Source organism: Mesorhizobium sp. M0306 (assembly GCF_040321655.1).
Taxonomy (GTDB): Bacteria; Pseudomonadota; Alphaproteobacteria; order Rhizobiales; family Rhizobiaceae; genus Mesorhizobium.
This window is the reverse complement of record NZ_JAMYRY010000018.1, coordinates 54,946-109,541: the sequence shown is the minus strand read 5'-3', so window position 1 is coordinate 109,541 and position 54,596 is coordinate 54,946. Positions and strand designations below refer to the sequence as shown.

General features: G+C 63.4%; 59 protein-coding genes and 1 tRNA gene (2 of these 60 only partly in view). 25 read left to right on the top strand and 35 right to left on the bottom strand.

What is annotated here, in order from left to right; genetic code table 11:
- The 5 genes from NKI95_RS22520 to NKI95_RS22500 form a co-directional block, all read right to left on the bottom strand.
- Positions 1-1,238, bottom strand: the 5' portion of a protein-coding gene (locus tag NKI95_RS22520) for an aldo/keto reductase (protein WP_352719418.1). 796 nt of this gene lie to the left of the window's left edge; only the first 1,238 of its 2,034 coding nucleotides appear in the window; the start codon lies at positions 1,236-1,238; its stop codon lies off the left edge, out of view.
- Positions 1,239-1,294: 56 nt separating this feature from the next.
- A complete protein-coding gene (locus NKI95_RS22515) occupies positions 1,295-2,392 on the bottom strand; it encodes an ABC transporter ATP-binding protein (protein ID WP_352719417.1) in 1,098 nt (365 codons plus the stop codon).
- A gap of 8 nt (positions 2,393-2,400) precedes the next feature.
- Positions 2,401-3,267: a carbohydrate ABC transporter permease gene (locus NKI95_RS22510; RefSeq protein ID WP_352719416.1), complete on the bottom strand. Its 867-nt coding sequence runs from the start codon at positions 3,265-3,267 to the stop codon at positions 2,401-2,403.
- A complete protein-coding gene (locus NKI95_RS22505) occupies positions 3,264-4,124 on the bottom strand; it encodes a carbohydrate ABC transporter permease (protein ID WP_254817930.1) in 861 nt (286 codons plus the stop codon). The genes NKI95_RS22510 and NKI95_RS22505 overlap by 4 nt, the downstream gene beginning before the upstream one ends.
- Before the next feature lie 207 nt (positions 4,125-4,331).
- Entirely contained in the window at positions 4,332-5,603 is a 1,272-nt protein-coding gene (locus NKI95_RS22500) for an extracellular solute-binding protein (RefSeq protein WP_023675947.1), read from the bottom strand.
- Between the two features lie 106 nt (positions 5,604-5,709).
- Here NKI95_RS22500 and NKI95_RS22495 point away from each other — a divergent pair, with 106 nt between their 5' ends.
- Complete coding sequence (locus NKI95_RS22495) at positions 5,710-6,582, top strand: helix-turn-helix domain-containing protein (RefSeq protein ID WP_352719415.1); 873 nt, start codon at positions 5,710-5,712, stop codon at positions 6,580-6,582.
- 9 nt (positions 6,583-6,591) lie between these two features.
- Here the strand turns inward: NKI95_RS22495 and NKI95_RS22490 are convergent, their stop codons facing one another.
- The 3 genes from NKI95_RS22490 to NKI95_RS22480 all read right to left on the bottom strand — a co-directional run bounded on the left by NKI95_RS22490 (position 6,592) and on the right by NKI95_RS22480 (position 8,715).
- A complete protein-coding gene (locus tag NKI95_RS22490) occupies positions 6,592-7,830 on the bottom strand; it encodes a M24 family metallopeptidase (RefSeq protein WP_352719414.1) in 1,239 nt (412 codons plus the stop codon).
- Positions 7,831-8,021: 191 nt separating this feature from the next.
- Positions 8,022-8,360 (bottom strand): hypothetical protein, encoded by a 339-nt coding sequence (locus tag NKI95_RS22485; RefSeq protein ID WP_352719413.1) that lies wholly within the window; start codon positions 8,358-8,360, stop codon positions 8,022-8,024.
- 280 nt (positions 8,361-8,640) lie between these two features.
- Positions 8,641-8,715, bottom strand: a tRNA-Gly gene (locus NKI95_RS22480).
- A 232-nt stretch (positions 8,716-8,947) separates the two neighbouring features.
- Here NKI95_RS22480 and NKI95_RS22475 point away from each other — a divergent pair.
- The 4 genes from NKI95_RS22475 (at position 8,948) to NKI95_RS22460 (ending at position 11,680) form a co-directional block, all read left to right on the top strand.
- Positions 8,948-9,445 (top strand): prolyl-tRNA synthetase associated domain-containing protein, encoded by a 498-nt coding sequence (locus NKI95_RS22475; RefSeq protein WP_352719412.1) that lies wholly within the window; start codon positions 8,948-8,950, stop codon positions 9,443-9,445.
- Positions 9,446-9,530: 85 nt separating this feature from the next.
- Positions 9,531-10,523: a thioredoxin gene (trxA, locus tag NKI95_RS22470; RefSeq protein WP_352669081.1), complete on the top strand. Its 993-nt coding sequence runs from the start codon at positions 9,531-9,533 to the stop codon at positions 10,521-10,523.
- Positions 10,524-10,686: 163 nt separating this feature from the next.
- Entirely contained in the window at positions 10,687-11,358 is a 672-nt protein-coding gene (locus tag NKI95_RS22465; protein WP_352719411.1) for an LON peptidase substrate-binding domain-containing protein, read from the top strand.
- Positions 11,359-11,440: 82 nt separating this feature from the next.
- Positions 11,441-11,680 carry a Trm112 family protein gene (locus NKI95_RS22460; protein WP_292665009.1) on the top strand — a complete coding sequence of 80 codons (240 nt, stop codon included), beginning with the start codon at positions 11,441-11,443 and terminating at the stop codon, positions 11,678-11,680.
- Between the two features lie 89 nt (positions 11,681-11,769).
- On the opposite strand, the gene NKI95_RS22455 is transcribed toward NKI95_RS22460, so the two are convergent.
- The 3 genes from NKI95_RS22455 to NKI95_RS22445 are packed head-to-tail and all read right to left on the bottom strand — an operon-like array spanning position 11,770 to position 17,568.
- Positions 11,770-15,078, bottom strand: coding sequence for an error-prone DNA polymerase (locus NKI95_RS22455; RefSeq protein WP_352719410.1), 3,309 nt, complete (start codon positions 15,076-15,078; stop codon positions 11,770-11,772).
- Entirely contained in the window at positions 15,075-16,553 is a 1,479-nt protein-coding gene (locus tag NKI95_RS22450) for a DUF6504 family protein (protein WP_352719409.1), read from the bottom strand. Before NKI95_RS22450 ends, NKI95_RS22455 begins: the two co-directional genes overlap by 4 nt.
- Positions 16,495-17,568 carry an ImuA family protein gene (locus NKI95_RS22445; RefSeq protein ID WP_352719408.1) on the bottom strand — a complete coding sequence of 358 codons (1,074 nt, stop codon included), beginning with the start codon at positions 17,566-17,568 and terminating at the stop codon, positions 16,495-16,497. Before NKI95_RS22445 ends, NKI95_RS22450 begins: the two co-directional genes overlap by 59 nt.
- A 185-nt stretch (positions 17,569-17,753) precedes the next feature.
- Between NKI95_RS22445 and NKI95_RS22440 the strand changes: the two genes are divergently transcribed.
- Complete coding sequence (locus NKI95_RS22440; RefSeq protein ID WP_023680515.1) at positions 17,754-18,176, top strand: metallopeptidase family protein; 423 nt, start codon at positions 17,754-17,756, stop codon at positions 18,174-18,176.
- Positions 18,177-18,459: 283 nt separating this feature from the next.
- Here the strand turns inward: NKI95_RS22440 and NKI95_RS22435 are convergent, their stop codons facing one another.
- The gene (locus NKI95_RS22435; protein ID WP_352719407.1) at positions 18,460-18,666 is read right to left on the bottom strand and encodes a DUF1737 domain-containing protein; all 207 of its coding nucleotides are present in this window, start codon (positions 18,664-18,666) and stop codon (positions 18,460-18,462) included.
- 27 nt (positions 18,667-18,693) lie between these two features.
- Positions 18,694-19,575 (bottom strand): HpcH/HpaI aldolase/citrate lyase family protein, encoded by an 882-nt coding sequence (locus NKI95_RS22430; RefSeq protein WP_352719406.1) that lies wholly within the window; start codon positions 19,573-19,575, stop codon positions 18,694-18,696.
- A 278-nt stretch (positions 19,576-19,853) separates the two neighbouring features.
- On the opposite strand from NKI95_RS22430, the gene NKI95_RS22425 reads away from it, so the two are divergent.
- The 5 genes from NKI95_RS22425 (at position 19,854) to NKI95_RS22405 (ending at position 25,459) form a co-directional block, all read left to right on the top strand.
- Complete coding sequence (locus tag NKI95_RS22425; RefSeq protein WP_352719405.1) at positions 19,854-21,398, top strand: DUF4153 domain-containing protein; 1,545 nt, start codon at positions 19,854-19,856, stop codon at positions 21,396-21,398.
- Between the two features lie 4 nt (positions 21,399-21,402).
- Positions 21,403-22,095 (top strand): response regulator transcription factor, encoded by a 693-nt coding sequence (locus tag NKI95_RS22420; protein ID WP_352719404.1) that lies wholly within the window; start codon positions 21,403-21,405, stop codon positions 22,093-22,095.
- Positions 22,083-23,654 (top strand): ATP-binding protein, encoded by a 1,572-nt coding sequence (locus NKI95_RS22415; protein ID WP_352719403.1) that lies wholly within the window; start codon positions 22,083-22,085, stop codon positions 23,652-23,654. Before NKI95_RS22420 ends, NKI95_RS22415 begins: the two co-directional genes overlap by 13 nt.
- A gap of 29 nt (positions 23,655-23,683) precedes the next feature.
- Positions 23,684-24,850 (top strand): NAD(P)/FAD-dependent oxidoreductase, encoded by a 1,167-nt coding sequence (locus tag NKI95_RS22410; RefSeq protein ID WP_352719402.1) that lies wholly within the window; start codon positions 23,684-23,686, stop codon positions 24,848-24,850.
- 213 nt (positions 24,851-25,063) lie between these two features.
- The gene (locus tag NKI95_RS22405) at positions 25,064-25,459 is read left to right on the top strand and encodes a hypothetical protein (protein WP_352466523.1); all 396 of its coding nucleotides are present in this window, start codon (positions 25,064-25,066) and stop codon (positions 25,457-25,459) included.
- A gap of 106 nt (positions 25,460-25,565) precedes the next feature.
- Here the strand turns inward: NKI95_RS22405 and NKI95_RS22400 are convergent, their stop codons facing one another.
- The gene (locus NKI95_RS22400) at positions 25,566-25,991 is read right to left on the bottom strand and encodes a GNAT family N-acetyltransferase (protein WP_352466522.1); all 426 of its coding nucleotides are present in this window, start codon (positions 25,989-25,991) and stop codon (positions 25,566-25,568) included.
- Between the two features lie 167 nt (positions 25,992-26,158).
- Between NKI95_RS22400 and leuD the strand changes: the two genes are divergently transcribed.
- The 6 genes from leuD (at position 26,159) to NKI95_RS22370 (ending at position 30,371) form a co-directional block, all read left to right on the top strand.
- Positions 26,159-26,764 (top strand): 3-isopropylmalate dehydratase small subunit, encoded by a 606-nt coding sequence (gene leuD, locus NKI95_RS22395; RefSeq protein WP_292663076.1) that lies wholly within the window; start codon positions 26,159-26,161, stop codon positions 26,762-26,764.
- A gap of 55 nt (positions 26,765-26,819) precedes the next feature.
- Entirely contained in the window at positions 26,820-27,731 is a 912-nt protein-coding gene (locus tag NKI95_RS22390; RefSeq protein ID WP_352719401.1) for an Ivy family c-type lysozyme inhibitor, read from the top strand.
- Positions 27,732-27,855: 124 nt separating this feature from the next.
- Complete coding sequence (locus tag NKI95_RS22385; protein ID WP_352719400.1) at positions 27,856-28,239, top strand: RidA family protein; 384 nt, start codon at positions 27,856-27,858, stop codon at positions 28,237-28,239.
- Positions 28,240-28,290: 51 nt separating this feature from the next.
- Positions 28,291-28,641, top strand: coding sequence for a VOC family protein (locus NKI95_RS22380; protein WP_352719430.1), 351 nt, complete (start codon positions 28,291-28,293; stop codon positions 28,639-28,641).
- Between the two features lie 136 nt (positions 28,642-28,777).
- The gene (gene leuB / locus NKI95_RS22375; protein WP_352719399.1) at positions 28,778-29,881 is read left to right on the top strand and encodes a 3-isopropylmalate dehydrogenase; all 1,104 of its coding nucleotides are present in this window, start codon (positions 28,778-28,780) and stop codon (positions 29,879-29,881) included.
- Between the two features lie 4 nt (positions 29,882-29,885).
- Complete coding sequence (locus tag NKI95_RS22370; protein WP_352719398.1) at positions 29,886-30,371, top strand: GNAT family N-acetyltransferase; 486 nt, start codon at positions 29,886-29,888, stop codon at positions 30,369-30,371.
- On the opposite strand, the gene NKI95_RS22365 is transcribed toward NKI95_RS22370, so the two are convergent.
- The 3 genes from NKI95_RS22365 to NKI95_RS22355 form a co-directional block, all read right to left on the bottom strand.
- Positions 30,361-31,023 carry a DUF805 domain-containing protein gene (locus tag NKI95_RS22365; RefSeq protein ID WP_352719397.1) on the bottom strand — a complete coding sequence of 221 codons (663 nt, stop codon included), beginning with the start codon at positions 31,021-31,023 and terminating at the stop codon, positions 30,361-30,363. The two genes, NKI95_RS22370 and NKI95_RS22365, sit on opposite strands and share 11 nt — an antisense overlap.
- A gap of 70 nt (positions 31,024-31,093) precedes the next feature.
- Positions 31,094-31,807 (bottom strand): DUF805 domain-containing protein, encoded by a 714-nt coding sequence (locus tag NKI95_RS22360; protein WP_352719396.1) that lies wholly within the window; start codon positions 31,805-31,807, stop codon positions 31,094-31,096.
- Positions 31,808-31,890: 83 nt separating this feature from the next.
- Positions 31,891-33,723, bottom strand: a complete 1,833-nt coding sequence (locus NKI95_RS22355) for a DEAD/DEAH box helicase (protein WP_352719395.1) — start codon at positions 33,721-33,723, stop codon at positions 31,891-31,893.
- A 201-nt stretch (positions 33,724-33,924) separates the two neighbouring features.
- On the opposite strand from NKI95_RS22355, the gene NKI95_RS22350 reads away from it, so the two are divergent.
- Together NKI95_RS22350 and NKI95_RS22345 are read left to right on the top strand one after the other, a co-directional pair.
- Entirely contained in the window at positions 33,925-34,068 is a 144-nt protein-coding gene (locus NKI95_RS22350) for a hypothetical protein (protein WP_352719394.1), read from the top strand.
- 106 nt (positions 34,069-34,174) lie between these two features.
- Entirely contained in the window at positions 34,175-35,209 is a 1,035-nt protein-coding gene (locus NKI95_RS22345) for an aspartate-semialdehyde dehydrogenase (RefSeq protein ID WP_023680535.1), read from the top strand.
- A gap of 188 nt (positions 35,210-35,397) precedes the next feature.
- Here the strand turns inward: NKI95_RS22345 and NKI95_RS22340 are convergent, their stop codons facing one another.
- Positions 35,398-35,805 carry an ACT domain-containing protein gene (locus NKI95_RS22340; protein WP_352719429.1) on the bottom strand — a complete coding sequence of 136 codons (408 nt, stop codon included), beginning with the start codon at positions 35,803-35,805 and terminating at the stop codon, positions 35,398-35,400.
- A 259-nt stretch (positions 35,806-36,064) separates the two neighbouring features.
- Between NKI95_RS22340 and NKI95_RS22335 the strand changes: the two genes are divergently transcribed.
- Complete coding sequence (locus NKI95_RS22335) at positions 36,065-36,475, top strand: DoxX family protein (protein ID WP_352719393.1); 411 nt, start codon at positions 36,065-36,067, stop codon at positions 36,473-36,475.
- Positions 36,476-36,659: 184 nt separating this feature from the next.
- Positions 36,660-36,923 carry a YMGG-like glycine zipper-containing protein gene (locus NKI95_RS22330; RefSeq protein WP_352466510.1) on the top strand — a complete coding sequence of 88 codons (264 nt, stop codon included), beginning with the start codon at positions 36,660-36,662 and terminating at the stop codon, positions 36,921-36,923.
- Between the two features lie 72 nt (positions 36,924-36,995).
- Here the strand turns inward: NKI95_RS22330 and rpsP are convergent, their stop codons facing one another.
- From rpsP to NKI95_RS22290, 8 genes are all read right to left on the bottom strand, one after another.
- Positions 36,996-37,397 (bottom strand): 30S ribosomal protein S16, encoded by a 402-nt coding sequence (gene rpsP / locus NKI95_RS22325; RefSeq protein ID WP_352719392.1) that lies wholly within the window; start codon positions 37,395-37,397, stop codon positions 36,996-36,998.
- Between the two features lie 50 nt (positions 37,398-37,447).
- On the bottom strand, positions 37,448-37,774 hold the full coding sequence (locus NKI95_RS22320) for a chorismate mutase (RefSeq protein WP_254817890.1): 327 nt from the start codon (positions 37,772-37,774) through the stop codon (positions 37,448-37,450).
- 7 nt (positions 37,775-37,781) lie between these two features.
- On the bottom strand, positions 37,782-39,383 hold the full coding sequence (ffh, locus tag NKI95_RS22315; RefSeq protein ID WP_352719391.1) for a signal recognition particle protein: 1,602 nt from the start codon (positions 39,381-39,383) through the stop codon (positions 37,782-37,784).
- Between the two features lie 410 nt (positions 39,384-39,793).
- Positions 39,794-40,756, bottom strand: coding sequence for a CPBP family intramembrane glutamic endopeptidase (locus NKI95_RS22310; protein ID WP_352719390.1), 963 nt, complete (start codon positions 40,754-40,756; stop codon positions 39,794-39,796).
- Between the two features lie 147 nt (positions 40,757-40,903).
- The gene (locus tag NKI95_RS22305; protein WP_352466507.1) at positions 40,904-41,506 is read right to left on the bottom strand and encodes a DUF1236 domain-containing protein; all 603 of its coding nucleotides are present in this window, start codon (positions 41,504-41,506) and stop codon (positions 40,904-40,906) included.
- Positions 41,507-41,569: 63 nt separating this feature from the next.
- Positions 41,570-42,664, bottom strand: a complete 1,095-nt coding sequence (locus tag NKI95_RS22300) for a zinc-binding metallopeptidase family protein (RefSeq protein ID WP_352719389.1) — start codon at positions 42,662-42,664, stop codon at positions 41,570-41,572.
- Positions 42,665-42,754: 90 nt separating this feature from the next.
- Positions 42,755-43,108, bottom strand: coding sequence for an FAD-dependent oxidoreductase (locus NKI95_RS22295; protein WP_352719388.1), 354 nt, complete (start codon positions 43,106-43,108; stop codon positions 42,755-42,757).
- A complete protein-coding gene (locus NKI95_RS22290) occupies positions 43,108-44,004 on the bottom strand; it encodes a flavin monoamine oxidase family protein (RefSeq protein ID WP_352719387.1) in 897 nt (298 codons plus the stop codon). Before NKI95_RS22290 ends, NKI95_RS22295 begins: the two co-directional genes overlap by 1 nt.
- Positions 44,005-44,189: 185 nt before the next feature.
- On the opposite strand from NKI95_RS22290, the gene NKI95_RS22285 reads away from it, so the two are divergent.
- Complete coding sequence (locus tag NKI95_RS22285) at positions 44,190-44,990, top strand: lytic murein transglycosylase (RefSeq protein WP_352466610.1); 801 nt, start codon at positions 44,190-44,192, stop codon at positions 44,988-44,990.
- Between the two features lie 106 nt (positions 44,991-45,096).
- Here NKI95_RS22285 and NKI95_RS22280 read toward each other — a convergent pair whose 3' ends face one another.
- Positions 45,097-45,639 (bottom strand): hypothetical protein, encoded by a 543-nt coding sequence (locus tag NKI95_RS22280; RefSeq protein WP_352719386.1) that lies wholly within the window; start codon positions 45,637-45,639, stop codon positions 45,097-45,099.
- Between the two features lie 638 nt (positions 45,640-46,277).
- Positions 46,278-47,501 carry an argininosuccinate synthase gene (locus NKI95_RS22275; protein WP_352719385.1) on the bottom strand — a complete coding sequence of 408 codons (1,224 nt, stop codon included), beginning with the start codon at positions 47,499-47,501 and terminating at the stop codon, positions 46,278-46,280.
- A 168-nt stretch (positions 47,502-47,669) separates the two neighbouring features.
- Between NKI95_RS22275 and NKI95_RS22270 the strand changes: the two genes are divergently transcribed.
- Positions 47,670-48,311: a LysE family translocator gene (locus tag NKI95_RS22270; RefSeq protein WP_352479689.1), complete on the top strand. Its 642-nt coding sequence runs from the start codon at positions 47,670-47,672 to the stop codon at positions 48,309-48,311.
- On the opposite strand, the gene NKI95_RS22265 is transcribed toward NKI95_RS22270, so the two are convergent.
- The 3 genes from NKI95_RS22265 to NKI95_RS22255 all read right to left on the bottom strand — a co-directional run bounded on the left by NKI95_RS22265 (position 48,283) and on the right by NKI95_RS22255 (position 50,688).
- On the bottom strand, positions 48,283-48,762 hold the full coding sequence (locus NKI95_RS22265) for a hypothetical protein (protein WP_352719384.1): 480 nt from the start codon (positions 48,760-48,762) through the stop codon (positions 48,283-48,285). The genes NKI95_RS22270 and NKI95_RS22265 overlap by 29 nt on opposite strands.
- Positions 48,759-49,991, bottom strand: a complete 1,233-nt coding sequence (gene rlmN / locus NKI95_RS22260) for a dual-specificity RNA methyltransferase RlmN (RefSeq protein WP_352719383.1) — start codon at positions 49,989-49,991, stop codon at positions 48,759-48,761. Before rlmN ends, NKI95_RS22265 begins: the two co-directional genes overlap by 4 nt.
- Before the next feature lie 190 nt (positions 49,992-50,181).
- A complete protein-coding gene (locus NKI95_RS22255) occupies positions 50,182-50,688 on the bottom strand; it encodes an invasion associated locus B family protein (protein ID WP_352719382.1) in 507 nt (168 codons plus the stop codon).
- 360 nt (positions 50,689-51,048) lie between these two features.
- Here NKI95_RS22255 and NKI95_RS22250 point away from each other — a divergent pair, with 360 nt between their 5' ends.
- On the top strand, positions 51,049-51,657 hold the full coding sequence (locus tag NKI95_RS22250) for a methyltransferase family protein (protein ID WP_352719381.1): 609 nt from the start codon (positions 51,049-51,051) through the stop codon (positions 51,655-51,657).
- A 45-nt stretch (positions 51,658-51,702) separates the two neighbouring features.
- Here the strand turns inward: NKI95_RS22250 and NKI95_RS22245 are convergent, their stop codons facing one another.
- The 4 genes from NKI95_RS22245 to NKI95_RS22230 all read right to left on the bottom strand — a co-directional run bounded on the left by NKI95_RS22245 (position 51,703) and on the right by NKI95_RS22230 (position 53,838).
- A complete protein-coding gene (locus NKI95_RS22245; protein ID WP_352719380.1) occupies positions 51,703-52,065 on the bottom strand; it encodes a YkvA family protein in 363 nt (120 codons plus the stop codon).
- A gap of 92 nt (positions 52,066-52,157) precedes the next feature.
- Positions 52,158-52,454 (bottom strand): 4a-hydroxytetrahydrobiopterin dehydratase, encoded by a 297-nt coding sequence (locus NKI95_RS22240; protein ID WP_292665165.1) that lies wholly within the window; start codon positions 52,452-52,454, stop codon positions 52,158-52,160.
- Positions 52,455-52,460: 6 nt separating this feature from the next.
- Entirely contained in the window at positions 52,461-53,057 is a 597-nt protein-coding gene (gene thpR / locus NKI95_RS22235) for an RNA 2',3'-cyclic phosphodiesterase (protein WP_352719379.1), read from the bottom strand.
- 136 nt (positions 53,058-53,193) lie between these two features.
- On the bottom strand, positions 53,194-53,838 hold the full coding sequence (locus tag NKI95_RS22230; RefSeq protein ID WP_292665168.1) for an arylesterase: 645 nt from the start codon (positions 53,836-53,838) through the stop codon (positions 53,194-53,196).
- Between the two features lie 106 nt (positions 53,839-53,944).
- Here NKI95_RS22230 and NKI95_RS22225 point away from each other — a divergent pair, with 106 nt between their 5' ends.
- Positions 53,945-54,596 carry the 5' portion of an ABC transporter ATP-binding protein gene (locus NKI95_RS22225; protein ID WP_352719378.1) on the top strand. Its footprint extends 59 nt past the window's final position, so only the first 652 of its 711 coding nucleotides appear in the window; the start codon lies at positions 53,945-53,947; its stop codon lies beyond the right edge, outside the window.

The window sequence follows — 54,596 nt, the reverse complement described above, 5'->3', positions numbered from 1 at the left end:
AAGGCGGTGTCGAACAGATTGCCGCCGGCCTCGAAATAGGCGTCGAGCAGGATGGCGCCCGACGAAAAGGTACGGAAATCCTCGAAGCCGAGCGCCAGGCACGAGGCCGGCCGCGGCAGGCCCGGGATGCCGCGCTTGGGGATCGCGGTCCCGCCGGAGCGCAGCTTCCGTCCGGAGATCGTGTTGACACGCTTTGCCGGTTTCTCGATGTCATATTCGAGCCCGATTGCGGCTCGCCATTTATCGAGCACGCGCAGATTGCCGAGACTGTCGGCCCAGCCCATGCCGGGCCAGGCGAACTCCTGCTTCCCGCCGAGAATGGCCTCGCCGGCGGCATCGACCTCGAATGCATAAAGCCAGCCGTCCTCCTTGACCTCGACCACCTCGGTGTCACCCGGACGGATGATGCGGATTTCGCCGGTGCCGCCTTGCTGGCCGCCGGCATACCAAAAATCCGCCACCTCGATGCGGCCTTTGCTGCCGAGAATGCGCAAGACATTGTCCTGAGCGAGCGAGATGCTGCAGGACACTTCCGCGACGATGCCGCCCGGAAAATGCAACAACGCCGACGCCCATTCGTCGACGCCTGATTGGCCGAGATGCGCAGCGCCGACCACTTTGTCCGGCTCGGCGAGGGGCTTTCCCGCCGCGGCGCCGGCAATCAGCCGCGCCATCGAGACGGGATAGCCGCCGACATCGAGAATGCCGCCGCCGGCGAGATCCTTTGCGTAGAGACGGTGCTCCGGCATGAAGCCCGGCATGGCGAAGCCGAAACTGGATTTGATCATCTTGATCTCGCCGATCGCGCCGGCCCTGATCAGCTCGACCAGCTTGGCCGTCTGCGGATGCAGCCGGTACATGAAGGCTTCGCCGAGAAAGGTGCCGGCCTTGCGCGCGGCATGGATCATCGCGTCGGCCTCGAAGGCGGTCAGGCCAAGCGGCTTTTCGCAAAGCACATGCTTTCCGGCCTCGGCCGCCCTGGTCGCCCATTCGGCATGGCTCGGATGCGGCGTCGAAATATAGATCGCATCGACGTCCGGATCGCCAAGCAATGCCTCGTAGCCGTCGAGGATGCGGGCGCCGGGGAAAGCCTCGGTGAGCCCCGCCTTGCCGGGATTACGCGCGCCGATGGCGACCAATGTGCCGGTGCGCGAATGGGCGACGCCGCCGGCAAAGGCCTTGGCGATGTTGCCGGGCCCGAGAATGCCCCAGCGAATTTTTTCTGGTTTGGACGTCATGTCGAATCTCCGTGGGGTGGCCGCGATCAATCGCGATCGGACAAAAGAAAGATGGGTTAGCGAATGCGTGCGCCGGTGGCGTCGAAGAGAAGCGAGCGGTCGGCCCTGATCGACACCACCAGGTCGTCGCCGTTCGCTCGATGCCGCGAGGCCTCGCGCTCGATGATCAGTTCCTCGCGCCCGCGCCCGGTTCCGGAATTGGCGTAGACATAGCTCACCGATCCCAAGTGCTCGGCGACGTCGGCCTTGAGGGTAAGGTCGCAATCGCCCTGGCCAGCGTCGAAGAAATGCTCCGGCCGCACGCCAAGCACGACATCGCCGCCTATCGCAGGCAAGGCATCCGAAAGCGGCTTGCGCAGTCGCGCGCCGCGATGGTTGACCAGTTCGACGATCGCAGCGCCGTTGTCGGTCCCGACCATTTTCGCCACCAGAAAATTCATCTTCGGCGAGCCGACGAAGCCGGCAACGAAACGGTTGGCCGGGTCATCGTAGAGATCGAGCGGCGCGCCGATCTGTTCGATATTGCCGGCGTTGAGCACGACAATCCTGTCGGCCAGCGTCATCGCCTCGGTCTGGTCGTGCGTCACATAGACCATGGTAACGCCAAGCTCCTTATGAAGGCGCGATATCTCGACGCGCATCTGCACCCTGAGCTCGGCATCGAGATTGCTGAGCGGTTCGTCGAACAGGAACACTTGCGGCTCACGCACGATGGCACGGCCGATGGCGACGCGCTGGCGCTGGCCGCCCGACAATTGCCGCGGCCGCCGCTTCATCAGCTCGGCGATGCGCAGGATTTCGGAAGCCCGCTTCACCCGCCGCTCGGTATCTGCCTTGGGGTTGCCGGTCATTCTCAGGCCGAAGCTCAGATTCTGCTCGACCGTCATATGCGGATAGAGCGCGTAGGACTGGAACACCATGGCGATGCCGCGATCGGCCGCCTCGACGTCGTTCACCACCTTGCCGCCAATGGCGATCTCACCGTCGCTGATGTCCTCGAGCCCGGCGATCATCCGGAGCAGCGTGGACTTGCCGCAGCCGGAAGGGCCGACGAAGACGACGAATTCGCCGTCATCGATGTGGATGTTGGCGCCGTGGACGATCTCGAAGACGCCGAAGCGCTTGATAACGTTTTTGAGTGTGACTGCCGCCATGCTGATCCTTACTTGATAGCGCCGGCGGCGATGCCGGCGACGAAATGGCGCTGCAGAAGCACGAACACGACGAGCATTGGCGCCGTCAGCATCACGGCGCCCGCCATGATGCCGCCCCAGGACACCTTGGTGAGACCGATCAGCGTGCCGAGCGCCACCGGCGCGGTCATTGCGCCCGGTTTGGAATTGATCAGCAGCGGCCAGAGATAGTTGTTCCAGGAGGCAAGGAAGAGGATGATGGCGAGCGCCGCCAGCATCGGCCGCGCCAGAGGCAGTGCGACGAACAGGAATATCCGCCATTCCTTGACGCCCTCGACCTTGGCGGCGTCGAACAGCTCGTGCGGCATCATCGAAAAACTCTGCCGCATGAACAGCACGCCCAGCGAGTTGAACAGCGGTGGCACGATCAGCGCTACCCAGGTGTTGGCGAGCTTGAAGTCGCGCGCCACCATGATGAATTGCGGGATCAGCACGACCGCATAGGGCAGCGTGATGGTGCCGAAGATGATGGCGACGACCATGCCCTTGCCGAAGAAGTTGTAACGCGCCAGCGCCCAGCCGGCCATCGAGGTCAGCATCACCGACAGGAAGGTATAGGTCACCGCCACCGAGACGGAGATGCCGATGGCGCTGATGAAATTGGTGCCGCGCTGCAGATTGCCGACATTGTCGAGGAAATTGCCGTGCGGCAAAAGCTCGATGTCGGGGCTGAAGATGCCGTTGTCGGGCATCGTGGAAAACACCACCATCATCCACAGCGGAAACAGCCAGACCAGCGCCAGCGGCGTCAGGAACAGATGCAGTGCGATGCTGCGGCCCAATCTGGCCTGGGAACGGCTGACCCGGGAATGGCCGATTGGGGAGCGCGAGGTCATTTAGGTTCCCTCGTCAGCCATATCTGCACCAGCGAGATGGCGATCGCCAGCCCGGCCATGGTGTAGGCGACGGCCGAAGCGTAGCCGAAATTGAGCGACCGGAAGCCCTGGCGGTAAAGCAGCAGCCCGAGCGTTTCGGTGCCGCCGCCCGGCCCGCCGCGCTCGGTGATCAGGAAGGGCTCGGTGAACAGCTGCATGGTGCCGATGATCGACAGCACGGCGCAGAACACGATGATCGGCTTGAGCAGCGGCAGCGTGATGTAGAAGAACTGTTTGACCTTGCTGACCCGGTCCAGGGTCGCCGCCTCGTAGACATCCTCGGGAATCGACTGCAGGCCGGCGAGCAGGATGATGGCGTTGTAGCCGGCCCAGCGCCACGTCACCGCCATCATGATCACCGCCATCGCCGGGGTGACGTTGGTAAACCAGTCGACACTGGGCAGGCCGATGCTGTTCAGCAATTTGTTGATGATGCCGTAGTCGAGATTGAACATCAGCCGGAAAACCGCCGAATAGGCGACTTCGCCGACCACGACCGGCGCGAAGAAGGCAAAGCGGAACAGGCCACGCGCCTTGAGCAGCGGCGAATTCAAAAGCACCGCCATCACAATCGCCAGCGAAATCATCACCGGCACCTGGATGACAAGGATCAGCAATGTGTTCTTCAAGGCATTGAAGAAGGCGGGATCGCCGATCAGCCGGCCCCAGTTGAAGGTCGGCGCGAACCGCCACGGCACGGTGCGCGTCGCCTGGAACGAGATCAGGAAGGAATCGATGATCGGCCACAGCCAGAAGATCGAAAAGATCAGCAGATAAGGCGCGAGAAAGCGATACGCCGTGGCGTTCTGGTAGCGCATCGTTTTCCTCCTTTCCGCTTTTCAAGCTTGTTGCCTTCTCCCCTTGTGGGAGAAGGTAGGTCGGCGCCTAGCGCCGAGACGGTTGAAGGGTGATGGCCGGAGTGCCGCCGGCGCCAAGCTGGAGCACCCCTCATCCGTCGCCTTCGGCGACACCTTCTCCCACAAGGGGAGAAGGGGAGCCGTGCGCTCGGAGCCGCCTCGTTCAGATCACGACTTGACCGGCAGGCCGGTCGCCGCGGCGATCTGGCTTGCGGCATCGTCGAGCGCTGCCTTGGCGTCGGGATAGCCGCCGGCCAGATATTTGGTCTGCACCGCGCGGATGATTATCTCGGCGTCGCTCTGGAACGGTGTGCCGCGGCTGGGGACGACCTTGGGCAAGGTGCCGAGGATGTCCTTCCACACGGCCTGGCCACCCCAATAGGGCAGGCCTTCGGAGACATAAGGGTCGTTGAGCGCCGAGATCAGCGACGGCACCAGGCCGAAGCCTTTCAGCATGGTGATCTGGCCTTCATTCGTCGCAAGCGTGTATTTCAGATAGGCGTAGGCGGCTTCCTTGTTCTTCGACACCGAGGTGATGGCGAGCGAGGAGCCGCCGAGATTGGCGGCGCGTGGACCGTCGGCGGTCAGGCTCGGCATCAAATAGACGCCCCATTTGCCTGCCCCATCGGGCGATTCGGTGCGCACGGTGCCTTCATACCAGCCGCCATACATCTGCGTGGCGACCTTGCCGGCGGTGTTGTTGGTGATCTTGGTGCTCCAGTCGGCCGAGGAAATGATGCCGGCGTCCTTCATCTCCTTGATCTTGGTCATGGCGTCGACGCATTTGGGCTGGTTGACCGTGATCGATTGACCATCGGCGGAGAAGTAGGCGCAGCCCTGCTCGTTGGAGATCATGCGGAAGAATTCGGAATCGCCGTTGAAATCGGCGTTGGTCATCGTGACGCCGGGATTGGCGGCCTGGATCTTCTTGGCGGCGGCGATGAAATCGTCCCAGGTCTTGATCGAGGACGGATCGACGCCGGCCTTCTCGTAGAAGTCGCGGCGGTAGAACATCGCCACTGGACCGGAATCCCAGGGCATCGCATAGGCCTTGTCGTCAACCTCGAGCTCGGTGCGCTTGAAGTCGGGGAATTTTGCCTGGTCTTCCGCGGTGTAGCCGAGTGTGTGCAGATCGACGAAGCAATCCGGGAACTGGCTCCAGTAGTTTTCCGCCTCCCCGTTCTCGATCGTCACGATGTCCGGCAGACCCTCGCCGCCGGCGGCACAGCCGGCGATCGACTTGTCGTAAGTCGGCTGGTTGCCAAGGTCCTCGACGGTCACCTTGATGTCGGGATACTGCTTGTTGAAGCCCGCTATGGTGGCCTTCAGCGACGAAGCGGCGATATTCCAGCTCCAGATCGTGATTTCACCGGACTGCGCAAAGGCCGGGCTGGAGCCCAAGGCAAGCGCGAGCGCGGCGCAGGTCAATTTTATGCGCATTGAAATCCTCCCATTTCAGTTGCTCTCTGTTTGCGAGCGTGGCTAGACTAGGCCTCGGGAACGCCTTGTCCGCGACAAAGGGAATAAGAAATGAGCGGAAAGTAAGATGCCGGAAAGGCCGTTTTACCAGCCCGGCGCCAGCAGCGTGGAGGGCCTGCCGCTGCTGCTGCAGATGTTCCACACCCAGCCCCTGGTGATGCTCAAGCCACACTGGCACGCCCAGGTTGAGGTGAATTTCATCGTGCGCGGCGCCGTGCATTACCGCATGGACGGACACGGGCTTTCGCTCTCTGCGGGCGACATGTGCCTGTTCTGGGGCGGCCTGCCGCACCAGATGGACGAAGCCTCCGACGATGCCATCTATGCCGGCGCGCATCTGCCGCTGGTGCATTTCTTTCGGCTGCATTTGCCCGTCGATGTCCGCAACAGGCTGATGACGGGCGCGACGCTGGTGACCGACGCCACCGACCGGTCGGACGACCACAATTTCGAGCGCTGGAACCGCTATGCGCGCTCCGGCGACCCGGTCAAGGCCGAGCATGCCGTCAACGAGCTTTTGCTGCGGCTGGAGCGGGTGCGCTTCGAGCCTTACCGGCTGGTTCCCGAAACACCGGCCGAACAGGAGATAGGCAGTCCCTTCGATCAGCAATCGCTGCGCAATGTCGGGCGCATGTGCGACTTCATCGCCGAGAATTTCCTCTACGAGATCGATTGCGTCGACATTGCCGCGGCGGCCGACATCCATCCCAAATACGCCATGAGCATCTTCAAGAAATCGACCGGCATGACGCTCAACGAATATGTGAATCTGCTGCGCCTCAGCTACGCGCAGGCGCTGCTGATGCATCAGGATGCCAATGTGCTGCGCGTCGCCATGGAATCGGGCTTCGGCTCGCTCAGCGCCTTCAACAAGTCGTTCCGCAAGCTTGCCGGCATGTCGCCGTCGGATTTCCGCAGGGGCGTGGCCGGCGCCAGGTGACGGCTGGATTCAGCCGAAAGTAGCCAGGCTTCTCGGCAGGCGGTTCATCGGCAGCGACCCGTTGGCGGTGATCAGGAACTGGTCCTCGAGATTGAAGCTGGCGAGACCGTCGATGTAGAGCGGGATCTCGAATGCCAGCACCATGCCGGCTTCGATCACGACATCGCTGTCGGCCGAAATGAAGGGCCATTGCTCGGAAAATACGGAATGGCCGACGCTGTGGCCGAAATGGCCGCGGCGATAGGAACGCAGGCCCTGGCGCGCCAGGCTTTCGCTGGCGGCGTGATGCACGCCGGCGAGCGGCTTTCCGGGCATAAGCGCGGCAAGCCCGTCGGCGAAGGCGCGTTCGGCTATCGCATGCAATTCGGCCTGTTCGGGCGACGGTGGCCCGAAGGTGAAATTCCGCGACATGTCCGAGGCATAGCCGTTCACGCTGCAGACCATGTCGGCCTTGAGCGGATCACCGGCGGCGGCGACCGCATCGGCGCTTTTGGGGCGAGCGCCCAGCGTGACGTATTCCGCCGTCGAGATTTGCTGCGATGACCCGGCGGCTGCATCGGCGACGCCTTGCCGGTAGAGCGCGATCAGCTCAGACTGACGCATGCCGGTCGTCGCATGCTGCTGCAGCCGCGACAGGCCGGCTTCCGACAGGACGATGCCTTGCTGCAGGAGGTCGATCTCGCTCTGCGATTTGACTGCCCGCAGCCTGTCGAGGATCTGCGAGCCATTGACCAGGGCAGTGCCCGCCAACATCGCCTGCATCGCGGAAAAATCGCTGGCCGGGACAAAATCCAGCTCGATGCCGAGCGTTGCACGCTCCAGCCCGAATTCTGCGAGGATCATTTTCAGCTCGCGGACGGAGCGGGCAAGCTCGAAGGTCGCCGGACGTGAAAAACCGGGCGCGCGGCCAACCAGGCCCGCCTCGATGCGCTGCGCAACGGGCCGGTCGGCCGTCGCCGGCTCAAGCGACGCCGATTCGACCCAGATCGGATGCGTGCGCAGGACGGCATCGGGCGCCGCCGCGCGCAGCTGGGCAGCCTGGAAATCCGCCACCACGACGCCGATCGGCAGGTCGCCGCGCTTGGGAATGACCACGAAGCCGGCGCCGGCGCGCCGGAACAGGCCGGCCGGGCCGATCCAGGCGCCGGTGGCGTACTGGAACGCCTCGGGCTCGCAAAGCACCAGCGCCTCGATGCTGGCGCGCTGCATCAGGTCTGTTGCGCGCTCGCGGTCGACAAAGCCGGTCATGGGTTCCCTCCAGTGCGATCGAATTCGATGCCGACGCGGCGGCATTTGGCCTCAGCGTAGCTTCAGTGCCGCGGTGGAGCAGCTTTTTTCTGGAAGCGCTGTTCACCTTGAGAGTTCGACGCCAGGACGGGAAACGAAAAAGCCGCGGCGAACCGCGGCTTTTCAACGCGACAATTGTCGGCTTCGAAAGCTTATTCGGTTTCGTCGGAAGTGTCGTCGGCAGTGTCTGCCGCGTCTTTCGCGGCCTTCCTATCCAGCGCTGCCTGCAAGGCCAGCGTAGCCCGTGGTGAGGCCGGTGTCGTGGCAACGACCGCCATTGCATGAGCAACTCCGCTCGTCGACTTGTCCTTGGCCGCGGCGGAAGTGGCGGCTCCGTGTCCCTGCGAGCCGGCCCCGGCCGAGTTTCCGCCGTTGCCGTTGCTGCCGCCATTGCCGTTGCCATTGCCATTACCGCCGGGAGCAGCGAGGACCGGAGACGCGACAAGGGTGAGAGTGGCTACAGTCGCGAATAGATAGGTGCGCGTTTTCATAGTTCCTCCTTCGAGTCGCCTCCCGCCAGGATGGGTTCCAGATGAGAAACGTCAGGACTTCCAATGTGAAAGTCCGCTGTTTACCTAGCTTTGTTCAAATACAGCATTCCACAAGACGGACCTTGGTCCGAAATGGACACGCAAAAGTCCTGACTTTTGTCGGCAGCGTACTTTCGGCGCGACCGTAGCATCTGCTGGCCAGTGCGTCGTGTGCAGTCCAAACGCGAAAAAGCCGCGGTGGACCGCGGCTTTTCGATGCTTGATTTCCCTTGAGAGAAATTGGAGCGGGTGAAGCGATTCGAACGCTCGACCCCAACCTTGGCAAGGTTGTGCTCTACCCCTGAGCTACACCCGCTCGCGCGGCTTTTGGGCCGCAAGCCGCGCCTATATGGCTGAAGAGCGCGGCGATTGCAACAGGGAATTCGCAGGCTTTTTGCTTCGCCGGCAATGCGGACGAGCCCTGCCGCGAGACGTCGCAAGGCAATCACCCCCGCCTCGCGCGACGGGCTTGTCTTGGCCGCATCATTGGCCGTAAACGGCGTTAGCCGAACAAGCCGTTGAAAAGCGGGCCATCAGAAGAAAGACCGATGCCGAAGACCGAAGCCGAACTTTTCGCCTTTCTTGCCGGACTCGGGATCGAGGTATCGACCCGGCGCCATCCGCCGCTGTTCACGGTCGCCGATTCGCAGGCGCTGCGCGGCGAGATTGCCGGCGGCCACACCAAGAACCTGTTCCTCAAGGACAAGAAGGACAATTTCTTCCTGGTCAGCGTCGACGAGGAGGCCGTGGTCGATCTCAAGCAGATCCACCATCTGATCGGCGCTGCGGGCCGCGTGTCTTTCGGCCGGCCGGAGATGCTGATGGAGCTTCTCGGCGTCTTCCCGGGCGCGGTCACGGTGTTCGGGCTGATCAACGACACCCAGCGAAGGGTCAAGGTCGTTTTGGACGAGGAGCTGATGAGCCATGCGGTGGTCAATGCCCACCCGCTGACCAACGAAGCGACGACGTCCATCGCTGCGGCGGACCTGGTCAAATTCGTCGAGGCAACCGGACATGATGCTGTTATCTTGAAAGTCTCGGCATGATCGCCACATGGGTGACTGAAACCGGGTTCTAAAGAAGGATGTTGCGCCCGTCCCTTGGCCGGCGGCGCGACCGAAAGGCGACGAGATGAGCGATAGCAACCCCTTTGGCGGCCCATTTGGCAGCAATGGCGGCCAGTATGCCACCACCGTGCAATATGGCGGCACCGATGCCGCGCGTGAGAAGGTCGCGCTTGCCGAAGCGCCGGCCGACGTCATCAAGGACACAACGACCGCTGGATTTGCCGCCGACGTTATCCAGGAATCGCGCCGCCAGCCGGTGTTGGTCGATTTCTGGGCGCCATGGTGCGGCCCCTGCAAGCAATTGACGCCGCTGCTGGAGAAGGCGGTGAAAGCCGCCGGCGGCAAGGTCAAGCTGGTCAAGATGAATATAGACGACCATCCATCGATCGCCGGCCAGCTTGGCATCCAGTCGATACCGGCGGTCATTGCCTTCAAGGACGGCCAGCCGGTCGACGGCTTCATGGGCGCCATTCCCGAGAGCCAGATCACGCAATTCATCCAGAAGGTCGGCGGCAAGAACGGTGGCGCGCCGCAAGTGGCCGAGGCGCTGGCTGCGGCCGCCGAAGCGCGCGACGCCGGGGACGTGCAGACGGCGGCCGACATTTACGATGCCATCCTGGAACAGGCGCCGGAGACGATCGAGGCGATCGCCGGCTTGGGCGATCTGCTGTTCGAGGCCGGCGATGCCGAAGGTGCCGAGGCGGTGCTGGCGCGGGCGCCGGAAGCGAAGAAGGATGCGCCCCAGCTCGCCGCGCTGCGCGCCAAGATGGCGCTCGCCGCGCAAGCCGCGGCACTTGGCAATCCGGCGGAACTGGAACGGCGGCTGGCCGAAAATCCCGGGGATCACCAGGCGCGGTTCGAGCTTGCCATGATCCAGAACGCCAAGGGTGATCGCATGGCGGCGGCCGACAATCTGCTGGCGATCATCAAGGCCGACCGCTCGTGGAACGACGACGGCGCCAGAACCCAGTTGCTGCAGCTCTTCGAGGCATGGGGCATGACCGACGAAGCAACGCTGTCGGCACGGCGCAAATTGTCTTCGCTGCTGTTTTCCTGAGCCGGCGCAGACTGTTTTGTCGCGCGGGCTTGCGGTGGGCGGCGGCTGCGCCAGATTAGGTTTTCGGACGGCGTTCGATTTCAGGTTTCCGGTGTTGCGCCTTGTGCCGGCCGGGAGGAGACGGATTTGGTGCGCTTCCTGACAAAGCGATCGGAGGATTGAGGTGCAGGCGGGAAACGCGCATTACCGGCTCGCTGCGGACTTACCGTCGACCATGCCTATCTTTCCGCTTGAGGGCGCATTGCTGCTGCCGGGAGGCCGCATGCCGCTCAACATCTTCGAGCCGCGCTATCTGCAGATGGTCGACGAGGCGATCGCCGGGCCGCGGCTGATCGGCATGATCCAGCCCAGCCTTGACGGTGCGCTGCGTCCCGACGGCGAGCCGGAGCTCTGCAATGTCGGCTGTGCCGGGCGCATCATTGCGCTGTCCGAGAGCGGCGACGGCCGTTACCTGATTTCGCTGCAGGGCGTGTGCCGGTTCCGCATTGTCCAGGAACTCACGGTCAAGACGCCGTTCCGCCAGTGCCGGTTGGCACCCTTTCTCACCGATCTCGACGACGACCAGGCAGAAGCCGAGATCGATCGGCCGGCGCTGCTCAAAGCGTTTCGCGCCTATCTGCAGGCCAACGATCTGGAGGCCGACTGGGAAAGCGTCAGCCGCGCCGAAAACGCCATGCTGGTCAACGCGCTGTCGATGATGGCGCCCTACGGGCCGGCCGAGAAACAGGCGCTGCTCGAAGCGGCCGATCTAAAGACACGCGCCGAAACGCTGATCGCCATCACCGAAATGGCGCTGGCGCGCGACAATGAGGATTTCGGTTCGAGTTTGCAGTAGGTTGGCCCTCCTTCTCCCCCAGGGGGAGAAGGAAGTCCGCGCTCGAAACCTGAAGCGGTTGCCTTGTGGAAGGATGGATCGAATGGCGGATGGACGTGACGGGAACAGGACTGTCGATCCCAAGCTGCTGGAACTGCTGGCCTGCCCGCTGACCAAGGGGCCGCTTGCCTGGGATCCGGAGCGCGGCGAGCTTATCTCGCGGGTGGCAAAGCTTGCCTATCCGGTGCGGGACGGCATTCCGATCATGCTGCCATCGGAGGCGCGTGTCATCGCCATAGATGATGCCATGCCGCCGCCGCCGCGCCTGGGTGGCTCGGGATAAGGCTGGTCTGTGGCGATCTTTCGCGCCTCCCTCTGTCCCGCCGGCATCAAAGTTCAGCACCGCAGCAGCGCTCTGACGAAGGGTGAGGCCTATTGAAAATTGCGCCCCTTGGGCATGACCTTCTCTGCCTTTCCCAATAGTTCCGTTTGCGCGATGCTGCCCGGCTGAGTCTCGTCTGCACGGCTCGGCAGTCTGTCCGCAGGCCTTGCCTCCTCAAGCAGCACCGACAGCCACGGCGTCAGATCCTCGACCTTCTCGGCGACGATATGGATGACGTCCGATTCCGATTGCAGCTTGCCGGTGACGCGGATGAGACGCGCGCCCATGACGATGGGGCGGAAGCGGTCAAAAGTCCTTTCCCAGAAAATGATGTTGGCGACCGCATTCTCGTCTTCCAGCGTCAGGAAAATCGCCTTGCCATTGCCCGGCCGCTGCCGCACCAGCACGAGGCCGGCGACCGAAACGCGCCGGCCGTCCCGCACCTGGCCGAGCCGCACATTGGGCGTGACGCCGGAACGATCCAGCCTTTCACGCAGGAACGCGACCGGGTGCGCCTTCAGCGACAGGCCGAGCGAGCGGTAGTCGTGGACGACGTGCTCGCCGAGCGGCATTGTCGGGAGCCTGGTTTCGGGCTCGAGATCGCGCAAGCGGATCGCCGGCTGGTCGAACAGCGGCAGCTTTTCGGCGGCACTCTTGCCGTCGAGCGCGCGGACCGCCCATAGAGCGTCGCGGCGGTTCAATCCAAGCGATCGGAAAGCGTCGGCCTGCGCCAGTTTTTCGATCTCGTCGACGTTGAGGCCCGAGCGCAGCCAGACATCGCGCACGGATGCATAGCCGGCGCCGCGCCTCGACACAAACGCCTCCATGCGCTCCTTCGACAGGCCCTTGACCTGGCGAAAGCCAAGCCGGACGGCATGGCTGGTCCGGATGACGCCGCGCATCCGGGCATGGCGATCCAGGATACGATCAGGATCGAAAGGCGATTTCTCCAAGGCGCAATCCCAGCCGGAAAAATTGACGTCGACCTCGCGGATCTCGACGCCATGGTCATGCGCGTCGCGGACAAGCTGGGCCGGCTGGTAAAACCCCATCGGCTGGGAATTCAGGATCGCGGCGCAGAACACGTCGGGATAGAAGGTCTTGAACCAGCAGGAGGCATAGACCAGCAGGGCGAAGGAGGCGGCGTGGCTTTCGGGAAAGCCATACTCGCCAAAACCCTCGATCTGCTTGAAGCAGCGCTCGGCGAAGTCTTTTTCGTAGCCCTTGGCGACCATGCCGTCGACCATTCTCTTGCGGTAATTGCCGATCGTGCCGGTGCGCTTGAATGTCGCCATGGCGCGGCGCAATTCATCGGCCTCGCCCGGCCTGAAGCCGCCGGCGACGATGGCGATCTTCATCGCCTGCTCCTGGAACAGCGGCACGCCCAGCGTCCTGCCGAGTATTTTTTCCAGTTCCGGCTTGGGATATTCGGGTTTTTCCTTGCCTTGCCGGCGGCGCAGATAGGGGTGGACCATGTCGCCCTGGATCGGGCCGGGCCGCACGATCGCCACCTCGATGACGAGGTCGTAAAAGCTTTTTGGCTTGAGCCGCGGCAGCATCGACATCTGCGCGCGGGATTCGATCTGGAAGACGCCGATCGTGTCGGCGCGGCAGATCATGTCGTAGACATGTTTGTCCTCGGCCGGGAGAGTGGCCAACACATAGGGCTGGCCGTAATCATCCCGCGCGCTCGGATAGTGATCCTGGAGCAGGGTGAAGGCGCGCTGCAGGCAGGTCAGCATGCCGAGCGCCAGCACGTCCACTTTAAGGATTTTCACCGCGTCTAGATCATCCTTGTCCCACTCGACCATCTTGCGCTCGTCCATCGCCGTCTTGACGATGGGTACGATCTCGTCGAGCCGGTCCCTTGTGATGACGAAACCGCCGACATGCTGCGACAAATGACGGGGAAAGCCCATGATCTCGTTGGCGCATTCGATCACATGCCTTGTCGATGGATCGGTCTGATCGAGGCCGCCGGCTTTTGTCTCCTTTTCGCCGAGCTCCGAGGTCGACCAGCCCCAGATCGAACTGGACAGCGCGCCCCGGACGTCGTCCGACAGGCCCATCGCCTTGGCCACTTCGCGCATCGCCGAGCGGCCCCGGTAGCTGACGACGGCGGCGGCCAGCGCGGTGCGCTTGGTGCTGTATTTGGAATAGATGTACTGGATGACCTCCTCGCGCTTTTCATGCTCGAAATCGACATCGATGTCGGGCGGCTCGTTTCTTTCCTCGGAAATGAAGCGCTCGAAAAGCGTGTCGATCTTGTCCGGGCCAACTTCGGTGATGCCGATGCAGAAGCAGACGATCGAGTTGGCGGCGGAGCCGCGCCCCTGGCAGAGAATGTTCTGGCTGCGGGCGAATTTGACGATGTCGTAGACGGTCAGGAAATAGCGCGCGTAGTTCAGGCGCTCGATCAGAGCGAGTTCCTCCTCGATGCGCTGCGTCACAAAAGCGGGCACGCCCGAGGGGTAGCGGATGGCGGCTCCCTCCTTGGCCAGCCTTTCCAGCTCGGCCTGCGGCCCGAGGCCCGATTCCGTCGGCTCATCGGGATAGTTGTATTGCAGGTCACTGAGCGAGAAGGTCAGCTCGCCGGCAAAACGCAGCGTTTCCGCCAGCGCTTGCGGGTGCCTGCGGAAAAGCCGTGCCATCTCCAGCGGCAGCTTTAAGTGACGCTCGGCATTGGCCGCCAGTTCCAGCCCCACCTCGGCGACGGGCACATTGAGGCGGATCGCCGTCAGCACGTCCTGCAGCGGGCGCCGTTCCGCCGTATGGTAGAGCACATCGTTGGTCGCCATCAGCGGGATGCCGGCCAGTTCGGCCATCGCCGCCGCCTGCTCGATCCGGAAGCGGTCGTTGCCGCGGTAATCCGGCGAAACAGCCAGCCGCAGCCTTTCGCCGAAGCGATCCCTGAGCCGGCTAAGCAAAGCGAGGCTATCGTTCGCGTCCGCCGACAGATCCGGCAGGATGGCCAGCGACAGGCGATCGCCCCATTCGAGAAGGTCGTTCTGTTTGAGAAGCGTTGCCCCTTTTTCGTTTTCGTCACGCAGATTGGCCTGCGTCAGCATGCGGCAGAGATGACCCCAGCCCTTGCGGTCCCGCGGGTAGGCGAGGATGTCCGGCGTGCCGTCGCAAAACACCAGGCGGCAGCCGGGATGATAGGAAACACCTTCCACTTTGGCCTGCTGCCAGGCGCGCACAACGCCCGCCACCGTGTTGCGGTCGGCGAGCCCGATCGCCGAAAATCCCATGAATTTTGCCGCGACCACCAGCTCCTCCGGTTTCGAGGCGCCGCGCAGGAACGAGAAGTTCGACTGGATGCCGAATTCGGCATAGGGGATGGCCGTCAGCGCATTCATGCGAAGACCCCATGCATGAACCAGCGCGGCGAAGGCTGCGAGGCGCCGTAGAGGCCCTGGCGATAGAGCCAGTAACGGCGGCCATCGGCATCCTCGATGCGGAAATAATCCCGGGTCGGCTCATCTTCTCGTCCCGCCGCCCCTCGCCACCATTCCGGCGCGATGCGCTCCGGCCCTTCGGCGCGCGCGACCCGATAGAGCGCGCGCCGCCAGCGGAAGTTCAAAGGCGGGCCTTCCGGCATTTCGGTGGCCGGCACCTCGATCGGCTCGGGCGAACGGAAAAGCCGGATCGGCCGTTCCGGCTGGAAGACGGTCGTGGGAGCGTCCTTCGCCTTGTCGGGCTGCTTCGGCGGCGAGCTTCTCTGCGGCGCCTCCGTGAAGGGAAGGGTGGCGACGGCGCGCTCCGGCAAATGGCTCTCGACGGCGACCGGCTTCAAGACCGCGCCTTCGCCGAGCCGGGCGCGAATGCGGTCGGCAAAAAGCGCGATATCGGCACCGTCGTCGCTCGTCTCGCCGGCAAGGTCTGCCTGCTGCATGTCGAAGGCGGCGGCGGTCAGCACCGAAAGGCGCACGAGGTCGAAGCCATAGCCGGCGTCGATATCCTGTTCGAGCGCGGCAAGCCTTTCGTGGAACAATTTCTGGATCAGCCGCGGCTCGCGCAGAGGCCGCGAGGTGCCGACGGCGATGCGGCTGACGCCGCCATCGACGCGGAAAAGCAGCAGCGCCAGCCGCCTCGCGCCCTCGCCGCGACGCTCGAGGTCGCTCTTCAAGGTGGTTGCCAGCATGCCTGTCAGCCGCTCGATGTCCTCGGTCAGCATGATCGGCTCGGCAAGGTGACGCTCGACCGAAAGCGGTGCCACCGGCAGGCGCGGCGACACGGCCTCCTCGAGGCGGCCAAGCGCCTGGTCGAGGCGCAAGAGTAGCGATGCGCCGAAGCGGCGGGCCAGCGGCGCGCGCGGTGCCGCCATGACGGCGCCCGCCGTGCGCAGGCCGACGCTTTCGAGGCTGGCGCGGACCTCCGGGCCGATGCGCAGCGCCGCCAACGGCAAGGGCGCGAGAAGCGCTTCCTCCTCACCATCGGGCACGATGCGGTCGCCGGCAAACCGCGCCGCCGCCCAGGCAGCACCAGGCGTGGCGGCAAGCCCGGCGCGGACATCGAAGCCCTGATGGAAAAAACGCGACAGGATATCGTCCAGCATCGAGCGTTCGCCGCCGAAAAGATGGGTGCAGCCGGTGACGTCGAGATAGAGGCCGTCGGTCCCGTCGAGCGCCACCAGCGGGGTATAGCGGTCGCACCAGTCGGCGAGGCCTTCGAGAAGGCGCCGGTCGGCCTCCGGATCGGCCTCCACGATGTCGATCGAGGGATGCATGGCGCGCGCATCGGCTATGCCCATGCCGCGCTTCAGGTTAAGCGCCTCAGCCCGTTCGTCGAGGGCGGCGATGCGCTGGGTGTTCCCTTGGCGATGGCTGATCACCAGCGGCAGGTGATCCGACGGCCGGGAACGCCAGGACCGCCCCAGACGCTGCCGCAGGATCCTCTCGGCGGCGAGATGCGGAAACCACAGGGACAGGATTCTTTGGCCGTTCTGGGGCCCATTCCTGAGACCTTCCTTGCTCGCCCCGTCTTTCTTCGAATATGCGTTCATCGGGGTTCCACTCCAGTGTGAATTTTCCGGGCAAGGCCGTGCGGCTCTTGCCGATGACGACGGTGAAGGCGGGCCGGCCGATCGAGCCGGCGAGCGGCCCGGCAAGCGTCTTACGCGTTGCCGCCGGTGCCGCCGACAGGATGAGGCGGACGGGCGCTGCCGTCGGCTCGGGCTCGCCGGCCTGGCGCAGCAGGAACAGCGGCCGGCCCGCACTCTGCGCCCGGGCGTGCAGCCGCCGCGTCGCGGTGAGGTCAAGCCGCTGCGGGCTGCCGCGGATTTCGAGGATGACAGCGGCCAGCGCCGTCATCCTGGCAGCCTCCTCGGCGACCCACAGCGCATCGAGCAGCCTTGGCGCCTCGGAAAACAGCAATTGCTCCGGCTCGATGCCGAAGAAGGCATGAAGCCCCCTGGCATAGGGAAAGCCGGCCTCGCGGAAAACCTCGGATGTGCCGATCCACAGCACCGGCAGTCGCGGCCCCTGGCTGAGGATCAGGCTGACGAGCGACAAGACAAAACCGGCGACGGCCCCGGCATCGCGGGTCGCGGCGCCATGAAACTCGCTCAGCGCCGCTTTCGGCAGGCCGCCGCTCAGCGCAGCATCGAGGCGCTCGGCGCCGGTGCGCAAAAACGCATCGGGCGGCGCCACGGCAAGACCGCGCCGGACAATCGTCAGATTCCGAGCGGGTGTCGGATGCCGAGAGGGTGTCAGACTCTGACGAGGGACATCCGCGTCAAACGACGAACCGGCCGGCGCCTCCAGGCGCTCGGGCAAGGTCCCTTCGATCTTCGCGATCTGGCGGCGCAGGGCAAAAACAGTCTCCCGCGCCACGGCGCTTGTCGCCATGACGGTCAGCTTCCACTCACAATTGTTCCTGTTATGTTCCCTATAGATTCCAGAGGCCGCCCGAAGAGTCAAGCGGAGTCATGGGGAATTTATTCCTGCCTTGATGGCATGACACGGGGCACTCCAGCCCGACCATTTGCCGAGTCCGGCCCGAAAGCCTATATGCCGGGATCAAAGGACAAAGCATGGCTCGCATCTACCAAACACGCATCTGGCACGACCAGCTTTCGCCAACGATGGAGGAAATCGAGCTCCTGGCGCTGGAGGCCTATGCCCATCTGCCGGAGGACTTTCGCAAGCTGACCGGCGAGATCGTCATCCAGATCGCCGAATTCCCGACCGACGAGATCATGGACGACCTTTCGCTGGAAACGCCCTTCGACCTGCTCGGCCTGTTCGAGGGGCGCGGCATCGCCGAGCGCTGGAATCCGCAGACCGGCGAAGGCCCGAACCGCATCACGCTCTACCGCCGCGCCATCCTCGACTACTGGGCCGAGAACGAGGAAACGCTGGGCGACATCGTCACCCATGTGCTGATCCACGAGATCGGCCACCATTTCGGCCTGTCGGACGACGATATGGAGAAGATCGAAGAGGCAGCGGAGTGAGCGACCCCGCTCCTCGTCATCCTGGGGCGGAGCAAGGAGCGAAGCGACGCGGCGCAGACCCCAGGATCCATGCCGTAATAGTGGTGCAGTGCTCCGGCGGTGCAGAACCGAACGCTCATCCATCCCGTTCTGGGGCTATCCCGATCGGTGGTAGATCACACTAATCCTGATCCGCCGTGCCCTTCGGCAGAGGTAACGGCATGGATCCTAGGGTACTCCGCGACGTCGCTTCGCGACTGCTACGCCCTAGGATGACGAAGGACGAGCGCTTCAGCGAACCTCCCTACCAATCGCTGAGCTTGGTGTCGGGGCCGTATTCCTGGCCCTCGATGTCCTTCACCACGGCCTGGCCGCAGCGCATGGTCTTGGCTTTCTTGTCATAGGCATAGATCGGCGAGCCGAACAGATGCCAGCCCTTGTTGAGCGCCGCCGTCACCTTGTGGCAGAAGCTGGCGTCGTCCGGGCCGGACAAAAAGCGGTAGAGTTTCATTTTCAATCCTGTCGTCAGTTACGATAATCATGCGCGAACAGCGGCGGCCTTCGCCAGCAGTTTTTCGGCCTGCGCCAGATGCAGCCGCTCGACCATCTTGCCGTTCAGCGCAACTACCGCCTTGCCGGAATTTTCGGCGAGCGCGAAGGCTTCCTTGACTGTGCGCGCCTCGGCCAATGCTTCAGGCGTCGGCGCAAAGGCGCGGTTCGCGGCTTCGATCTGCGCCGGATGGATCAGCGACTTGCCGTCAAAACCCATCGCGGCCGCTTCCGTGCACTGGCGCGCAAAGCCGTCCATATCGCGAAAATCATTGAAGACGCCATCGAGCAGGTCGAGGCCGCCGGCACGCGCCGCGAGCACCATTTGCATCAGCCACGGCACAAGATAGCGCCGGTCGGGCGTGGCGAGAATGCCCGTGTCCTTGACCAGGTCGTTCGTTCCGGCAACGAAACAAACCAGTCGAGAGGCCGGGTCGCGGCCGAGCTCGGCGATCGGCCCGATGTTGAGCAGCGCCTTGGGCGTCTCGATCATCGCCCACAGCTTGACTTCGTCGGGGATAAAATTGTCGTCGAGTACGTCGCCGGCCTCGAGAATGTCGCGCGGCGTGTCGACCTTCGGCAGCAGGATGGCGTCGGGCGTGCATCTTGCCGCGGCCAGCAGATCGTCGGCGCCCCATTCGCTCGACAGCGCGTTGATGCGCACGACCATCTCGCAGCGGCGATCGGAACGACCGGCGAAAATCCCCGCCAGCTTTTCGCGCGCGGAAGGCTTGTCGGCCGGGGCGACGGCGTCCTCAAGATCGATGACGACGGCATCGCAGGCCAGCGACGGGATTTTGGCCAGTGCCTTGTCGTTCGAAGCCGGGACGTAAAGCACCGAGCGGCGCGGGCGGGAGGGTTCGGCAGTCATCTCCGATCTATGCCGCCTGCAACCGGCCGAGGCAAGCCGTGCATAAAAACTGCACGCAATTTCGGAAAATCTCCTCGTCTCCGCCCCGCTTGCCACCCGACAGAATGCGACAGGGGCGGCATGCAAGAGCAAACGAACTCCCGTTGGTCCCTGCCGTACCGGCTTCGCCGCGAAAGCTGGTGGCTCGTCGATCCGCCCCAGACTTCGGCAAACCTCCTCCCTTTCGTCCGCAAATCCCTGCCCACCGGCCGCATCAAAGCCGCCGAGAAAGCCCGATCATGACAGTATTCCTCTCGGCGGCGCCGAGCTATTGCAGCCGCTTCGGCGTTGCCGTCCTGCTCGTCGCGTTGGCTGATTTCTTCTTCTATGGCCAACCGGCCGGCATCACACTTTTCCTGTTCGGCGTTGCGATTGCCGCGGCGAGCATGGCTCTCCATCCTCTCGGCATCTTCAACGATGGCAGGTTCTGGTTCAAGCCGGTTGCGCTGATTATGGCGCTGCTGCCGCTTGTGGAAAATGTCAGCGCACTGTCCGTCTCGATCGCGCTGGCGGCGACGGCCATCTTCGCGCTTTCACTGGCCGGACGGTTGCGGTCCGGCCTTGCCCGCATTGCCGGCCAACTTTCGCTGTTCCTGCTAGCAACGCCATTTCGGCTGGTCCTGGATTTCTTCCGCTGCCGCAAGGCGGCGCGGCGGCTTGGCCGGCGGCGCGTGCGCCTTGCGGCGATCGCCGTCTGGGTCATGCCGCTGAGCCTCGGCGCGGTGTTCCTCGCCTTGTTCGGCGCCGCCAATCCGGTCATCGAATATTGGTTCTCGCTGATCGACCTGATGGCACTGCTCGACCTCATCCAGCTGCCACGTCTCGCCTTCTGGCTGTTCGTGCTTGCCGGCGTCTGGGCCCTTCTGCGGCCGCGCCTGCCGCGCTTTCTCCGCCGCCGCAGCGTGTCCCCAGCAAGCGCACCGGCGACGCCGGCCACCAGGACCACCATCGAGGACATCATCTTCGGCAAGGCCGCTATTCTCCGCGCGCTTGTCGTCTTCAACATCCTGTTCGCGGTGCAGAGCGCACTCGACGCCACCTATCTGTGGGGCGGTATCGCGCTTCCCGACGGGCTGACCTATGCCGCCTACGCGCATCGCGGCGCCTATCCGCTGATCGTCACGGCGCTATTGGCGGCCGGCTTCGTGCTGGCGGCGCTGAGGCCGGGAAGTGCGACCTCCGGCGATCCGCTCATCCGCCGGCTGGTTTATGTCTGGGTGGCGCAGAACGTGGTCCTGGTCATCTCGTCGATCCTGCGGCTCGATCTCTATGTCGGCATCTATGCGCTGACCTATTGGCGTGTCGCCGCCTTCGTCTGGATGGGGCTGGTGGCGGCGGGCCTTGTCCTGATCATAGCCCGCATTGCGCGCGAAAAGTCCAACGAATGGCTGCTTTCCGCCAATCTTCTGACGCTATCGGCGACGCTTTATGCCTGCTCGTTCATCAACTTTGCCGCGCTGATCGCCAACTACAATGTCGAGCATTCCCTCGAAATGACCGGCCAAGGCACCCAGCTCGACGTCTGGTACCTGCGCTCGCTCGGGCCCGGCGCCTTGCCGGCGCTCGATCGCTTCGTCCAGCACCAGAGCAGGACGGTTTCCGCGGAGGATGCCTCCACCCGCGAACTCGCCGGCTGGTACGCGCAGGACGAAGCACGCTTCCGCGCCGGCCAGGAAAACTGGCGCGGCTGGAGCTTTCGTGACTGGCGGCTCAACCGCGCCCTCGACAGGCGTGGCCCGTTCGTGGTTCCTCCGATGTCCGAACCCTTCATGCCGGGCCGCTGATTTGATGCCGCACCACATACTGGTCGCCGACGACGATCCGCACATTCGCGAAATCATCTGCTTCGCGCTCGAAAAGGCCGGCATGAAAACGCTGACGGTGCCGAACGGCGCGGCTGCCTTGCAGGCGATCGAACGCCGTGCTCCCGATCTTGTCGTGCTCGACATCGGCATGCCGGAAATGGACGGGCTGGAAGTGTGCCGGCGGCTGCGCCACACATCCGACGTGCCGGTGCTGTTCCTGTCCGCGCGGGATGAAGAGATCGACCGCATCCTCGGGCTGGAAATGGGCGGCGACGATTATGTCACCAAGCCGTTCAGCCCGCGCGAGCTGGTCGCCCGCGTCAACGTCATTCTGCGCCGCGCCCGGCCCACGCCGAAACCAGCCGACGACCGGCAATTCTCGCATGGCAGACTGTTGCTGGTTCCGGCAAGCCATACAGCCAGCTTCGACGGCAAGCCACTGGTTCTGACCTCGATCGAATTCGCGATCCTGCAAGGATTTCTGGCAAGGCCGCCGCATGTGCTTGGCCGCGACATGGTGATGGCCAATGCCTATGCGGCCAACATCCATGTCGCAGACCGCACCGTCGACAGCCATATCCGCAACATCCGCGCCAAACTGGCGGCGGTCGGCTGCCTTGATGCAATCGAGACCGTGCACGGCGTCGGCTTCCGGCTGGGTAAATGCGGCGCGTGACCGCGCAGAAATGGCGGCCACGGCTTGCCACGGTCGTCATTGCCATCCTGATCATGGTGATGGCACTGCCGCTGGCCGGCCTGTTCTTCTTCCGGCTCTACGAGAACCAGCTGATCCGCCAGACCGAGGCCGAGCTGATCGCACAAGGTGCCGCCCTTGCCGCGATCTACGCGCAAGAGGTCCGTGAGGCCGGCCTTGCCCCGGAAAAGCTCGGCACACCCATGCCTCCGCCCGATACCGGCGATCGGGCTTCTCGCTACCTGCCGATCGAACCGCGCCTCGATCTTGCGTCCGACAGGATCCTGCCGACCCGGCCCGCAGCCACCGCGGCCAGCGTCGATCCTGCCTTCGCGGCGATCGGCGCGCGGCTGTCGGGCATACTTGCCGAGACGCAGAAGACCACGCTAGCCGGCTTCCGGCTGCTCGATCCGAGAGGCGTGGTCATCGCCGGGCGTGAGGAAGCCGGCCTGTCGCTCGGCGCTGTCGAAGAAGTTCGCGCAGCACTTGCCGGCCGCTACGCCAGCGCGCTTAGGCTGCGGGTTCCCGACCAGCCGTCGCCGCCGCTCTATTCGGTCAGCCGCGGCACCAAGGTTCGCGTCTTTGTCGCCATGCCGGTTGCGGTCTCCGGCAAGGTCGCCGGCGTGGTCTATCTGTCGCGGACGCCGAACAACATCGTCAAGCATCTTTATGGCGAGCGCGGCAAGGTGGCGCTGGCGGCAATCGCCATGCTCGGCGGCACGCTGCTGATCGGGCTGGTCTTCCTGCGCACCGTCAGCCGGCCGATTTATGCGCTGATGGAACGCACGAAACGCATCGCCGCCGGCGACCGCGCGGCGATCAGGCCGCTCGATCACCACGGCACGCGCGAAATGGCGGCGCTCTCCGCCGCCTTCCTCGACATGGCCGAAAAGCTGCACGCACGCTCCGATGGCATCCAGACCTTTGCCACCCACGTCTCGCACGAGCTCAAATCGCCGCTGACGGCGATCCAGGGGGCCGCCGAACTGCTGCGCGATTCGGGCGGCGCGATGGATGAGGCCGAGCGGCGGCGGTTTTCGGACAATATCGTCACCGATGCCGGCCGGCTCAACCTGCTGGTGCGACGCCTGCTCGACCTGGCGCGCGCCGAAAATCTCGAGCCCAGCGGCGAAAACACGTCGCTTGGTGCGGCACTGGCGCTGCTGCCGGGCGACGACAGGCTGGCGGTACGCCTCGAGGCGGGCGCCGAGATCGGGCTGCGCATATCGGCTGAAAACGCCGCGATCGTGCTGGCCAACCTTATCGACAATTCGGCGCGACACGGCGCGACGCTGGTTTCGGTCACGACAGCAGGCGCGGACGGCAAGGCCACCATTGTGGTGGACGATGACGGCGCCGGCATTTCGCCCAGCAACCGAGGCCGTATCTTCGAGCCATTCTTCACCACGCGCCGCGATTCCGGTGGCACCGGCATGGGCCTGGGCATCGTGCTGGCCCTCCTGAAAGCGCATGATGGCACGATCCGGCTGGTTGACTCGGCGAGCGGCACGCGCTTCGAGATCATCCTGCCGGCGGCGTGACTCGCGGTTCAGATCGGAAGGGCGAAAAGGTGCATTACGACATCGTCATCATCGGCGGAGCCATCGTCGGCTCCTCGGTCGCCTATTATCTACGTGAGGAAGGATTTTCGGGCTCGATCGCGCTTGTCGAGCGCGACCCGCAATTTTCCCATGCGGCGACCACGCTGTCCTGCGCTTCGATCCGCCAGCAGTTCTCGATCCCGGAAAACATCCGGCTGTCGCAGTTCACGCTGAAACTGTTCCGGCGGTTGAAGGACGAGTTTGGCGCGGACGCCGATATCGGCTTTCGCGAAGGCGGCTATCTCATCCTTGCCGGCGAGAACGGGCTGCCGATCCTGCGGGCCAACCACGAGGCGCAGATGGCCGAGGGCGCCGACATCGTGCTCGAGGATGCCGAGGCGCTCGTCTGCCGCTTTCCGTGGCTGTCGGTCGAGGGCATTTCCGCCGGCGCCTATGGCCGCAGCGGCGAAGGCTGGTTCGACGCGCATGCGATGCTGATGCTGTTTCGCAAGGCACTGCGGACGAAGAACATCGACTTCATCACGGCGTCGGTGACGGGTATCGAGCGGCTGGGCGGCCGCGTCACTGGTGTAGTCCTCGACAATGGCGAGCGGCTCGAGGCCGGCACCGTCGTCAACGCCGCCGGGCCGAATGCCGGCAAGGTGGCAGCAATGGTCGGGCTGGCGCTGCCGGTGGAGCCGCGCAAGCGCAATGTCTTCGTCTTCGAGGCGCGCGAAAAATATGACGACATGCCGCTGCTGGTCGACCCGAGCGGCATCTATGTCCGGCCGGAGGGCTCGGTCTACATCACCGGCGGCGCCGAGCCGGAAGAGGGCGAAGGACCAGCCGATCCCGCCGACTTCGACCCCGACTGGCCGCTGTTCGAAGAGGTGATCTGGCCGGTGCTGGCGACCCGCATTCCGGCCTTCGAGGCGATCAAGCCGACGCGCGCCTGGGTCGGCCACTACGACTACAACACGCTCGACCAGAACGCGGTGATCGGCCCGCACCCGGAGGTCGGCAATTTCCTCTTCGCCAACGGTTTTTCCGGTCACGGCCTGCAGCAGGCGCCGGCGGTCGGCAAGGCGCTGGCCGAGTTTCTGGTGCATGGCGGCTATCGCACGGTGGATTGCTCCGCGTTCGGGTACAGCCGGGTCGCCGAAGGGCGGGCGTTTCGGGAATTGAACGTGATTTGAGGGAAGGCCGCGCAGAATAAGCCGCTCTGTCGAGTTCCCGCCCACCCCCCTCTGTCCGGCAGGACAGAGAGGGTGCTGTCCCGCCGACATCAAAAGTCCGCACCGCTAGCGGTCAAAACCTGACGCCTGGTACCCGAAACGGAATACCGCTGCCGGCCCATTTCGGACATCTAGGGCAGATACTTAAAGAGCCATGGAAAGCAGGAATTTGACATGATCTCCACTAGTTGGAAGGCCCTTTCAGTGTTGATGTTCGCAATTGTCCCATTCTCTGGATGCAGCAACGACCCTGAGTCACCGGAGAACAAACGTATATACTCTGTTCTCCAGTATCAGGAGTTTGAATTACGTCAGCAGAATAATCGTGCCAATTATTTTTTTGGCAAGCGAGTAATGGATACTGAAATCAATACTATCGCCTTCCCTCTCGCCGGTGAGGCGAATGGCTATGTAGTGTTTTATGCCACGCCCGAAGAGGGAGGGTTAATTTTGTCGGTTCCGCAGCAATATGACGATATCAGTCTGACGAAGCAGACGCTTGAAGCCATCGTTGATAAAGGCCTCATCTCAAAGCCGCTTGAAATTCACCTTGCGTCACGCGCGCACTGAGCGCTTTGCCAAAAAGCACATGGTAGCGTCCGCTTTCCACTCCGAACGGGCTTACGGCCCCGTTACCAAGCGTCAGATTTCGACCACTAGCTGGCAAGGCAACGCGTCAGCGCTTGCGGCCGAACCAGAACGCGTCGGACACGCGCTCCATGCCGATCCGTTCGTAGAAGCCGACCGCGTCGGGCATGGAGATCAGGCTGATGGCGACGGACGGCCCGAGTTGTCGCCGCGCTTCATCGAGAAGGCCCTTGCCGATGCCGAGCCCTTGCGCCGCTTTGCAAACGGCGAGCTCGGAAACGTAACAGACCCACGAGAAATCGGTGACACCGCGGGCAACGCCGACCAGCGGCTTGCCTTCTGTGTCGAGACGCGCGGTGAGCACCAAATTGGCCGCTGACAACATCGCCTTTAATCGGGTGTCGTCATCGACGGGGCGGTTGGCGCCGAGGCCGGATTCCACCAACACGCGGCGGAACTCGGCGGTGCCGAGGCCCGGTTCGCTGGCGTAGAGGACCTTGGATCGCGTTGTCATGTCGATAAAAGTGCACCATGGGCCGGTGATTTTGAAGCTGTTTTGTACCGATCTTGTGTTTCGATCGACGACGGAAGTCCAAAAACAGCCGCCTTTTATTTGCCCGCGGCTTTGTGTAAACCGGGCGCCAGCAATTCCCCGCAACGAGAAGAAGACGGGCAAGAACCATGGAAAAATTCACCAAGCTCACCGGCGTCGCCGCGCCGATGCCGATCGTCAATGTCGACACCGACATGATCATCCCCAAGGATTATCTCAAGACGATCAAGCGCACCGGGCTCGGCACCGGCTTGTTTGCCGAAATGCGCTACAAGGACGACGGTTCTGAAAATCCGGACTTCGTGCTCAACAAGCCGGCCTACCGCAAGGCGCAGATCCTGGTCGCCGGCGACAATTTCGGCTGCGGCTCGAGCCGGGAACATGCGCCGTGGGCGCTGCTCGATTTCGGCATCCGCTGCGTCATCTCGACCTCGTTCGCCGACATTTTCTACAACAACTGCTTCAAGAACGGCATCCTGCCGATCACCGTCAGCCCGGAAGACCTGGAGAAGCTGATGGACGATGCCTCGCGTGGTTCCAACGCGACGCTGTCGGTCGATCTCGAAGCCAAGGAAATCCGCGGGCCGGACGGCGGCGTGGTCAAGTTCGACCTCGACGAATTCAAGCGCCACTGCCTCTTGAACGGCCTCGACGATATCGGCCTGACCATGGAGAAGGCCGGCGCCATCGCTTCGTTCGAGAAGAAGAACGCCGAGCTGCGGCCCTGGGCATAGGCTCTAAAGCCGCGCCGACGGTCGGCCTCTACGCCAAGTGTCCGGGAGGGATGTGATGACACGCTTGCTTGTTGCCGCTGCCTGCGGACTGCCGCTGATGCTGCTGCCCCCGGCGAGCGTCTATGCCCAGACGCAGACGCCCGCCACGGAAGCGCCAGCGACAGATCAAGGCGCCAGCGACACAGCCGCCGCCGACGATGACAAGCAGGCGCCGATCCCGTTCGAGGGCGGCCAGCTGACCATCACCCAGGAGGAAGAGTACGGGGAACGGGTGCTCGCCTTCGACGGCAAGGAACTGGCGCGCAATTACGACGTCTTCTTCGACAAGATCGTCGAGGTCGGCGGCGTCAAGGTGGCGCTGGTCGATGTCGGCGACGGCGGCAATCAATGCGGCCCGGCCAAGGTGATCGTGTGGAAGCCGGAAGGCGGCGCGATCCAGACGACCACGGTCGAGCAGGACGAATGCGGCGCACCGCCGGCTGCGATCTCCGACAGCGCGATCTATTTCGTGCCCTATCTGCTGCCGGGCGATTCCAAGCCGGCGCTGCAATGGTCGCCGACGGACGGACTGACGACGTCCGGCAATCTGACCTACATGCCGGAGCCGGGCACCGACTGGAAAGACGTCGATCCGTCGAAATACGACAACATCATCGACGCCTTCCACAATGAAGCGGTCTACAAGGAAGCCGAGACGCTGCTCGGCAAGGACATGCCCGACATGGCGACCAGCCTGCTGGTCGGCGGCGGCACCGAGAAAACCGCGTCGGGCGCCTTTTTTGCCAGCGGCTGCGTGCCGCATGATTGCGGCGGCAATGACGGCTTCATGGCGGTCGACCCCGTCGACCACAAGCTCTATTTCGCCCGGCGCGGCGACAAGCCCGAGCCGGACGCGTGGCCGGCGGTGAATAGCTGGCCGGCCGAGATCAAGGAAGCGCTGGACAAGGCGCTGGGGTCGCCGAATTAGAAATCGTTCTGCCGCGATCCTTCCCGCCCCCCTCTGTCCTGCCGGACATCTCCCCCACCCGGGGGGAGATCGGCCGTCACCGCCGCTTTCGCCAGACCGCCTACGCTGCAAAAAAGGAGGACCCATGCGAAAACTGATCTCCACCGGCTCGCCCTTCGAGAAGACCGCCGGCTATTCGCGCGCCGTGGTGCAGGGCGACTGGTGTTTCGTGTCCGGAACGACCGGCTACGATTATGCGACCATGTCGATGCCGGAGACCGTCGAGGCACAAACGCGCAATTGCCTGGCGACGATCACCAAGGCGTTGCGAGATGGCGGCTTCGAAATGGCTGACGTGGTGCAGGCACATCACTATATCACCGATGCGGCTTTCGTGGACGTGGTGTTCCCGATCCTCGGCGAGGCATTTGGCGAGATCAGGCCGGCAGCAACGATGATCGTGTGCCAGCTCAACAAGCCGGAAATGAAGATCGAGATCGAGGTGACGGCGCTGCGGCGCACAGCCTGATGCCTGTCACGGTTGCGACAACGACACGGTTAGAACGAGGATCGGCCCATGGTGAAGGTCAGACGCATCGTTGCAAACATAGACACGCAGGACATCGCGGCGGCAAAACCCTTCTATCAGGATGTGCTCGGTCTCCATCTCAAGATGGATATGGGCTGGATCGCTACCTATGGCTCGCAAGAGACGATGTCCGTGCAGGTCAGTTTCATGGCCGAAGGGGGATCAGGAACGCCGGTGCCTGACCTGTCGATCGAGGTCGACGACGTCGATGCCGCGCTTGAAAGCATGAGGACGGCCGGCTTTGCCATCGAATACGGTCCGGCGGACGAACCCTGGGGCGTGCGGCGCTTCTTCGTACGCGACCCGTTCGGCAGGCTGGTCAATATCCTCTCGCATCTGTAGGCGTTTTGGCTTGAGCATCGGATTCTCCCAAAACCGGTTTCCACTTTTGGGTCCGATGCTCTGAACCGCAGGCTTGCGCGCCGGCCGCTTGGCGTTTAGCAAGGCCGCGGCTCACGACACAATCAGGACGGTTCTCATGGCTTCGAAAAATCTTCTCCTGCTTGCCGGCGACGGCATCGGCCCCGAGGCGATGGCCGAGGTGAAGAAGCTGATCGCCGCCATGAACGACAAGCTCGGCAGCGATTTCGTCACCGATGAGGGCCTTGTCGGCGGTTGCGCTTACGACGCACATGGCGCGGCGATTTCCGATGCCGACATGGCCAAGGCAATGGCGGCGGACGCGGTGCTGTTCGGCGCCGTCGGCGGACCGAAATGGGATGCGGTGCCTTACGAGGTGCGCCCGGAGGCGGGTCTGCTGCGGCTGCGCAAGGACATGGAACTGTTCGCCAATCTTCGACCCGCCATTTGCTATCCGGCGCTGGCGGCGTCCTCCTCGCTCAAGCAGGAGGTGGTCGAGGGGCTCGATATCCTCATCGTGCGCGAGCTCACCGGCGGCGTCTATTTCGGCGAGCCGAAGCAGATCATCGATCTCGGCAACGGCCAGAAGCGCGGCATCGACACCCAAGTCTACGATACGTTCGAGATCGAGCGCATTTCGGGTGTTGCCTTCGAATTGGCACGCACGCGCAAGAACCACGTCACCTCGATGGAAAAGCGCAATGTGATGAAATCAGGCGTGCTGTGGAACGAGGTCGTCACCCAGACGCACAAGGCCAGGTATGCCGACGTCAAGCTCGATCACATGTTGGCCGATGCCGGCGGCATGCAGTTGGTGCGCTGGCCGAAGCAGTTCGACGTCATCGTCACCGACAATCTGTTCGGCGACATGCTGTCCGACATCGCCGCCATGCTGACCGGCTCGATCGGCATGCTGCCGTCGGCCTCGCTCGGCGCGCCGGATGCGAAGACAAAAAAGCGCAAGGCGCTCTACGAGCCGGTGCACGGCTCGGCGCCCGACATCGCCGGCAAGGGCATCGCCAATCCGATCGCCATGATCGCCTCCTTCGCCATGTGCATGCGCTATTCCTTCGGCATGGTTGAACAGGCCGACCGGCTGGAAGGCGCGATCGCCGCCATTCTCGATCAGGGCTTGCGCACCAGGGATATTCATTCACCGGGGATGACCGAGGTCGGCACCGCTGAGATGGGCGACGCGATCATCGCCAAGTTCCTGGGCTGATCCCATGTCGGTCGACGTCCGCTGGGCGACGACCGGGGATGCCGCGGCACTCGCCACCATGCTTTGCGAAATGGCGGTGCATTACCGGCAGCCGCCACTCGACGCCAGCCAGACTTTGTCGGCGGCGCAGAAATGGCTTGGCGACGAAAGCCCGGCCTATCCGCATTTTGCGCTCGCCTTCGTCGATGGCGAAGTTTGCGGGCTGGCCTCGGTTGCGATCGCGCATCCCGGCATCGATCTCGAGCGGCTGCTGTTCCTCAAGGACCTGTTCGTGCGCGATACCGCCCGCGATGGCGGTGTCGGTCGAGCGCTGATGGTATTCCTCGCCGGCCATTGCCTGCGCGAGGGCATCGGCCGCATCGACCTGACCACCGAGGACTGGAACGAGGGTGCGCTGCGCTTCTACGACGGGCTCGGCGCGGAGCGCCACGGCCAGAAAGTCTTCCTCAGGCTTTCGAGCGAGGCGCTGAAGGCGGTCGCTAAGCCGTGACGCCGGCCGGCATCGCGCCCCAGCGATTTTCGCCAAATTGAGACGGAACCAATCCGAGGATGAGAAAGGTCACGCCAGCCGGAGTGAAGCAAAGCAAGGCAAGCCATCCGGTTAGCCCAATGTCGTGCAGACGGCGCACGATAAGCGCGATTAACGGCAGCATCATTGCCAGTACGAAAAACAAAGCAGGAAGGTAGCCGATCGACGTCCTTGGGCCGTCACCGAAACCGCCTATCGCCAGGTTGAGGAGAATGCCGAATCCGGACAGCGCGACGAGCACGACGATCGAGCAGATATAGAACCCCCAGAACTCCTTGCGGCGAGCGCGGCCGGTGAAATTGCGATAGTCGTAGACTAGCGCGCGCCGGAAATAGGCCCATAAGCCCATGGATTGGGCCGGCTGATTTTCGGCGGCACGGCCAGGCCGTTGCGGTTGTGCCGCGCGTGACGGCGAGGTATCGCTCGCTGCTGCCGTTATGGCGACGATATCGTGCGCCGTCCTGTCGTCCGCTCGGAACTCGACAAGCGCGCCCCTAGCAAGCGACACTCCCTGGCTCACATCCTCACGCGCGAAGATATAGCGCTTGCCGTCCGCTCCGTTGATGTAGCCGTAGTCCTGATCCTCGTCGTAGTGAAACACTGCGCCGCGCATTGCCTGCCCCTGGATTGCGTCGCAGCTATGCTATTTAAAGTTGCATACAATTGCAAGATGCGCGTTAAAGTTAAACCCCGACACCCGCCGGCACCGAACCCCATTGGTTTTCGCGCGACTGGGTCGGGATCAGCGCAAAGATCAGGATGATCAGGCCGCCGAAGGTCGGGATCAGGAAAAGCAGGAAGAGCCAGCCGGTCAGGCCGATATCGTGCAGGCGACGCACGTTGAGCCCGAACCACGGCAGGGCTGTCGCCAGCAGGAAGAGGCCGCAGAGGCCGACCGTCACTGCCGGCAATTCACTGTTGTCGAGATTGCCCATGGCGTCGTCGATGAAGACGCCGAGCCCTATGACCACGATCAGCGCAATCGTCCAGAACAAACAATAACCCCAATATTCCTTGCGGCGTGCACGGCCGGCGAAGTTGAAATAATTTTCGGTCAGGCCCAGCAAGAAGTAGCTCCACAGGCCGGTGGATTCGGCGGTATGGTTTTCAGCGGACCGGCCGAAATGTTGCGGCTGACGTACCCCGGGCGCATTTCCGGCCTGAGATGGCGCGGCGGTTGCAGTGGGGGCTTCGGCGGGCGCGCCGGCAGGTTGGGCGCGGATCAAAAAAACATCGCGTGCCCGTCCGCCAGCCGGCTGGAATTCGACGGTCGTGCCTCCGGCAACCGATGCTTCGCGGCGCAAATCTTCGCGCGCCAAAGTGTAGCGGTTGCCGTCGGCTCCGGTGATGAAACCGAAGCCCTCGTCTTCATCATAGTGAAGCACTTCGCCGCGCATGTGCTGCTCCCTTGCCCGCTGCCAGACTGGGCAAAGTTCCGGCAGACCGCAAGGGGCGTGCACGAAATGGAAGGGCCGGCTATTTACCCCGGCCGTTTCTTCGATTTCTTGTGTTTCGCCGGTCCGCCTTCGAACTTCGCCTTGGCCGGCTTGCCGGCCCAGGGCTTTGCCTCGAATGCCGGGCGCTTGTCAGCCGGTGCGCGCTTCTCGAATTTGGGCGCGTTTTGATCGAATGTCCGCTTGCCGCGGTGCGGCTTCTTGTCGGGCCGTGGCTCCTGATAGCCGGCCCGCGACAGATCGGGCGTGCCGTCCAACCGCTTGACCGCGATGTTGCCCTGCAGCTTGCGGTCGGGACCGATCGCCGCCAGAAAACGCTCGGCCCAGTCCGCTGCGATCTGCACGAAGGTTTCTTCCGGCTGCATCTTGATGGCGCCGATCTCGCGCTTGGAGATGCCGCCTGTCCGGCACAGCATCGGTATCAGCCAGCGCGGCTCGGCATTCTGCCGGCGTCCAACCGACAGCGAAAACCAGACGCTGTCGCCGAAATCGTCGCGGCGGCTCGGTGCCTCTTCCCGGCGCGCAAATTTTTCGCCCGACGGCGTGAACGGTGCCACGTCGAGAAGGTCCTCCGGCGCCGAGCGGCTGGAGCGGCACGTCCGTACGAAGGCGGCGGCGACCTGTTCGGGCCCGTGCTGATCGAGAAGCGCCTCGACGAAGCCGCGCTCCTCATCCTTCATAGGCTCGCTGAAGACCGGGTCGGCGAGAATGCGCTCGTCATCGCGCCGTATCACGTCGTCGGCGGAGGGCGGGCTCGCCCAGGTCGCCGCAAGGCCGGCACTTTGCAGCAGCCGCTCGGTGCGCTTGCGGGCATTATTGGGCACGATCAGCGCGCTGACGCCCTTGCGGCCCGCCCGTCCCGTCCGCCCGCTTCGGTGCAGGAGCGTCTCCGGGTTGGTCGGCAGGTCGGCATGGATCACCAACTCGAGATTGGGCAGGTCGATGCCGCGTGCCGCCACGTCGGTGGCGATGCAGACCTTGGCGCGGCCGTCGCGCATCGCCTGCAGCGCGTGGCTGCGCTCGTTCTGGCTAAGCTCGCCGGACAGCGCCACGACGGAAAAGTTGCGGTTGTTGAAGCGCGCCGTCAAATGGTTGACGGCGGCGCGCGTGTTGCAGAACACCAGCGCGTTCTTGGCCTCGTAAAAGCGCAGCACGTTGATGATGGCGTTTTCGCGGTCCGCCTGGGCGACGCTCAGCGCCCGGTATTCGATGTCGAGATGCTGCTTTTCCTCGCCGGAGGCCGAGATGCGCACGGCATCGCGCTGGTAGCCTTTGGCCAGAGTGGCGATAGAGCGTGGCACAGTGGCGGAAAACATCAGCGTGCGGCGCTCGGCAGGGGCAGCATCGAGGATGAATTCCAGATCCTCGCGAAAGCCGAGATCGAGCATCTCATCGGCCTCGTCGAGTACGACTGCCTTGAGCTCAGACATGTCGAGCGAGTTGCGGGTGATGTGGTCGCGCAGGCGGCCGGGCGTGCCGACGACGATATGGGCGCCACGCTCCAGCGCGCGCCGTTCGGTGCGCATGTCCATGCCGCCGACGCAGGACGCTATCGCTGCCCCGGTCAGCTCATAGAGCCATTCCAGCTCGCGCGTCACCTGCAAGGCCAGTTCCCGCGTCGGCGCCACGACCAGCGCCAAAGGTGCCGCGGCATGGGAAAAGCGCTCCGCGCCATCGAGCAGCGTCGGCGCCAAAGCCAGACCGAAGGCGACGGTCTTGCCGGAGCCGGTCTGGGCCGAAACCAGCGCATCGGCCTGGCCAAGCTCGAGAACCGCCTTCTGCACCGGCGTCAGCTCGACATAGCCGCGTTTTTCCAGCGCCTTTGCCAGCGCGGGAACAATAGCTTCGAAATTGGACATCTTGCTCTTTCGAAATTCGGATTCTGAATACCCGGCGACGGGTCAAATGTCGGCAAGCGCCACGGACGGGCGCCACGAGCCAGACGATGCTCGTTCGTACTTGGTGCCGCCGTCATTGTACAGGGCGGGCGGGTCGGCCTGGTTGCGATTGACTCTGGACGCAAACCGCGTAAAAGCCGGCACCGAACGGGATAGTTTTCGATGCGCGGCCTTCTGATGGCGCCCCTTGCATTCGACATCCCCGGCCCCAATGCGAACCATTGGGCCGGACGCTTCGGCGCGTCTTTCCGTTCCAGCAAAATCACGTTCAAAAAAACCGGCAAAACGACCACCAAAACGGTCTGATTCCCTTGGCCTAACCACCCTCTCCCGGGTCCGGCCCGGGGGTTGAAACCCGCATCGGCCGGCGGGTTTTCTCCAGAAACCGAGCGGAGAGGGACAGGAGATTTCGATGAGTTTCAAGGTTGCGATCGTCGGCGCCACGGGCAATGTGGGCCGGGAAATGCTCAACATACTGGAAGAGCGCGGCTTTCCGGTGAGCGAGGTGGTGGCGTTGGCCTCGCGGCGCAGCCAGGGCACGGAAGTGTCGTTCGGTGACCGCACGCTGAAGGTCAGGGCGCTCGACCAATATGATTTTTCCGACACCGACATCTGCATCATGTCGGCCGGCGGCAACGTCTCCAAGGAATGGTCGCCGAAGATCGGCAAGCAGGGCTGCGTCGTCATCGATAATTCGTCGGCCTTCCGTTACGACCAGGACGTGCCGCTGATCGTTCCGGAAGTGAACCCGGATGCGATTTCGCTGTTCACGCGCAAGAACATCATTGCCAACCCGAACTGCTCGACGGCGCAGCTGGTCGTGGCGCTGAAGCCGCTGCATGACGCGGCCACCATCAAGCGCGTCGTCGTCGCCACCTACCAGTCGGTCTCCGGCGCCGGCAAGGAAGGCATGGACGAATTGTTCACGCAGACGCGCGCGGTGTTCGTCGCCGACCAGGTCGACGTCAAGAAGTTCACCAAGCGTATCGCCTTCAACGTCATCCCGCATATCGACGTCTTCCTCGACGACGGCTTCACCAAGGAAGAGTGGAAGATGGTGGCCGAGACCAAGAAAATGCTCGACCCCAAGATCAAGCTGACGGCGACCTGCGTGCGGGTGCCGGTGTTCATCGGTCATTCGGAAGCGGTCAACATCGAGTTCGAAAAGCCGATCACCGCCGATGAGGCGCGTGAGATCCTGCGCGAGGCGCCGGGCTGCCAGGTCATCGATAAGCGCGAGGACGGCGGCTACATCACGCCGCTGGAATCGGCCGGCGAGGACGCCACCTTCATCTCGCGCATCCGCGAGGATTCGACCATCGACAACGGCCTGTCGATGTGGATCGTCTCCGACAATCTGCGCAAGGGCGCGGCACTCAACGCGGTGCAGATCGCGGAGCTGCTGGTCGAGCGCGGGCTGATCCAACCGAAGAAGAAGGCGGCATAACTTTTTCGCTCACGGCCGTATCGCCGCTACGCGGCTGGCCTCCGCAGGGGCGCCGGATAACCGGCGGCCCGCAGTCGCGGGCTCGGCCTTCGGCCGTTAGCTCCCTTCTCCCCGTTCACGGGGAGAAGGTGCCGGCAGGCGGATGAGGGGCAGCACAGGCGTCTCAAATAGGCAGCAAGGCGCCGGCGTCACAGCCGGTTCTCCTCCGCCAGGTCCAATAGCAACTCCAGCGCCTCCTCCGCCCGGTCGGCGGGCACGAACAGGTGATCGTGGTAGAAGGCCGAGACCGGATTGACGCCGATGCCGGCCGCGGCCAGTCGCGCGGTGATGGCGGCGAGGAAGCCGACCGCTTCCAGCGACGAATGGATGTTCAGCGTCAGCATCCGGCAGCGGAACACGGTTTTCAGGCCAGCGGCCTTGGCCTGGTCTTCAAGCACGATCAGCGTCATGCCCTCGCGCTCGCGAAACAGCATCACCGGGTGGACCCTGTCGGGAACAGGCGCATCAGGTGGCAACGTGGTGAAGGCATGAACGCCGGCAAGCAACTCCGGCGTCATTGCCGCCAGCAACTTTTTCAGGTCGGTCTCTCCGGCCATCGGTTGCTTTCGTTGTGCGATCAGGCGGCTGCTGCCGTCGAGCGCTCGGAAGATTCCCTTGCGGATTTCCAATAACGCTCTCCACCTCACCCCACAAGGTGGACTTGGCCAGGCTCGTTGCTGACTGAACTTGCACATCCAAGGTCGCCGTCCCCCGGAGCTGAAAAAGAGCTGGAGGCGTGTCGGATTGCCGTCATGGGCCGCGTCCTTGGTTCGAGCTGGCAGAAGAGCCAGTGCTCGAAACGACCGGAGGAACTCAATGACCATGTCTCAGGCAGCACCTGTCTCACCGCGCGCCCTGTGGGCCGGTCGCGTGCTCAGCGCCGTCATCGTGCTGTTCATGATCTTCGACGGCGTCATCAAGCTACCACCGCTCGAAATCGTCACCCAGACCATGGTGCAGCTCGGCTGGCCGGCCGATGCCAATATCTCGCGCATGCTCGGCATCATTGGATTGGTCTCGACAGCGCTTTATGCGCTGCCGCGCACCTCGGTGCTCGGCGCCATCCTACTCACCGCCTATCTCGGCGGCGCCATCGCCACGCATGTGCGTATCGGCAGCCCTTTGTTCTCGCACATACTGTTCGGCGTCTATCTCGGCGCCATCCTCTGGGGCGGCCTGTATCTGCGCGATCCAAGGCTGCGCGCGTTATTCCCGTTCAGCCAATAGCAGCGGCTTCGAAGCCGTTCGATGGCGGCCACGCCGCCAGAGCGGCCGCGGTCCGCCTTTCTACTCTTTGGATCAAATTGAGCGCCGCCGGGCGGCAGCCGATCTTCTTCTTTGGATCAAATCGCCTGGTTGCGAGTTAGGGGGTGCAGCGGCGAGGACGGCACCCTGTTGGAGAGGAACGACAATGAAAAAGGTGATGATTTTGATGGCCTTGCTGGTGCCGCTCGGCGCCTGCTCCCGTACTGAGCAAGGCGCGGCAGTTGGTGGCCTGGGCGGTGCGGCGGTCGGCGCTGCGGTGGCCGGCAACCCGACCCAGGGCGCGGTGATCGGCGGTGCGGCCGGCGCCTTGGCCGGTGCGCTGATTGGCCGTGCCAGCGAAAGCGGCCAATGCCGCTATCGCGATCGCAACGGTCGTGTCTACGTTGCGAGCTGCCCGGAAGGCTATTGATCGGGCCGCATCATATGGATGCAATAACGAAACGGCGGGCAAGGCCCGCCGTTTCGCGGTTGTGGAGATGATTTATTCGGCGCTGGCGGCTTCCCCCTCGGCCGGCGCGGCTGCAGCGGCGGCAACGGCCGCGGCGGCATCTTCCTGAGCCTTCTTCAGCAAGGCTGCGCGCTCCTGCGCCTTCTTGCCGGGCTCAGCCTTCTTCGGGTTGGAGCGGGCTTCGCGCTTGGCGATGCCGGCTTCATCGAGGAAGCGCAGCACGCGGTCGGTCGGCTGGGCGCCATGCCACAGCCAATGCTTGACGCGCTCGGCGTCGACCTTGACGCGTTCGCCGTCCTTGGGCAGCAGCGGATTCCACGAGCCGAGCGACTCGATGAAACGACCGTCGCGCGGCGAACGCGCGTCGGCGACGACGACATGGTAATAGGGACGCTTCTTCGAGCCCGCACGGGCCAATCGGATTTTCAGTGGCATTTCTTTTCTCCTAAAAGCTCTGATTTGGTTGATCGGTTGGTGGCTGGTCCTCAGCCGGTTTTCGTCACGCCGTTGGATGCGGCGATCTGCTCGTGATGGCGGATCACTTCGCGGACGACGAAGTTCAGGAATTTCTCCGCGAAATCCGGGTCGAGATGGGCGTCCTTGGCCAGTTGGCGAAGACGGGCGATCTGCTCCTGCTCGCGCGCCGGGTCGGCAGGCGGCAGGCCATGTTCCGCCTTCAGCACGCCGACCGCCTTGGTGCAGCGGAAGCGCTCGGCCAGCATGTGGATCAGCGCCGCGTCGATATTGTCGATCGAGGCGCGATAATTGGCCAGCGCCGCACGCGCGTCCGCCATGTCCTTCTCTTCGTTCATGGCGCCCTCACTTCTTCTTGCCGAGGCCAGGCAGCCCGCCACCGCCCGGCAGGCCGGGAAGTTTCATGCCACCGGGCAGCCCAGGCAGGCCACCGCCGGCGGGAAGACCACCGGGCAGGCCCTTCATGCCGCCGAGCCCGGCCGCCTGCGCCTGCTTCTGCAAGGCTTCGAGCTGCCTGGGGTCCATCTTGGAGAGGTCCGGCATGCCGCCGCCCATCATGCCGCCTGCGCCGCCAGGCATCATGCCGCCGAGCCCCATCTTGGAAGCAAGCCCGCCCATCATGCCGCGCATCAGGCCGCCGCCTTTGCCCTTGCCGCCCATCGCCTTCATCATGTCGGCCATGCCGCGATGCATCTTCAACAGTTTGTTGATTTCGGCGGCGTCGGTACCCGAGCCGGCGGCGATGCGCTTCTTGCGCGAGTGCTTCAGAATATCGGGGTTGGCGCGCTCGGCCTTGGTCATCGACGAGATGATGGCGAGCTGGCGGCCGAACATCTTGTCGTCGAGACCGGCGGCGGCCATCTGGTCCTTCATCTTGCCCATACCGGGCATCATGCCCATGATGCCGCCCATGCCGCCCATTTTCGACATTTGCTGAAGCTGGCCGGCGAGGTCGTTCAGGTCGAACTTGCCCGACTGCATCTTCCTGGCCATCGCCGCCGCCTGTTCGGCGTCGATGTTCTCGGCTGCTTTTTCGACGAGGCTGACGATGTCGCCCATGCCGAGAATGCGGTCGGCGATGCGCTTGGGGTGGAATTCCTCCAGCGCGTCCATTTTTTCGCCGGTGCCGATCAGCTTGATCGGCTTGCCGGTGACGGCACGCATCGAGAGCGCCGCACCACCGCGCCCGTCGCCGTCCATGCGGGTCAGCACGAGGCCGGTGATGCCGACGCGCTCGTCGAAGCTTTTTGCCAGATTGACGGCGTCCTGGCCGGTCAGCGAATCGGCGACCAGCAGGATCTCGTGCGGCGACGACATCTTCTTGATGTCGGCCATCTCGACCATCAACGGCTCGTCGATATGGGTGCGGCCGGCAGTGTCGAGGATGACGATGTCATGGCCGCCGAGCTTGGCAGCCTGCACGGCGCGGCGGGCGATATCGACCGGCGTCTGGCCGGCGACGATCGGCAATGTGGCGACCTTGACCTGCTCGCCGAGCTGGCGGAGCTGCTCTTGCGCGGCGGGACGCCGCGTGTCGAGCGAGGCCATCAAGACCTTCTTGTTTTGACGGTCGGTGAGGCGCCTGGCGATCTTGGCCGAGGTCGTCGTTTTGCCGGAACCCTGCAAGCCGACCATCATGATGACGACCGGAGCCGGTGCATTGAGGTCGATGGCGACGCCCTCGGCGCCGAGCATCTCGACCAGCTCGTCATGGACGATCTTGACGACCATCTGGCCGGGCTTGATCGACTTGACCACGGCGGCGCCGACGGCCTTCTCGCGCACCTTGTCGGTGAAGGAACGCACCACTTCCAGCGCCACGTCGGCCTCGAGCAACGCACGGCGAACCTCGCGCAGCGCCGCCGAGACATCAGCCTCCGACAAGGCGCCGCGGCCGGTGAGGCCGTTCAGGATGGAGCCAAGGCGCTCTTGTAGGGACTCAAACATTGGTCAACCCGCCGCGCGACAGCGCCTTGGATTCATTTTGATCCCTGTCGGGCCGATGGCCCTCCACGCCTCTTGTGCGTTCCTGTAGCGATTCAAACATTCTTTTTCCTTTTCCCTGGCACCCGGATGATGCCCGAGAGGTAATGCGTTCGCGCCAACTGTCCAAGCAAAAGCCGGTCCGGGCAAAGCCCAAAGCCAAAAAGCACCCGGGGGCGCACAGCGCTGCCGGGTGTTGGCCTCCGGGATCGATTTACAGCACTTCACCTCAAAGAGGTTTCGGCGTCCCGGTCGGTTTGCTCGGAGGAATACTCGTCGCGGAATTCGCGGCGTGTAGACAGGAAATCACCCGCAGAGTCAAGCTTTGGTCAAGCTTTGCGCCAGATATGCTCAGAACGACCAGGCAAGGCGCATCAGCGCACGCTGCTGGCGCGGGCCATATCCGGCTCGACCTTCAGCGGCGAGCGCGGATGCAAAAGCAGCAAAACGGTCAACAGGCTGCTGACGATGCCGATCGCAGCGATGAGGGCGGCATCTAAAGTCGTCCAACCGGCGGCTTCGAGCGGCTTGGCGTTGAACAGGGCGAAAGAATTATAGCTTTGCTGATGCGAAATCAGCAGGAAGCCGGTCAGATTGTTGCCGAGATGGGCGCCAAAGCCGGCACCGAGATTGCCGGTTGCGTAGACCAGAAGCGTCAGCAACAGCGCAAAGGCGGCGATCGAGGCCAGCACGCAGGCATTAATCGCGGGGCTCGAACCTGGGCTCCAATGTAGCGAGGTGAACAGCAATCCCGGCAGCAGCGCCCAGATGAATGGGTTCTGGAACCGGCTGGCCAGACCCCTGAGCAGATAACCGCGAAACAGCATCTCCTCCGACGAGGTCTGCAGAAAGGTCAGGGCGGCGATCGGGATCAGGAACAAAAGCCACGAGGACAGGCCGATCGCGCCGCGCGCGATGTCGGGCTGCAAACCATAAAGCAGGATCTCGGAAAGCAGCGAGGTGATCAGCACCGCGGCCAACCCTTTCAGGAACCCTGACCATGAAATGCGCCGGCTGACGCCGATCAGGACCGTCAGCTTCTCGCGATGGATCCAGCGCATGGCAGCCCAAAGGCCGAGCCAGATTCCGGCAAATGAAGCCAGCGCCGCGAGGATGCCCGCGGGAGAGGCCATGAAATCCTGCACCACCCCTGGCGGGGCGGTGCCTGACGACGCCTGCCACACGGCAAAGGCATAGGTGCCGCCGAACAGCACGGCGGCAGTGGTTCCGAGCCAGAACAGGACGACGACCACCGTTCCAAGCACAAGGCGCGGCAAGGTGGTCTTGTTGTTGGCGGTGTGCCGGTACTGTTGGAAGGCGGTTGGGTCGATGATCACGCGGGCTCGCTGGCTGGTGCTTCGGCTCGCAAGGTCTAGGACATCGGGCCCGATGTGGAAACCGGTATTGCAGCGGCAATGCCGGCTTGTGGCAATGTCGGGGTGTGAGCGGCCGCCATTACAGGGCGACCGCCCTGTTTTGCGACGTCAGCGCACGACGTACACGATACGCCGGCTGCTCGGATCGACCAGCGCCGGCTGGCCGTTCACATAGACGTAGCGATAATCATAATCGGGTATCTCGCGCAGCTCGACGGTGTCGGGCAAAGTCGCGCCGGTAACCACCTCGCCTTCGAGATAAACCGGATCGAGCCGGTTCGTTTCGACATAGGTGCGGATCTCGGCCGGCGGCCGCCGGATGGGCTCGATTGCCTCGCCGGCAACGATCGCTCCGGTATAAGTGTCGGAGTATTCGGCGCTATCGGCAGGCGGTGTCACGACGGCAATGTCGGCGCTGGCCGGACGCTGTGTCAGAACCACACGGCTGCCGCCGAAATCGGCCGTCACATAGTCGGAATAGACCCAGCCCTGGCCGTTGGCCTCGGCGATGGTGCACCATTTGCTGTTGGCGATGCAGCCGTCGAGCGTCGCCGACTGGCCGGCGGCGAGCACGCCGATGACCGGATATTGCGGCCCGGGGCCGGCGCGTACATTGAGATCGGTGATGGCCGAGACGGCGGTGTCGGCCAAAGCAGAGCCCGACATCGCTATGAGCGCTCCGGCCACCGCCGGAAACAATATGCGTTTCATGATTTTCTCTCCGTTTCACAGTCCCTTGGGACGGAAAACGAAGCAAAGCCGCATGCGTTCCGGCTAAAAGGCTTCGGCCGGCTCACGATTTGTTCCAGTAGTTTTCGGCAGGTCGGTCAAAAGCTCGTGAACAAAAGCAAGTTTTTGCGCCGCCACGTCCGAGATGACGAAGGGATAGAGATCGGGCAGGCCCATGCAGCGGTTGATCGAGTTGGACGCCTCCGACAGCACCAGCCAGCGGTCGAGAATCCTTTCGAAAGGCTCCGGCCTGGCGGCGGGTTCCGATGGTGCCGGCTGCAGCTCGCCGCCGGTATCGGCGCGCGGCAACTCGTTGGCTTCAACGGTCTCCAGCCGGCCGAGCGGGAAATTCAGTGCATGCACCATCTCCAGTGTGTCGGTGATGTGCATGTGATGCGCCCATGTCTCGGCCCAGTCCTCCCATGGGTGCGACGTCGCATAGGCCGAAATATGCCGCTGCTGCCAGTCGGGCGGCGCGCCATCGGCATAATAGGTTTTCAGCGCTTGTTCGTAGTCGGCGCGTTCGTCGCCGAACAAGGCGCGAAAACCGGCAAGCTTCTGCGGATCGTCACGGATCAGGCGGTCCCAGTAATAATGGCCGAGCTCATGGCGGAAATGGCCGAGCAACGTGCGGTAGTTTTCGCCCATCTCGACGCGCCGCCGCTCGCGCTCAGCCGAGTCCGCCTCGGCGACGTTGAGCGTGATCAGGCCGTTGTCATGGCCGGTCAGGATGCGCTCGCCGCCGGGACCGCCACCGATCGGATCGGCAAGAAAATCGAACGCAAGGCCGATCTCGTCGCTAGGGTTCTGCTTGGGTGCGACCGGCAGGCCGAAAGCGAGCAGCGAATAGACGGCACGCTTCTTTGCCGCCTCGACACGGATCCAGCGGCGGCGATTGCCGTCGACCGACAGATCCGGGATCAACTGGTTCAGCGCACAGGCGCGGCAGAAGGCGTGGCCCGGCTCCGCCATCCAGTTGCAGGCGCATTCGTCGGCATTGGTGCAGTGAAAGGCATCGGCGCCGGGCAGCGCGAAGCGCGCGTCCTCAGGATCATAAAGCACGAGGCTGGCGCAGTTCAGGCACTGCGCGTTCTCGAAATAGAGACGGTGGCCACAATGCGGGCAGTCGAAAAGCTTCATTGGCGTCTCAAATCATTCGAAATGCGGAGGACGATGCGAGCAGGAGAACGCCAAACGCCTGTCAGCTGCCCGCGTTCCTGCCGGCCGATGCTATTTTGCCGCAAGCTGGGCGACGACCTCCTTGGCCACTGCCTCGCCCGACAATCTGGCGCCGCCGCAGGTCTGCATCAGCGGACCGGCCAAATGCTCGCCGGCGAAGAAGATCTTTTCCGCCACCGGCTGCATCAGCGTGGCGCGCGCTTGCGAGCGGCCGGGCCGCGCCGCCGCATAGGCGCCGCGCACGAACCGCTCAGCGCCCCAATTGGTCATCATTGCGCGTCCGACATGCTTTCGTATGTCGCCGCCAAAGATGCCGCAGAGCCGGTCGACGACGAAGTCGATGCCGGCCGCCTCGCCCGCCGCCGACATCTCCCAGGCGAAATCGCCGCCGACGAAACCGACCATCAGATCGAGGTCGAAGGGAAAGCAGAGGCGAAGTAGATGTCGTGCCTGGCCAGCCGCTCGATTAGCAAATCGTCGAACGGCTCCAGGCCGAGCCTTGTGCCGGATATTTCGACCGGCAGCTTGGTCAGCATGCCCATCGGCAGGTCGAAGAAGGCGGAGAAATGCGCATCGGGGAGTGCAGGCGAGAACGCAACCTCCTCGAAGGCGAGCACTGCCGGCGAGGCGGTGACGACGACAGCCTTGGCGCGGATGGTGCCGCGATCGGTGACGCAGGCTACGCCCGGCCCATCCCAGATGATCTTGCGCACCGGCGTCGACAGTTCCACCGGCACGTCGGCACCGAAGCGGGCAACCAGCGTACCGAAGCCTTCCCTGGTGAAATAGTTCGGATCGAGATCGGCGGCGGCCTGAAAGTCGCGGATCGATATCTCGTCCTCGTCGGCGCCGAAATCCATCGGCCCGGCGAAGGTTGCGGCGGCGCGCGGCGCGTGTCCCTTGGCGAGCAACGCCGAAAGGCGGTCATCGTCGCCTTCCCTCACCTGATGTGCCGCCACCAGTTCGAACAGCCTTGCGTCGGCCACCTTCATCGCGGCCTCTTCGGCTTCGCTTGCCTTTCGCTCACGGTAATAGAGATGATCGACATTCATGTCGTGGTGATGAAGCGTCCAGGCGGCGGCTTTCGCCTCGGGAAAGTAGGGGTTGCGGTCCGCGGCATGCAGCCAGGCGCAGCCGATGTCGAACGGCACGCCGAAATGCTGGTCGCTGGTCCAGGCGCGGCCGCCGATGCGGTTCATCGCTTCCAACAATTTGAAGGAAAAACCGGCGGCGCGCAGGGTCTTGGCAGCCGAAAGTCCGGCCGAACCGGCGCCGATGATCACGACATCAACGTCTTCCATGCTTATTCTGTCCCCGCCACAATAATTACTTGATCGTAGGCAAATTCCCGGACATCCGCCAGTGTGGTGGATTTGAAGTTCCTGCTGTATTGAGTGCATCGGCGCAGCGCCGGGACAGTGACAAGCAGGTGTTTCGCTGGCAAATTCGCAATTGGGAACGTGATTCAGGCAACCAGGAGAGCAGCATGGCATTTCTTGCCAAGGGGAAGATGTTTGTAGTGGCCACGGTGGTGGCGGTGCTTGCGCTGGCGACGGGCGCGCAGGCGGCGGCCAGTTGTGGCAAAAACGGCGCCGGCTTCGAGGCGTGGAAACCGGAGTTTGCCGCGGAGGCCAAGGCCGACGGTGTCGGCTCGAAGGGTCTGGCCGCTCTGGCCCGCGCAACCTACGCGACAAAGACGATCTCCGTCGACCGCGCCATCCATAAGGCTTTCAGCGGCTCGGTGGAAGCTTTCATGAAGCGCCGTGGCGCGTCCGCGATCATTGCCAGGGGCCGTGCGCTGAAGAAGGCCAATGCTGCGCTGTTCGACAAGATCGAAGGGACCTACGGCGTGTCGCCGGGTGTGTTGCTCGCCATCTGGGGTATGGAGACGGGCTTCGGTTCCGCCATGGGCAACCAGAATACGGTCTCTGCCATTTTAACGCTTGCCTATGATTGCCGCCGTCCGGAGTTCTTCTATCCGCATGCCATTGCAGCCCTGAAGCTGGTTGATCGCGGAGCGCTGAGCGCCTCGTCGGTTGGTGCCGCGCATGGCGAGATTGGCCACACGCAGTTCCTGCCCGGAAATGTGTTGACGTATGGCGTAGGCAACAAAAATCTGCGCGACAAGAGCACTGCGTTGGCTTCCACCGCCAACTTCCTCAAGGGTCATGGTTGGCGGCCGGGCGCCAGCGCGCAGGCGAATATCGGCGCAATTGCTGGCTGGAATTCGGCGAGCGTCTATCAACAGGCCATCGCCCGCATGGCCACGGCGATCGATGCCGACTGACAGAAAACTCTAGAGCTTTGTTTTAACGCAATTCCGGACGGAAAACCGTTTCACACTTTTCCTGGAATTGCTCTTCGGCAGAAAGCCCGGCCACGCGCCGGGCTTTCTATTTCACGTCGAGCGCATAGGAGCAGCCGGCGAGCACCGTGCCGGGATGTGAATCAACGGTTGAGACATTGAGCGCAATGCGCATGGAAAATGTCATGCCGTCCGCTTCCTCGCTGCTTTCGACGAGCACCTTCTCGCCAAGGAATTTGTCCGGTGTCGCGAGTTCGGGTGTGATGCCGAGCTCGCGGGCAAGGTCCGGTGCGGAAACGCCGTCGAGAACCGCCATCGGCCCGGTCGCGGCAAAGACGACGGACGCCGTCTCGCGGCCGAAGACGCGGACCGGTGCAGGCAGCTGATATTGCCGGAGGAAGGGATTGCCGGCGGGAACTTCCTTCCAACCAAGTTTTTCCGCCGCGCCGGGCTCACCGCTCAGCCACAAGGCGAACCCGCCGTAGGCCGGCGCGTCGGCCCTACATTCAATCAGCGCGGCGAGGTCGAGCGAGGCGGGGTCATAGTCGTTGGCTTTGGCGACAGCCAAGTTCGCGAGAACAGCCAACGCGGGCAGGAAACCGGTTCTAAGAGTGGCCAGGCGCCTGGGCATATCACTCTCAATAATGCGCGTAGCCACTCAAGGGGCATTTCTGTGAAACGGGAGCCTCGAAGGTGCCGTCAACACCGTTGCAGGTGCGAAACTTGAGCGTTATGGCGCCGGGGTGGCCGCTTTTGGCTTGCCCTCGATGACTACCGGGACTCCGGAATCCTGCGCGTAGCCGCTCAACGGGCATTGCTGGGAAACGGGAATCTGGAAGGGGCCGTTAAAACTTTTGCAGGTACGGAATTTGGAGTTCAGCGGGGCCGGGGTAGCCGCCTTTGGCTTGCCCTCGATGACTGTCGGGACTCGGGGACCCTGCGCGTAGCCGCTCAACGGGCATTGCTGGGAAGCGGGAATCTGGAAGGGGCCGTCAAAACTTTTGCAGGTATGGAATTTGGATGTTTGCCCCGACGGGGGTTGCGTCGATTGACATCCGGTAAAGACGGCCACCGCCGCAAGCATAAGAAAAATTCTGTTTTTTCACTTGTCAAAGCACTCCGATGCGCAAGACAAGTAAGATTAAACCATCGGAAGGTCAAACAGGAAACGATCTGAGGGCGCGGCCTCGATTATATTAGGTACGCCAAATAAAACCCGGCGTATTCACCGGGTTCCTAACTCGTCTAAGCATTTGGCCTGTTGGAATATCAGCCCTTGCGGTTGCGCGCCGCCAGCGTGCGCAGCCTGAGCGCGTTGAGGCGGATGAAGCCTTCGGCGTCCTTCTGATCGTAGGCGCCGCGGTCGTCCTCGAAGGTGACCAGCGCGTCGGAATAGAGCGTCTTCCTCGACTTGCGGCCGGTGATCATGACGTTGCCTTTGTAGAGTTTTAGCCGCACCGTGCCTTCGACGTCTTCCTGGCTCTTGTCGATCATCGCCTGCAGCATCAGCCGCTCGGGCGCGAACCAGAAGCCGTTGTAGATGAGCTCGGCGTAGCGGGGCATGAACTCGTCCTTGAGATGGGCGGCTCCGCGGTCGAGCGTGATCGATTCGATCGCCCGGTGGGCCGATATCAGGATGGTGCCGCCGGGGGTCTCGTAGACACCGCGCGATTTCATGCCGACGAAACGGTTCTCGACCAGGTCGAGCCGGCCGATGCCATTGTCGCGGCCGAGATCGTTCAGCGCCGCCAGCATCGTCGCCGGCGACAGCTTCTTGCCGTTGAGCGCAACCGGATCGCCCTTGAGGAATTCGATCTCGATCTCGGTGACCTCATCGGGCGCATCCATCGGCGAGATGGTGCGCTGGTGGACGAATTCCGGCGGCTCGCTCCAAGGGTCTTCCAGCACCTTGCCCTCGGAGGAGGAGTGCAGCAGGTTGGCATCGACCGAGAAGGGTGCGTCGCCCTTCTTGTCCTTCGGCACCGGGATCTGGTGCTGCTCGGCGAAGTTGATGAGATCGGTGCGCGACTTGAACGACCAGTCGCGCCAGGGCGCGATGACCTTGATGTCGGGGTTGAGCGCATAGGCCGAGAGCTCGAAACGCACCTGGTCGTTGCCCTTGCCGGTGGCGCCATGGGCGATCGCGTCGGCGCCGGTCTCCCTGGCGATTTCGACAAGATGTTTCGAGATCAGTGGCCGGGCGATCGAGGTGCCGAGCAGATACGTGCCTTCATAGACAGCGTTGGCGCGGAACATCGGAAAGACGAAATCGGATACGAACTCCTCGCGGACATCGACGATGCGGATATCCTTGATGCCCATCATCTCGGCCTTGCGCCTAGCCGGCTCCAGTTCGCCACCCTGGCCTAGATCGGCGGTGAAGGTGACGACCTCGGCGCCGAGCTCGGTCTGCAGCCATTTCAGGATGATCGAGGTGTCAAGGCCGCCGGAATAGGCGAGCACGACTTTCTTGACGGCTTTTGCTTTCGACATGGTGGGCGGTTCCGCGACAGGGGTTCTTCGCGGGCGAGGTATCACGGCGTTTTAGGCCAGCGCAAGGGACGAACGATGCCTGGACCAGATGCTGTATCGCCCGGAGGCTGGCGAGGACACGGCTCTTGCGGTATGGCTGCGCCGTCTTTTGCCGCTACGAGACGAACCATGTCCTTCATCCCCGACAGTACGACGCTTATCCAGTTCTCCATCGCCACCTTCATCCTGGCGATCACGCCTGGGCCTGATATGACGCTGTTCGTGTCGCGCACGCTGAGTCAGGGCCGCGCCACCGGCTTTGCCTCGATGGCCGGCGCCTTGTGCGGCACGCTGATCCACACCACGCTGGTGGTGGTCGGCGTCTCGGCGCTGATCGTCGCCTCGCCGATGGCGTTCTTCGTGCTGAAGATTTTCGGCGCCGGCTATCTGGTCTTCCTGGCATGGCAGGCGATCACAAAAGGGTCGGCGTTTTCACCGGAGAAGAAGAGCGGGCCGCAGATATCGCTGTTCCGCAGCTGGGCGGCGGGGCTCGGGGTCAATCTGCTCAACCCAAAGATCATCCTGTTCTTCATGACCTTCCTGCCGCAATTCGTCTCCGCGCATGATCCCAACGCGCCGGGAAAGCTGTTCTTCCTCGGCGCGATGTTCGTCGTGCTGGCGATCCCGGTGACGGCGCCGATGGTGCTGGCGGCGGAAAAATTCTCGGCCGCGATGAAATCCAGCCCGCGCGTGACGCGCGTCGTCGACTATCTCTTTGCCGGAGTTTTTTCGGCCTTCGCGCTCAAGATCCTGACGGCCCAGGCGAAATAGGGCGTCCGATCTGACGCCAGCTTCCGGCCGAGCGCCCGGCGCTCAGCCAGTAGAAAATACCGCCGACCATGCCGCAGCCGATCACCGCCAGCATGACGCTGGTATTGGTAACCTCGAAATTGGCATCGGCCGTCTGGTGGACGAAGCCAAGGAAGACCGCCGAGACCACAGCACCCGCCAGCGCATAGAACAGCCAGTCACGCCGGCCAAGGATCTCGGAGACGAGGATGGCGATGGCGGCCGGCATGAAAGCGAAATAGGCGACGAACAGCGCGACGAAGGGGATTGAAAACCACAGCGAAGCCTGCGCCGCCGGTTGCGTCTCGTCCGTCATCAGCCCAAGAGACGCCAGGAACATGATGTTAAGGAAGGCGCTTGCCGCCAGCGAAGCAACGCCATAGCCGACAAGGATGACGGCGAAGCGGATCAGATAGGCGACGAGGCGATTCACGCCTCGCCGTGCCCCGCGATCATCATCGCTTCCAGCGCCAGCCGGTCGACTTTGCGCATGCGCTCGGAGTCCGACTTGAGCTGGCCGCAGGCGGCGAGGATGTCGCGGCCGCGCGGCGTGCGGATCGGCGAGGCATAGCCGGCATTGTTGATGTAGTCGGCGAATTTCTCGATCGTCTCCCAGTCCGAGCACTGGTAGTTGGTGCCCGGCCACGGATTGAACGGGATCAGATTGATCTTGGCCGGAATGCCCTTGAGCAACTTGACCAGCGCCTTGGCGTCTTCGATGGAATCGTTGACGTCCTTCAGCATCACATATTCGAAGGTGATCCGCTTGGCGTTGGACAGGCCGGGATAGGCACGGCAGGCAGCGATCAGCTCGTTCAGCGGATACTTCTTGTTGATCGGCACCAAAAGGTCGCGCAGATCGTCATTGGTGGCGTGCAGCGAGATCGCCAGCATGACGCCGATCTCCTCACCGGTGCGGAAGATCTCGGGCACGACGCCCGATGTCGAGAGCGTGATGCGCCTCTTCGAAAGGGAAAGCCCGTCGCCGTCTGAAGCGATCAGCAGCGCCTTCTTCACCGCCTCAAAATTATAGAGCGGCTCGCCCATGCCCATCATGACGATGTTGGACACCTTCCGGCCCTCGGCCGGCACGATGGCGCCGTCGGGCGTGTCGCGGTCGGGGAAATCGCCGAGCCGATCGCGGGCGGTCAAAAGCTGGGCGAGGATTTCCTCGGCGGTCAGGTTGCGCACCAGCTTCTGCGTGCCGGTGTGGCAGAAGGAGCAGGTCAGGGTGCAGCCGACCTGCGAAGAGATGCAGAGCGTGCCGCGGCCTTCTTCGGGAATGTAGACGGTCTCGATCTCGACCGGCCGGCCGGCGCCGCGCGGCGGAAAGCGGAACAGCCATTTGCGCGTCCCGTCGGAGGAAATCTGCTCCTCGACGATCTCGGGCCTGGCAACGGTGAAATGCCTGTCGAGCGCGGCGCGCAGATCCTTGGAGATGTTGAACATGCCGGCAAAATCGGAAACGCCGCGCACATAGATCCAATGCCAGAGCTGCTGGGCGCGCATTTTCGCCTGGCGCTCCGGCACGATGCCGGCAGCGACAAGGGCGGCCCCGAGTTCGGCGCGCGTCAAGCCGATCAGCGACGGCTTTTCAGGCGTCGTGCGGGTGCGCAACGCGTCACGCGCGCCTTCGGCGGTAAGATCGAATGAAAGGGTCATTGTTGCGCCAATATAAGCGATTTGCGGCCGATTACAGCATCGTGCCCGAAATGAAGCGCGGCGCATAGCACAGGTTAGCGGCGGAGTCATGCCGGGTTCTCCCTTCTCCCGCAAGGGAGAAGGAAAGACCGCACGACCGCTGGGTCCTTTACGCTGCTGTGTTAGGTAGTGAACATCCCGGACGAGGACTCTACTTGCACTTGGCGATCGAGGCCAGCGCCGCCGAGATGCCCTTCAGCGAGAAGACGTAGGTGGTGGTGTTGCCGCGGCCGGACTTGGCCGACACCTTCATGTCGGTGCCGGTCTTCATTGCGGCGATCAGCACCGGCTCCTCGGCGGCGTTCTCGACCCAGGCCGACTTGCCGCGCGTGAACATCGAGAAAGACTTCTTGTCGATGGTGACGGTGGCCTTGGAACCCTCCTGGAAGGTATAGCCGGCGATGAATTGCGGCTCGTAGGACACTTGCTGCCCCGGCCGCTGGCTGACGAAGAAGAACATATCGCCGTGATCGAGCGTCGGCGGCTGCTTGTCGGTTGGCACCGTCAGGACATAGCAGACCTTGCCGCCGCCCGACGCCTGATAACTGTAGGTGCCCCAGGCATTGTGCTGGCCGATCTTGGTTGCCGACTGCGCCAGCGCGGGCACCGTCAAGGCCACCAGGGCCAGGCTGGAAACTATAGCAATCAATCCGCGCATCGCTTTTCCCGTATTCCACTGGTGCGGCGGCAGGCCGGCCCGGCGTCCTGCCCGTCGCTTCATTTTGATTTAATCTGGGTTACCAAACGGTGAATTCCCCTGAGAAAAGGATGTTCACGCCAGGAAACCGCCGCCGTCTTCGCGCTGCCGCTCGAAAAAGCGGCTGGCGCAATGTCCCTGCCGCGACTTGGAGGCCACGAAAACGGCAAGAGTTTGACTTTTCAAGCAGCTAGGTCTTGCGGCGATTCTCGCTTTTTTGAGGTGCGTGACGAATTTCCCTGCAGGCGGTACCATGTCTGCGTTCGCCGCCACGGCACTCGGCCAGGGTGCCCTCCTTGGCGGCTTACGGGAGATTTGGCCATGGCCATTTCTGAGACAGTCCTGATCCTGGCGGGCGGCACAGTCGTCCTGGCGATCGTGTTCGGCATTCGTGTCGCCGTCCGCGCGGCGGCCAGCGGCGCGGTGCCACGGTCGGATGGCGGAGAGATGGCAGGCGGATCGGGCGCGCCTGACGTGCCCGGGGTCATTGCGCTGCCGCCTTTGATCTTCCTCGGCTTCCTGGCGGCGGCAACCGTGCTCGAGGTGCTCGCGCCGCTCCCGGTCATGGCCGGGCAGGCCCTCGCCCGCTATCTGGCCGGCGCTGTGCTCGCGGTGTGCGGCTTTGTGCTCATCTTTATGGCGGCGGGCCGCTTTCAGGCCGCTGGAACCAACATACCACCGACCTTGCCAACGACCGCGCTGGTCGTCGACGGGGTCTATCGGCGGACCAGGAACCCGTTCTATCTGGGAGCGACCCTCATCTATCTGGGCCTCGGCGTCGCGGCCGGAAGTCTTTGGGCTATCGCGCTCGTCATCCCCCTGCTGTGGGTGATCAATACCGGCGTCATCGAGCCGGAAGAGCGCTACCTCGAGCGGAAGTTCGGAGATGTCTATCGCGCCTACAAGGCGCGGGTGCGGCGGTGGGTTTGACGGCCGGAAAGTCGGATCTCGCGCGATTTTTTGCGTCGCACCGGCTCAGCTCTTGTCGGCGATGGCCTGCTTGGCGGCGAGCCGGTGCGCCGGCGTGATGTGGGCGCTGACGGCGGTAATCGCGGCGGTCAGCACGGCGATGTCGTCGGTGAAGCCTAGCCCAAGGATGAAATCGGGGATGACGTCCGTCGGCAGCACGAAATAGCCGAGCGCAGCCAGCAAGGTGCCCTTGGCGCGCAGCGGCGTCTTCTTGTCCATGGCGCAGTAATAGGCGGCGACCACCTCTTCCATGAACGGGATCTGCCGGGCGGCCCTCTTCGCCGTACGCCAGAACTTTTCGCGCACTTCGCTCTCATTGCCCGGCTTGCTGCCGAGGCCGAAGAAATCAAAACCGGATTTTTGCGCCATCAATCTCTCCTTGCCGCCGTCGCGTGACTTCACGCGTGACCGCGAGGCAAAATGTGGTGAAAGCTGAACCTCGCTGCAAGGTGCAGATAGGCTCAGCCGCCGAAATAGCGGTTCATCTTCCTGGCTAGATCGAAATCCAGCGCCGTCAGGCCGCCGGCGTCGTGCGTGTTGAGGGTCACGTTTACCGTCTTGTAGACGTTCGACCAGTCGGGATGGTGGTCCATCTTCTCCGCCGCCAGGGCGACGCGGGTCATGAAGGCAAAGGCTTCGGAGAAATTCTTGAAGGTGAAGGTGCGGGTGATCGAGCCACCATCCTTGGCCAGCGACCAGCCGTCGAGGCCGGCAAGTTCGGCGCTGATCGCTTCCTTTGCAAGTTTCTCCCTGGCCATGTCCGTCTACCGCATGATCCGCGAAGCGTCGGCGGCACCGACCAAACGGCTGGCGACGCGGCTGTCGGCACCCGAAAGCGGCCAAGCTTCCTCGACGACGTAAGGCCCGCCGCCGACCGAGTCGCGCGACGACATCAGCACGAAGCGGCCGACCCGGAACGGCAGCGTCGAAAAATTGCCGCGCGCCGACAGATACTGGGCGACGTCGAGCGGGCTCGAATTGCGCAGGCGGGCCAGCGTCACATGCGGCATGAACTTGCGCGGGTCGGCCGGGATGCCGAGCCGCTGGCAGATGCGCTCGATCTCGGCCTGCAATGCGGAAAGATCGGGCGAAGCGGCGACCCCGGCCCACACCGCATGCGGCTTCTTCTGGCCGAAGGCGCCGACGCCGGACAGCGTCAGCGGGAAGGACGGGCGGTGAACACGGTCGAGCGCGTTGGCGATCTCGTCGGCGACATGGCCCTCGACATCGCCGATGAAGCGCAGCGTCAGATGATAGTTTTCGACGTCGATCCAGCGGGCTCCAGGCAGGCCGCCCCTGAGCAGGGACAACGAAAGAGCGGCATCACGCGGTATTTCGAGGGCGGTAAAAAGACGCGGCATGGGAAGCCTCCTGTCCTCGAATCGAACTCTTGCCCTAGCGAATCATCGATATTCAAACGGGGCAAGGGGTTTGTTGGTCGCAGGCCTGCCTAAAAGCTTCCCCTGCGGAAGGCGTTGCGGCGGCGAACCCTCGCCTTCAGGAATTGCCCCGGACCGCTTCAATGGTCTTCTCCACGCTGGGCAGGATACCCTCGACGATGCGGTCGACGCCTCGGGCGTTTGGATGAAGACCGTCTTCGAGCTGCAGGACGGATTGGCCGGCGATGCCCTCGAGAAAGAAAGGATAGAGCGGCACGCCGTATTTTTCAGCCAGTCTCGGAAAGGTCGCGTCGAAGGCGGTCTGATAATCGGCGCCGAGATTGGGCGCCGCGCGCATCCCGGCCAGCAACACAGCGATCTTGCGCTGCTTCAGCTTTGCCAGCATGGCGTCCAGGTTCTTTTCCGCTATGGCGGGCGAAACGCCGCGCAGCATGTCGTTGGCGCCGAGCTCCAGGATGACCAGTTGCGTGCCGTCCGGCACCGACCAGTCGAGCCGCGACAGGCCGCCGCTCGTCGTATCGCCGGAGACGCCGGCATTGGTGACCGTGACATCGTAGCCCTTGGCGCGCAGCGCCGCCTGCAGCTTTTCGGTAAAGCCTTCCCCTGGCCCGAGCCCAAAGCCTGCCATCAAGCTGTCGCCGAAACCGACAATGGTGAAGGGCTCGGCGCGCGCCGACGGAATGGCGCCGCAGATTGTGAGAAAAAGGGCGAAGGCTGCGGCAAAGGTGTGTTTGAAAGCCATGCGGCAGGCCCCATATGACGAGGAACATCGGTTTGCGAAGGCAGGTTTTCATCTTTGTCAAGCATCTGATGCTCTGCCCTCATTCCCCCATATAGGACGATTTGTTTTGGAAGAAGCCGTCATTTCGCTGAAAGACGTATCGCTGACACTCGGCGAAGGTGCATCCTCGGTCCATGTGCTGAAGGGCGTCAGCCTTGATGTCGCGGCCGGCGAGGCAACCGGCATCGTTGGACCTTCAGGTTCGGGAAAGTCGACATTGCTGATGGTCTTGGCCGGGCTTGAAAGGGTCGATTCGGGGGCGGTACGAATTGCCGGCGAGCTGCTCAACGGCAAAAGCGAAGATCAGATCGCATCGTTTCGGGGACGAAACATCGGTATCGTGTTCCAGTCTTTCCATCTCATCCCCAATATGACGGCGCTGGAAAACGTCGCCGTCCCGCTGGAGCTTGCCGGTCATGTCGATCCGTTCGGCGTGGCGGCGCGCGAGCTGGCGGCGGTCGGTCTCAGCGATCGCGTCACCCATTACCCCGGCGAATTGTCTGGCGGCGAGCAGCAGCGCGTGGCGATCGCCCGGGCGCTGGCGCCGTCGCCGCGCATCCTGATCGCCGACGAGCCGACCGGCAATCTCGACCAGGCGACGGGGCGGCACGTCGCCGACCTGCTGTTTGCCAAGGCGGCCGAACGCGGCATGACGCTGGTGCTGGTCACGCATGACCCGGTGCTCGCGGCGCGCTGCTCGCGCCAGGTGTCGATGCGGT

Bases quoted from the DNA above. Each gene is read 5' to 3' on its own strand.
- NKI95_RS22515 (WP_352719417.1), bottom strand. From the start codon at position 2,392: ATGGCGGCAGTCACACTCAAAAACGTTATCAAGCGCTTCGGCGTCTTC.
- NKI95_RS22510 (WP_352719416.1), bottom strand. From the start codon at position 3,267: ATGACCTCGCGCTCCCCAATCGGCCATTCCCGGGTCAGCCGTTCCCAG.
- NKI95_RS22505 (WP_254817930.1), bottom strand. From the start codon at position 4,124: ATGCGCTACCAGAACGCCACGGCGTATCGCTTTCTCGCGCCTTATCTG.
- NKI95_RS22500 (WP_023675947.1), bottom strand. From the start codon at position 5,603: ATGCGCATAAAATTGACCTGCGCCGCGCTCGCGCTTGCCTTGGGCTCC.
- NKI95_RS22495 (WP_352719415.1), top strand. From the start codon at position 5,710: ATGCCGGAAAGGCCGTTTTACCAGCCCGGCGCCAGCAGCGTGGAGGGC.
- NKI95_RS22490 (WP_352719414.1), bottom strand. From the start codon at position 7,830: ATGACCGGCTTTGTCGACCGCGAGCGCGCAACAGACCTGATGCAGCGC.
- NKI95_RS22485 (WP_352719413.1), bottom strand. From the start codon at position 8,360: ATGAAAACGCGCACCTATCTATTCGCGACTGTAGCCACTCTCACCCTT.
- NKI95_RS22475 (WP_352719412.1), top strand. From the start codon at position 8,948: ATGCCGAAGACCGAAGCCGAACTTTTCGCCTTTCTTGCCGGACTCGGG.
- trxA (WP_352669081.1), top strand. From the start codon at position 9,531: ATGAGCGATAGCAACCCCTTTGGCGGCCCATTTGGCAGCAATGGCGGC.
- NKI95_RS22460 (WP_292665009.1), top strand. From the start codon at position 11,441: ATGGCGGATGGACGTGACGGGAACAGGACTGTCGATCCCAAGCTGCTG.
- NKI95_RS22455 (WP_352719410.1), bottom strand. From the start codon at position 15,078: ATGAATGCGCTGACGGCCATCCCCTATGCCGAATTCGGCATCCAGTCG.
- NKI95_RS22445 (WP_352719408.1), bottom strand. From the start codon at position 17,568: ATGGCGACAAGCGCCGTGGCGCGGGAGACTGTTTTTGCCCTGCGCCGC.
- NKI95_RS22440 (WP_023680515.1), top strand. From the start codon at position 17,754: ATGGCTCGCATCTACCAAACACGCATCTGGCACGACCAGCTTTCGCCA.
- NKI95_RS22435 (WP_352719407.1), bottom strand. From the start codon at position 18,666: ATGAAACTCTACCGCTTTTTGTCCGGCCCGGACGACGCCAGCTTCTGC.
- NKI95_RS22430 (WP_352719406.1), bottom strand. From the start codon at position 19,575: ATGACTGCCGAACCCTCCCGCCCGCGCCGCTCGGTGCTTTACGTCCCG.
- NKI95_RS22425 (WP_352719405.1), top strand. From the start codon at position 19,854: ATGACAGTATTCCTCTCGGCGGCGCCGAGCTATTGCAGCCGCTTCGGC.
- NKI95_RS22420 (WP_352719404.1), top strand. From the start codon at position 21,403: ATGCCGCACCACATACTGGTCGCCGACGACGATCCGCACATTCGCGAA.
- NKI95_RS22415 (WP_352719403.1), top strand. From the start codon at position 22,083: ATGCGGCGCGTGACCGCGCAGAAATGGCGGCCACGGCTTGCCACGGTC.
- NKI95_RS22405 (WP_352466523.1), top strand. From the start codon at position 25,064: ATGATCTCCACTAGTTGGAAGGCCCTTTCAGTGTTGATGTTCGCAATT.
- NKI95_RS22400 (WP_352466522.1), bottom strand. From the start codon at position 25,991: ATGACAACGCGATCCAAGGTCCTCTACGCCAGCGAACCGGGCCTCGGC.
- leuD (WP_292663076.1), top strand. From the start codon at position 26,159: ATGGAAAAATTCACCAAGCTCACCGGCGTCGCCGCGCCGATGCCGATC.
- NKI95_RS22390 (WP_352719401.1), top strand. From the start codon at position 26,820: ATGACACGCTTGCTTGTTGCCGCTGCCTGCGGACTGCCGCTGATGCTG.
- NKI95_RS22385 (WP_352719400.1), top strand. From the start codon at position 27,856: ATGCGAAAACTGATCTCCACCGGCTCGCCCTTCGAGAAGACCGCCGGC.
- leuB (WP_352719399.1), top strand. From the start codon at position 28,778: ATGGCTTCGAAAAATCTTCTCCTGCTTGCCGGCGACGGCATCGGCCCC.
- NKI95_RS22370 (WP_352719398.1), top strand. From the start codon at position 29,886: ATGTCGGTCGACGTCCGCTGGGCGACGACCGGGGATGCCGCGGCACTC.
- NKI95_RS22365 (WP_352719397.1), bottom strand. From the start codon at position 31,023: ATGCGCGGCGCAGTGTTTCACTACGACGAGGATCAGGACTACGGCTAC.
- NKI95_RS22360 (WP_352719396.1), bottom strand. From the start codon at position 31,807: ATGCGCGGCGAAGTGCTTCACTATGATGAAGACGAGGGCTTCGGTTTC.
- NKI95_RS22355 (WP_352719395.1), bottom strand. From the start codon at position 33,723: ATGTCCAATTTCGAAGCTATTGTTCCCGCGCTGGCAAAGGCGCTGGAA.
- NKI95_RS22350 (WP_352719394.1), top strand. From the start codon at position 33,925: ATGCGCGGCCTTCTGATGGCGCCCCTTGCATTCGACATCCCCGGCCCC.
- NKI95_RS22345 (WP_023680535.1), top strand. From the start codon at position 34,175: ATGAGTTTCAAGGTTGCGATCGTCGGCGCCACGGGCAATGTGGGCCGG.
- NKI95_RS22340 (WP_352719429.1), bottom strand. From the start codon at position 35,805: ATGGCCGGAGAGACCGACCTGAAAAAGTTGCTGGCGGCAATGACGCCG.
- NKI95_RS22335 (WP_352719393.1), top strand. From the start codon at position 36,065: ATGACCATGTCTCAGGCAGCACCTGTCTCACCGCGCGCCCTGTGGGCC.
- NKI95_RS22330 (WP_352466510.1), top strand. From the start codon at position 36,660: ATGAAAAAGGTGATGATTTTGATGGCCTTGCTGGTGCCGCTCGGCGCC.
- rpsP (WP_352719392.1), bottom strand. From the start codon at position 37,397: ATGCCACTGAAAATCCGATTGGCCCGTGCGGGCTCGAAGAAGCGTCCC.
- NKI95_RS22320 (WP_254817890.1), bottom strand. From the start codon at position 37,774: ATGAACGAAGAGAAGGACATGGCGGACGCGCGTGCGGCGCTGGCCAAT.
- ffh (WP_352719391.1), bottom strand. From the start codon at position 39,383: ATGTTTGAGTCCCTACAAGAGCGCCTTGGCTCCATCCTGAACGGCCTC.
- NKI95_RS22305 (WP_352466507.1), bottom strand. From the start codon at position 41,506: ATGAAACGCATATTGTTTCCGGCGGTGGCCGGAGCGCTCATAGCGATG.
- NKI95_RS22300 (WP_352719389.1), bottom strand. From the start codon at position 42,664: ATGAAGCTTTTCGACTGCCCGCATTGTGGCCACCGTCTCTATTTCGAG.
- NKI95_RS22295 (WP_352719388.1), bottom strand. From the start codon at position 43,108: ATGGTCGGTTTCGTCGGCGGCGATTTCGCCTGGGAGATGTCGGCGGCG.
- NKI95_RS22290 (WP_352719387.1), bottom strand. From the start codon at position 44,004: ATGGAAGACGTTGATGTCGTGATCATCGGCGCCGGTTCGGCCGGACTT.
- NKI95_RS22285 (WP_352466610.1), top strand. From the start codon at position 44,190: ATGGCATTTCTTGCCAAGGGGAAGATGTTTGTAGTGGCCACGGTGGTG.
- NKI95_RS22280 (WP_352719386.1), bottom strand. From the start codon at position 45,639: ATGCCCAGGCGCCTGGCCACTCTTAGAACCGGTTTCCTGCCCGCGTTG.
- NKI95_RS22275 (WP_352719385.1), bottom strand. From the start codon at position 47,501: ATGTCGAAAGCAAAAGCCGTCAAGAAAGTCGTGCTCGCCTATTCCGGC.
- NKI95_RS22270 (WP_352479689.1), top strand. From the start codon at position 47,670: ATGTCCTTCATCCCCGACAGTACGACGCTTATCCAGTTCTCCATCGCC.
- rlmN (WP_352719383.1), bottom strand. From the start codon at position 49,991: ATGACCCTTTCATTCGATCTTACCGCCGAAGGCGCGCGTGACGCGTTG.
- NKI95_RS22255 (WP_352719382.1), bottom strand. From the start codon at position 50,688: ATGCGCGGATTGATTGCTATAGTTTCCAGCCTGGCCCTGGTGGCCTTG.
- NKI95_RS22250 (WP_352719381.1), top strand. From the start codon at position 51,049: ATGGCCATTTCTGAGACAGTCCTGATCCTGGCGGGCGGCACAGTCGTC.
- NKI95_RS22245 (WP_352719380.1), bottom strand. From the start codon at position 52,065: ATGGCGCAAAAATCCGGTTTTGATTTCTTCGGCCTCGGCAGCAAGCCG.
- NKI95_RS22240 (WP_292665165.1), bottom strand. From the start codon at position 52,454: ATGGCCAGGGAGAAACTTGCAAAGGAAGCGATCAGCGCCGAACTTGCC.
- thpR (WP_352719379.1), bottom strand. From the start codon at position 53,057: ATGCCGCGTCTTTTTACCGCCCTCGAAATACCGCGTGATGCCGCTCTT.
- NKI95_RS22230 (WP_292665168.1), bottom strand. From the start codon at position 53,838: ATGGCTTTCAAACACACCTTTGCCGCAGCCTTCGCCCTTTTTCTCACA.